The organism is Variovorax glucosi, from assembly GCF_051216695.1.
GTDB lineage: Bacteria > Pseudomonadota > Gammaproteobacteria > Burkholderiales > Burkholderiaceae_C > Variovorax.
The window spans coordinates 1-56,397 of the sequence record NZ_JBPJZE010000005.1; the positions used below are offsets into that span (position 1 = coordinate 1).

The 56,397-nt window shown below is 57.2% G+C and carries 51 protein-coding genes, 7 pseudogenes and 1 other annotated feature; of the genes and pseudogenes, 23 read left to right on the top strand and 35 right to left on the bottom strand.

Annotated features, from left to right (window positions below; genetic code table 11):
* Positions 1-337: pseudogene (locus ACSFA3_RS20795) on the bottom strand (hypothetical protein); the annotation flags it as partial.
* Between the two features lie 1,218 nt (positions 338-1,555).
* Between ACSFA3_RS20795 and ACSFA3_RS20800 the strand changes: the two are divergent.
* Both ACSFA3_RS20800 and ACSFA3_RS20805 read left to right on the top strand, forming a co-directional pair.
* Positions 1,556-2,014, top strand: a complete 459-nt coding sequence (locus ACSFA3_RS20800) for an H-NS histone family protein (protein WP_435507407.1) — start codon at positions 1,556-1,558, stop codon at positions 2,012-2,014.
* A gap of 186 nt (positions 2,015-2,200) precedes the next feature.
* A pseudogene (locus ACSFA3_RS20805) lies at positions 2,201-2,423 on the top strand (transposase); the annotation flags it as partial.
* A gap of 1,113 nt (positions 2,424-3,536) precedes the next feature.
* Here ACSFA3_RS20805 and ACSFA3_RS20810 read toward each other — a convergent pair.
* From ACSFA3_RS20810 to ACSFA3_RS20855, 10 genes are all read right to left on the bottom strand, one after another.
* A complete protein-coding gene (locus ACSFA3_RS20810; RefSeq protein ID WP_435507408.1) occupies positions 3,537-3,860 on the bottom strand; it encodes a hypothetical protein in 324 nt (107 codons plus the stop codon).
* Between the two features lie 652 nt (positions 3,861-4,512).
* Entirely contained in the window at positions 4,513-6,156 is a 1,644-nt protein-coding gene (locus ACSFA3_RS20815) for a histidine kinase famiy protein (RefSeq protein WP_435507409.1), read from the bottom strand.
* Positions 6,157-6,203: 47 nt separating this feature from the next.
* Positions 6,204-6,611 carry a BLUF domain-containing protein gene (locus tag ACSFA3_RS20820; protein ID WP_435507410.1) on the bottom strand — a complete coding sequence of 136 codons (408 nt, stop codon included), beginning with the start codon at positions 6,609-6,611 and terminating at the stop codon, positions 6,204-6,206.
* Between the two features lie 195 nt (positions 6,612-6,806).
* Positions 6,807-7,106, bottom strand: a complete 300-nt coding sequence (locus ACSFA3_RS20825) for a response regulator (RefSeq protein WP_435507411.1) — start codon at positions 7,104-7,106, stop codon at positions 6,807-6,809.
* 226 nt (positions 7,107-7,332) lie between these two features.
* The gene (locus tag ACSFA3_RS20830; protein WP_435507412.1) at positions 7,333-7,758 is read right to left on the bottom strand and encodes a hypothetical protein; all 426 of its coding nucleotides are present in this window, start codon (positions 7,756-7,758) and stop codon (positions 7,333-7,335) included.
* Positions 7,759-7,841: 83 nt separating this feature from the next.
* Positions 7,842-8,093, bottom strand: coding sequence for a GlsB/YeaQ/YmgE family stress response membrane protein (locus ACSFA3_RS20835; protein ID WP_435507413.1), 252 nt, complete (start codon positions 8,091-8,093; stop codon positions 7,842-7,844).
* Between the two features lie 15 nt (positions 8,094-8,108).
* A complete protein-coding gene (locus ACSFA3_RS20840; RefSeq protein ID WP_435507414.1) occupies positions 8,109-8,513 on the bottom strand; it encodes a DUF3597 domain-containing protein in 405 nt (134 codons plus the stop codon).
* Between the two features lie 105 nt (positions 8,514-8,618).
* Positions 8,619-9,026: a hypothetical protein gene (locus ACSFA3_RS20845; RefSeq protein ID WP_435507415.1), complete on the bottom strand. Its 408-nt coding sequence runs from the start codon at positions 9,024-9,026 to the stop codon at positions 8,619-8,621.
* 64 nt (positions 9,027-9,090) lie between these two features.
* Positions 9,091-9,462, bottom strand: coding sequence for a hypothetical protein (locus ACSFA3_RS20850; RefSeq protein ID WP_435507416.1), 372 nt, complete (start codon positions 9,460-9,462; stop codon positions 9,091-9,093).
* A 16-nt stretch (positions 9,463-9,478) separates the two neighbouring features.
* The gene (locus ACSFA3_RS20855) at positions 9,479-9,970 is read right to left on the bottom strand and encodes a hypothetical protein (RefSeq protein WP_435507417.1); all 492 of its coding nucleotides are present in this window, start codon (positions 9,968-9,970) and stop codon (positions 9,479-9,481) included.
* 177 nt (positions 9,971-10,147) lie between these two features.
* Here ACSFA3_RS20855 and ACSFA3_RS20860 point away from each other — a divergent pair, with 177 nt between their 5' ends.
* From ACSFA3_RS20860 to ACSFA3_RS20875, 4 genes and pseudogenes are all read left to right on the top strand, one after another.
* On the top strand, positions 10,148-10,693 hold the full coding sequence (locus ACSFA3_RS20860) for an RsbRD N-terminal domain-containing protein (protein WP_435507418.1): 546 nt from the start codon (positions 10,148-10,150) through the stop codon (positions 10,691-10,693).
* 117 nt (positions 10,694-10,810) lie between these two features.
* Complete coding sequence (locus tag ACSFA3_RS20865; RefSeq protein WP_435507419.1) at positions 10,811-11,461, top strand: sensor histidine kinase; 651 nt, start codon at positions 10,811-10,813, stop codon at positions 11,459-11,461.
* Between the two features lie 275 nt (positions 11,462-11,736).
* Positions 11,737-12,258, top strand: a pseudogene (locus ACSFA3_RS20870) (IS66 family transposase); the annotation flags it as partial.
* 530 nt (positions 12,259-12,788) lie between these two features.
* Positions 12,789-14,522, top strand: coding sequence for an ATP-binding protein (locus ACSFA3_RS20875; RefSeq protein WP_435507420.1), 1,734 nt, complete (start codon positions 12,789-12,791; stop codon positions 14,520-14,522).
* Between the two features lie 133 nt (positions 14,523-14,655).
* On the opposite strand, the gene ACSFA3_RS20880 is transcribed toward ACSFA3_RS20875, so the two are convergent.
* Positions 14,656-15,786, bottom strand: a complete 1,131-nt coding sequence (locus ACSFA3_RS20880; RefSeq protein ID WP_435507421.1) for a sensor histidine kinase — start codon at positions 15,784-15,786, stop codon at positions 14,656-14,658.
* A gap of 64 nt (positions 15,787-15,850) precedes the next feature.
* On the opposite strand from ACSFA3_RS20880, the gene ACSFA3_RS20885 reads away from it, so the two are divergent.
* The 3 genes and pseudogenes from ACSFA3_RS20885 (at position 15,851) to ACSFA3_RS20895 (ending at position 18,665) form a co-directional block, all read left to right on the top strand.
* On the top strand, positions 15,851-16,240 hold the full coding sequence (locus ACSFA3_RS20885) for a response regulator (RefSeq protein WP_435507422.1): 390 nt from the start codon (positions 15,851-15,853) through the stop codon (positions 16,238-16,240).
* Between the two features lie 796 nt (positions 16,241-17,036).
* Positions 17,037-18,077, top strand: a pseudogene (locus ACSFA3_RS20890) (IS3 family transposase).
* Positions 17,179-17,295: a sequence feature (AL1L pseudoknot), on the top strand. It overlaps the preceding pseudogene by 117 nt.
* A gap of 336 nt (positions 18,078-18,413) precedes the next feature.
* The gene (locus ACSFA3_RS20895; protein ID WP_435507423.1) at positions 18,414-18,665 is read left to right on the top strand and encodes a hypothetical protein; all 252 of its coding nucleotides are present in this window, start codon (positions 18,414-18,416) and stop codon (positions 18,663-18,665) included.
* Between the two features lie 212 nt (positions 18,666-18,877).
* Here the strand turns inward: ACSFA3_RS20895 and ACSFA3_RS20900 are convergent, their stop codons facing one another.
* Both ACSFA3_RS20900 and ACSFA3_RS20905 read right to left on the bottom strand, forming a co-directional pair.
* On the bottom strand, positions 18,878-19,120 hold the full coding sequence (locus ACSFA3_RS20900) for a hypothetical protein (protein WP_435507424.1): 243 nt from the start codon (positions 19,118-19,120) through the stop codon (positions 18,878-18,880).
* A gap of 956 nt (positions 19,121-20,076) precedes the next feature.
* Positions 20,077-20,289, bottom strand: a complete 213-nt coding sequence (locus tag ACSFA3_RS20905; protein ID WP_435507425.1) for a DUF1508 domain-containing protein — start codon at positions 20,287-20,289, stop codon at positions 20,077-20,079.
* A 2,287-nt stretch (positions 20,290-22,576) separates the two neighbouring features.
* Here ACSFA3_RS20905 and ACSFA3_RS20910 point away from each other — a divergent pair.
* Complete coding sequence (locus tag ACSFA3_RS20910) at positions 22,577-22,783, top strand: hypothetical protein (protein ID WP_435507426.1); 207 nt, start codon at positions 22,577-22,579, stop codon at positions 22,781-22,783.
* 1,136 nt (positions 22,784-23,919) lie between these two features.
* Here ACSFA3_RS20910 and ACSFA3_RS20915 read toward each other — a convergent pair.
* Positions 23,920-24,414: a GAF domain-containing protein gene (locus ACSFA3_RS20915; protein ID WP_435507427.1), complete on the bottom strand. Its 495-nt coding sequence runs from the start codon at positions 24,412-24,414 to the stop codon at positions 23,920-23,922.
* Between the two features lie 408 nt (positions 24,415-24,822).
* On the opposite strand from ACSFA3_RS20915, the pseudogene ACSFA3_RS20920 reads away from it, so the two are divergent.
* Both ACSFA3_RS20920 and ACSFA3_RS20925 read left to right on the top strand, forming a co-directional pair.
* A pseudogene (locus ACSFA3_RS20920) lies at positions 24,823-25,080 on the top strand (LysR substrate-binding domain-containing protein); the annotation flags it as partial.
* A 696-nt stretch (positions 25,081-25,776) separates the two neighbouring features.
* Positions 25,777-25,992 carry a hypothetical protein gene (locus ACSFA3_RS20925; RefSeq protein WP_435507428.1) on the top strand — a complete coding sequence of 72 codons (216 nt, stop codon included), beginning with the start codon at positions 25,777-25,779 and terminating at the stop codon, positions 25,990-25,992.
* Positions 25,993-26,063: 71 nt separating this feature from the next.
* Here the strand turns inward: ACSFA3_RS20925 and ACSFA3_RS20930 are convergent, their stop codons facing one another.
* From ACSFA3_RS20930 to ACSFA3_RS20945, 4 genes are all read right to left on the bottom strand, one after another.
* A complete protein-coding gene (locus ACSFA3_RS20930) occupies positions 26,064-26,768 on the bottom strand; it encodes a hypothetical protein (protein WP_435507429.1) in 705 nt (234 codons plus the stop codon).
* 1,035 nt (positions 26,769-27,803) lie between these two features.
* Positions 27,804-28,469, bottom strand: coding sequence for an SOS response-associated peptidase (locus ACSFA3_RS20935; RefSeq protein ID WP_435507430.1), 666 nt, complete (start codon positions 28,467-28,469; stop codon positions 27,804-27,806).
* Between the two features lie 3 nt (positions 28,470-28,472).
* On the bottom strand, positions 28,473-28,721 hold the full coding sequence (locus ACSFA3_RS20940) for a hypothetical protein (protein ID WP_435507431.1): 249 nt from the start codon (positions 28,719-28,721) through the stop codon (positions 28,473-28,475).
* Between the two features lie 63 nt (positions 28,722-28,784).
* Positions 28,785-29,504, bottom strand: coding sequence for a DNA/RNA non-specific endonuclease (locus ACSFA3_RS20945; protein WP_435507432.1), 720 nt, complete (start codon positions 29,502-29,504; stop codon positions 28,785-28,787).
* 199 nt (positions 29,505-29,703) lie between these two features.
* On the opposite strand from ACSFA3_RS20945, the gene ACSFA3_RS20950 reads away from it, so the two are divergent.
* From ACSFA3_RS20950 to ACSFA3_RS20965, 4 genes and pseudogenes are all read left to right on the top strand, one after another.
* Entirely contained in the window at positions 29,704-30,144 is a 441-nt protein-coding gene (locus ACSFA3_RS20950) for a LexA family protein (protein ID WP_435507433.1), read from the top strand.
* A 7-nt stretch (positions 30,145-30,151) separates the two neighbouring features.
* Positions 30,152-31,451 (top strand): annotated as a pseudogene (locus ACSFA3_RS20955) (Y-family DNA polymerase).
* A 27-nt stretch (positions 31,452-31,478) separates the two neighbouring features.
* On the top strand, positions 31,479-31,727 hold the full coding sequence (locus tag ACSFA3_RS20960) for a hypothetical protein (protein WP_435507434.1): 249 nt from the start codon (positions 31,479-31,481) through the stop codon (positions 31,725-31,727).
* A gap of 102 nt (positions 31,728-31,829) precedes the next feature.
* Entirely contained in the window at positions 31,830-32,075 is a 246-nt protein-coding gene (locus ACSFA3_RS20965) for a hypothetical protein (RefSeq protein ID WP_435507435.1), read from the top strand.
* Between the two features lie 271 nt (positions 32,076-32,346).
* Here ACSFA3_RS20965 and ACSFA3_RS20970 read toward each other — a convergent pair whose 3' ends face one another.
* From ACSFA3_RS20970 to ACSFA3_RS20980, 3 genes are read right to left on the bottom strand one after another with little or no spacing between them, the layout of a single operon-like run.
* Positions 32,347-33,219, bottom strand: coding sequence for an isocitrate lyase/PEP mutase family protein (locus ACSFA3_RS20970; protein WP_435507436.1), 873 nt, complete (start codon positions 33,217-33,219; stop codon positions 32,347-32,349).
* Positions 33,216-34,190 (bottom strand): tripartite tricarboxylate transporter substrate binding protein, encoded by a 975-nt coding sequence (locus ACSFA3_RS20975; protein WP_435507437.1) that lies wholly within the window; start codon positions 34,188-34,190, stop codon positions 33,216-33,218. Before ACSFA3_RS20975 ends, ACSFA3_RS20970 begins: the two co-directional genes overlap by 4 nt.
* On the bottom strand, positions 34,187-35,308 hold the full coding sequence (locus tag ACSFA3_RS20980) for a TauD/TfdA family dioxygenase (RefSeq protein ID WP_435507438.1): 1,122 nt from the start codon (positions 35,306-35,308) through the stop codon (positions 34,187-34,189). The genes ACSFA3_RS20975 and ACSFA3_RS20980 overlap by 4 nt, the downstream gene beginning before the upstream one ends.
* A gap of 70 nt (positions 35,309-35,378) precedes the next feature.
* Between ACSFA3_RS20980 and ACSFA3_RS20985 the strand changes: the two genes are divergently transcribed.
* On the top strand, positions 35,379-36,278 hold the full coding sequence (locus tag ACSFA3_RS20985; RefSeq protein WP_435507439.1) for a LysR family transcriptional regulator: 900 nt from the start codon (positions 35,379-35,381) through the stop codon (positions 36,276-36,278).
* 442 nt (positions 36,279-36,720) lie between these two features.
* Complete coding sequence (locus ACSFA3_RS20990) at positions 36,721-37,749, top strand: tyrosine-type recombinase/integrase (protein WP_435507440.1); 1,029 nt, start codon at positions 36,721-36,723, stop codon at positions 37,747-37,749.
* A gap of 69 nt (positions 37,750-37,818) precedes the next feature.
* Here ACSFA3_RS20990 and ACSFA3_RS20995 read toward each other — a convergent pair whose 3' ends face one another.
* Positions 37,819-38,055, bottom strand: coding sequence for a hypothetical protein (locus tag ACSFA3_RS20995; protein ID WP_435507441.1), 237 nt, complete (start codon positions 38,053-38,055; stop codon positions 37,819-37,821).
* Positions 38,056-38,341: 286 nt separating this feature from the next.
* Here ACSFA3_RS20995 and ACSFA3_RS21000 point away from each other — a divergent pair, with 286 nt between their 5' ends.
* Positions 38,342-38,671 (top strand): hypothetical protein, encoded by a 330-nt coding sequence (locus ACSFA3_RS21000; protein ID WP_435507442.1) that lies wholly within the window; start codon positions 38,342-38,344, stop codon positions 38,669-38,671.
* A gap of 422 nt (positions 38,672-39,093) precedes the next feature.
* Here the strand turns inward: ACSFA3_RS21000 and ACSFA3_RS21005 are convergent, their stop codons facing one another.
* The 9 genes and pseudogenes from ACSFA3_RS21005 to traJ all read right to left on the bottom strand — a co-directional run bounded on the left by ACSFA3_RS21005 (position 39,094) and on the right by traJ (position 51,666).
* A complete protein-coding gene (locus ACSFA3_RS21005) occupies positions 39,094-40,110 on the bottom strand; it encodes a nucleotidyl transferase AbiEii/AbiGii toxin family protein (protein ID WP_435507443.1) in 1,017 nt (338 codons plus the stop codon).
* Positions 40,107-40,508 (bottom strand): DUF6088 family protein, encoded by a 402-nt coding sequence (locus ACSFA3_RS21010; protein ID WP_435507444.1) that lies wholly within the window; start codon positions 40,506-40,508, stop codon positions 40,107-40,109. Before ACSFA3_RS21010 ends, ACSFA3_RS21005 begins: the two co-directional genes overlap by 4 nt.
* A gap of 970 nt (positions 40,509-41,478) precedes the next feature.
* Positions 41,479-43,869, bottom strand: a pseudogene (locus ACSFA3_RS21015) (zincin-like metallopeptidase domain-containing protein); the annotation flags it as partial.
* A 3-nt stretch (positions 43,870-43,872) separates the two neighbouring features.
* On the bottom strand, positions 43,873-44,094 hold the full coding sequence (locus tag ACSFA3_RS21020) for a hypothetical protein (protein WP_435507445.1): 222 nt from the start codon (positions 44,092-44,094) through the stop codon (positions 43,873-43,875).
* 89 nt (positions 44,095-44,183) lie between these two features.
* Positions 44,184-46,409: a DNA topoisomerase III gene (locus tag ACSFA3_RS21025; RefSeq protein ID WP_435507446.1), complete on the bottom strand. Its 2,226-nt coding sequence runs from the start codon at positions 46,407-46,409 to the stop codon at positions 44,184-44,186.
* Between the two features lie 2 nt (positions 46,410-46,411).
* Positions 46,412-47,005, bottom strand: coding sequence for a conjugative transfer signal peptidase TraF (gene traF / locus ACSFA3_RS21030; RefSeq protein WP_435507447.1), 594 nt, complete (start codon positions 47,003-47,005; stop codon positions 46,412-46,414).
* Positions 47,002-48,879: a type IV secretory system conjugative DNA transfer family protein gene (locus ACSFA3_RS21035; RefSeq protein WP_435507448.1), complete on the bottom strand. Its 1,878-nt coding sequence runs from the start codon at positions 48,877-48,879 to the stop codon at positions 47,002-47,004. The genes traF and ACSFA3_RS21035 overlap by 4 nt, the downstream gene beginning before the upstream one ends.
* The gene (gene traI / locus ACSFA3_RS21040; protein WP_435507449.1) at positions 48,876-51,263 is read right to left on the bottom strand and encodes a TraI/MobA(P) family conjugative relaxase; all 2,388 of its coding nucleotides are present in this window, start codon (positions 51,261-51,263) and stop codon (positions 48,876-48,878) included. The genes ACSFA3_RS21035 and traI overlap by 4 nt, the downstream gene beginning before the upstream one ends.
* A gap of 31 nt (positions 51,264-51,294) precedes the next feature.
* Positions 51,295-51,666, bottom strand: coding sequence for a conjugal transfer transcriptional regulator TraJ (traJ, locus tag ACSFA3_RS21045; RefSeq protein ID WP_435507450.1), 372 nt, complete (start codon positions 51,664-51,666; stop codon positions 51,295-51,297).
* Positions 51,667-52,024: 358 nt separating this feature from the next.
* On the opposite strand from traJ, the gene ACSFA3_RS21050 reads away from it, so the two are divergent.
* The 3 genes from ACSFA3_RS21050 to ACSFA3_RS21060 are packed head-to-tail and all read left to right on the top strand — an operon-like array spanning position 52,025 to position 53,663.
* Positions 52,025-52,495 carry a TraK family protein gene (locus ACSFA3_RS21050; RefSeq protein WP_435507451.1) on the top strand — a complete coding sequence of 157 codons (471 nt, stop codon included), beginning with the start codon at positions 52,025-52,027 and terminating at the stop codon, positions 52,493-52,495.
* The gene (locus ACSFA3_RS21055; protein ID WP_435507452.1) at positions 52,495-53,220 is read left to right on the top strand and encodes a nucleotide-binding protein; all 726 of its coding nucleotides are present in this window, start codon (positions 52,495-52,497) and stop codon (positions 53,218-53,220) included. Before ACSFA3_RS21050 ends, ACSFA3_RS21055 begins: the two co-directional genes overlap by 1 nt.
* Positions 53,220-53,663, top strand: a complete 444-nt coding sequence (locus tag ACSFA3_RS21060; protein ID WP_435507453.1) for a conjugal transfer protein TraM — start codon at positions 53,220-53,222, stop codon at positions 53,661-53,663. Before ACSFA3_RS21055 ends, ACSFA3_RS21060 begins: the two co-directional genes overlap by 1 nt.
* A gap of 39 nt (positions 53,664-53,702) precedes the next feature.
* Here ACSFA3_RS21060 and ACSFA3_RS21065 read toward each other — a convergent pair whose 3' ends face one another.
* The 3 genes from ACSFA3_RS21065 to kleE form a co-directional block, all read right to left on the bottom strand.
* Complete coding sequence (locus ACSFA3_RS21065; protein WP_435507454.1) at positions 53,703-54,050, bottom strand: KfrB domain-containing protein; 348 nt, start codon at positions 54,048-54,050, stop codon at positions 53,703-53,705.
* Positions 54,051-54,252: 202 nt separating this feature from the next.
* Positions 54,253-55,296 carry a ParB/RepB/Spo0J family partition protein gene (locus tag ACSFA3_RS21070; protein WP_435507455.1) on the bottom strand — a complete coding sequence of 348 codons (1,044 nt, stop codon included), beginning with the start codon at positions 55,294-55,296 and terminating at the stop codon, positions 54,253-54,255.
* A 121-nt stretch (positions 55,297-55,417) separates the two neighbouring features.
* The gene (gene kleE, locus ACSFA3_RS21075) at positions 55,418-55,684 is read right to left on the bottom strand and encodes a KleE stable inheritance protein (protein ID WP_435507456.1); all 267 of its coding nucleotides are present in this window, start codon (positions 55,682-55,684) and stop codon (positions 55,418-55,420) included.
* Between the two features lie 175 nt (positions 55,685-55,859).
* Here kleE and ACSFA3_RS21080 point away from each other — a divergent pair, with 175 nt between their 5' ends.
* Entirely contained in the window at positions 55,860-56,225 is a 366-nt protein-coding gene (locus ACSFA3_RS21080) for a transcriptional regulator (protein WP_435507457.1), read from the top strand.
* The last annotated feature ends 172 nt before the right edge of the window (positions 56,226-56,397 follow it).

Consider the following 56,397-nt stretch of genomic DNA (forward strand, 5'->3'; position numbering starts at 1 on the left):
TCATCAGGACGCCGGAACCGTACGCAACTGCGGACGTCGACGTCAGCTTGAAGGAACCGCTCTGGCCCGTCAGCAGCGTCATGACCGTCGATGTGGAGGTCGTCGTCGTCGCGGCAGCAACAACTTGGCTCAACTCCGCCGGTACGTAACAAGATTTGGCAATGCCCGGTGCCGGGTCACCGAATAACTGATCACCGCAAACATAAGTTCCTGCGGCCAACGTCTTGCTATTGAAAGCACCGTTCCCTCCGTAGCTTACCGTCGAAACAGTAGAAAGTGCGAAAGATCCACTTTGACCGGTCAGTAACGTTGTCTGAGCAAAAGAAGCAAATGGCATGCTAATAACCAGCGCAGCAATTGCGTGAAGGGTAGAGTCAATTAATACTTTTGGCACAAAAACTTTCTATATCCAAAGGTTTTAAAAAATTACCGTGCAGGGCAGAGCCACAACCTAATCAAAGTCGTTCTAATTTTTTCTGACACACGCCAGATCTGAAGAAAAAACAAAGGACCTAACCCGATGTGAGAAGTCTCAACGTTTCATTTAAAAACTAGTCATTTAACAATGCGCACTGCTTCGGGCGATTTGCTTCATACAACATTGCTGTGTGCATGTGTGAAACCAAATTCGTTACAAACACCCTTCACGTAGTACTTACGCCTACAAGAAATGAAGGACGTTTCCTACGCTGAGGCCAATTGTGTTTGCAACGAGATATTTCGGCAAGTAATTTTGCAAACTATTTTTAAATTTTGTTGTAGCTCTTTAATATTGGCTATTTGGTACTAAAAATATAGTTTTGTATTACTCTGTGCGCTGCAACTAATTGCTTAACAGTTGCGGGCAAACAAAAAATGCCTACCAAAGAGTTACTATTCCAAGATCCAAGATGGTTTGGGGTTCATCCTTTGAGCAAGAAGCGCGTAAACGCGATGTGATTACGCGGATGCGAGCAGCCAGCGTGCTGGCTTTGCTCGTTACGCTGTTCGGGTACGGCGTCTTGTGAAGGCCAGCAGCACCGCACTCACCGCGGGCGAGGTGGGGGCATACAACCCGTGGTGTCGGTCTCGTAGGTGGTCACTGCAAGACGGTCATCGGCATACAGCGCTATCCACAGCGCATCTGCCTCGCCCGCAAGGCCGCGCTGTGCATGTGGATCGACAACGTGAGCTAATTTTTCAACTAGGCCGAGAAAAAAAGGCAGCAGCGAGGCTGGACAACTCTTCGACTTGGTGATGCCCGACTCGACTTCTTCGCCTGCGCCGGATTCGACATTGGCTACACCATCGCCTTACCGACGATAGGAAGTGAAAAGGTGGTCTACGGCCGTTCTGTTCCAAGGGCACGACGAGAGTACCCCGCCGCTGGCCAAGTCCGACTGGTTAGCGGCACGCCGCGCGCTACTTACACCCGATCAAGTCATGCATCTATGCGGAAAGCTTGTTGTGATGATCAAAGGCAAGCTGACCTACTGACTTGACAGACTGTTTTAGCTGAAAAACCTGGAATACGATGATCGGTTGATGCCGAACCATAGATGCTCGATCGTTTGCGATGCTGTCCTACGGAACGGTGAAGCAAGCTGTAAGAATTCTCAAAAAAGTATTGCTTCTGAAGCGGCGCTTGATTTATTTCGATAGAATCGTTGCAAATTCAAGGAAATTTATGACAGTCTCTCTTCAAGATCTCGCCGCTCAAATCAAAAAGAGTGAAGAACAAACCGCCCAGTTGCGCAAGCAAGCTGAAGAACTGCGCAATCACGAGCGCACCGGCATCATCGACCAAGTGCTGCAGCAGATCGCCGAATATGGCTTGACGGCAGCGGATTTGAAACTTGCAGGTCGTGTATCCAAAGTTGCTTCGACTTCGCAGAAGACTAACAAGACACCAGCGCCCGCCAAATATCGGGGTCCGGCTGGACAGACCTGGTCGGGTGGACGCGGCCGTAAGCCAGGTTGGATCACGGAAGCATTGGCTATAGGAAAGTCGCTTTCCGACTTCGAAATTTCCTAAAAAGAAAGCTGGGCATCGGATTTTCCCTAATATCTAAATGCAGCGAACGCTACCAAGTGTTTAGAAGTGATGCCTGTTTTATCTGAGTTGGCCCCTTCAGTCGAAAGACACGGTCTATCGCTTAACTCTAACGATAGGAATTGGACCGTAAGTACGACTAGCAATACGGATGCCATCGAGGTGTCCATGAGGGACCAGGGCCGCAGGCGCTGGTCCCTCGCAGAGAAGGCCGCACTGGTTCGCCAAAGCTATGAACCAGGTCCGAGCGTGTTGTTTTCTTACACGTCAGGAAGGCATTGCCGCCAACTTGTTGTTCTAGTGGCGCAATTTGGAGCGCCAAAGCGCGTTGATCTCAGTCTCCGCTTGTGAGGTTGTGGTGCCTGCGTCTGAACTCGCTGACGCAAGTGCTTGAAATGGCCGTCAACGCAAACTTTTAACGATCAGTACAAACAGCGCCAAAACGACTCCAAATCCTGTGAGGTATAGGCTATTCCGCCGCCACCCTTGTGCTCTCTGCTCCCTTTCTTCTAGTCGGCTGAAGTACGTTAGGCGATCGAGCTCGGACGGAGCACTATCCCAAAATTCAGTTTGCCGAGTCCTCGATTTTTTCTCCATTTATGTGCCCCAGCCTGCAGCTAATTTCAAACAACCACCGACAATTGGTAGGCATGCGGTGATGCAAAAAACAACGATCCAAACTCGTCGATTGGCAGAATCGTTTCGAAAATCTGATCCAGAAAGCTGGAGAGAAAAGTCTTCTGTGCGTTGAAGCTTTTCGTTCCACCAATGATCGCGTCGGCTGTATGATTTCATGTAACAAGTATATTCAGGTGTAATGCTTAAGATTTATTTTGACTCAGTGCATATTCCAAAAGCGTGATTTAGTGCACGAAATACTGCATCAAATGGTGTTGAGCTATGGCTGAGAATGTCGACTGGTATAGTCACTTCGAGAATCGCGTCGAGCGCTGCGCTAGCATCTCGGTCCATGACATTGAGCAGGCGAACTAAGCCAGTGCGTAGGACATCAGTTGGTGTGCCTTGTTGAGCAAGGTGCCGGAAGGTCTAACTCCTAGGAGTAGGCCTGCTCGAATTGCGCGTTCGATGTTTTGATCTTTAGCTTTTCTCGCTTGTGCATGGCGTCAAGAGCATTCGCGCCCAGGTGCATCGGCATACGCTCAAGCTGATGGATGAACTACTTCCAGTCGCGATGACGAAGTCAGCGCAAGGCACGTTGGAGATTTGATGTAGCCCTGCGTCAGCAACCAGAAACACGTGATAGACCCAACATTGGCGTTCAGAGTCATAGACACATCGGACCTTGATCTGGAAATCCAAGAAATCCGCTTCAGCGAGGACCTCATGTCCACGGTCGATCAGCTGCAGGTTTCGGACATGTTGATGCATGCAGGACTCCCTGTTTGAGTCCAAAGTATCGCTGTGCAGAACCTCACATAAGCGTCGAAACTTTTGGCCTAGGCCATATGCTTGAGAGGCGTTACCGAGGCAAGAAAGCGGTCACCTAGGCAGCCAGTCTTGCCATCTCTTCCGGACTCTCGATCACGAGCATCAGCGACGGCTGCTTCACACCGAGAAGGTGATTCACAGCGTACGTCATCCCCATGTTGGCAGCGCCGATGCGTGAAGCTGTCCGAAGTTGTGATGGGTCAGGGCTGAGACGTGTCGTGGCCTTTCCTTCTTCGACGAGAAATACGTTGTATGTCCAGCACCATTGATGCTGGACATACGTGCAACGCACGCGAATGCGGTGCTGCATGAAATCGGCTTCGGCCACCAGGTCCTCGCCCAACTCGACCATGCATAAATTTTGAACTGCTGAGTTCATCCAGCTTCCTTTGTGTAGTGCTGGAGTATTCACATGACCGTAGACAAAAGGTTTCAATTTTGGTAGGCGTCAGCTAAAAGACTTGCGTTATGTCAACTCCTTCACGAAATCTGAATGGTCACGTAGGAGCACGCCGATTGTTCACAAAGAGCAGATTTAATCCCAATGTTGTTTACAGCGGGGCATTGTTACCACTTCGCAATAAGTAGCTCAGAAATTTCTTTTAGCCAAAGTGTCGGCTTGCAGGGCTTTGGAAATTCAATCCTGTCTCGTGCCACGTCCACTCCAAAGTCATTGATGCTTGGTCGTATGGTTGCTTGCAAGCTTTAAGTCTAGGCAGTAAATCCTCTAAATTCGCCGCATATCGCATATATCCACGCCTCTATCGCAGTTCTTTTCCTCGCAGGTCAACGCGCCTTGCCACGCCGCGTCAGAACGTATTACCCCTAGATTATTCTGTTAATCTCATTAAAAGCATCTGATCGCCCATTTAAATGCGGGACCGTCGCGGTCGTTTGCTTTTTCATCATCGCCTGAAATGAATACGGCTAAATCCTAGCCGTTAATGGCGGGACGTTGTTGTCAACATCGTTGGAGACCGCCCGCTCAGGCCCGACTTTTCAAATACGTTTTGCAGTGCATAGCAGAGAGTTCATGGCGTCGTGTGCACACTGTCCAAGACATGGCGTACACGCCGTGCAAGATCAGACAGGCGGTAGGGTTTTTTCAAGATCTCAAACTCGGAGCCTTCATCCTTGTTCATACCGTCGGACGCGCCGGCATATCCCGTGGTGAGCAAGATCCGAATGCGTGGTACGCGTTTGCGCATCTCCCTCGCCAAACCAAAGCCGTTAATGCCACCGGGCATAATCAAGTCCGAGAACAACAGGTCCGGTGTCCACTCATGCCGGTGATCGCGCTCGAGATCAAGCGCCTCCCTTGCGCTTGCAGCGACGAAGACTTTGTAGCCAAGGCCTTCCAGCATGTCTCGCGATAAGGAGGCTACCTCCAGGCGGTCATCGACCACCAAGACTGTTTCTGTGCCTCCTCTGTCGGCAGAACGCGTTGACAGCTGAGCTGCAGGCTTCACCATCCGGCCTGAGCGCGGAAAGTACATCCGCACCGTGGTGCCGACACCGACCTCCGAGTAGATGTCGACCGTGCCACCCGACTGCTTGGCAAAGCCATAGACCATGGACAGGCCCAGACCGGTGCCCTTGCCTTCTTCCTTGGTGGTAAAGAACGGGTCCATCACGCGTTTGATGATGTCTGGGGGAATGCCAGTACCTGTGTCCGCCACGGCCAGGGCCACGTATTGTCCAGGTGGTAGACCCGCAAATGAATGCGTGTCCTGAGCTTCAACCTCGATGTTGCGTGTTTTCAAGATGATCTTGCCACCAGCGGGCATGGCGTCGCGCGCATTGACCAGGATGTTTAGCAGCGCCGTTTCAAGCTGCGTCGCGTCCAGTTGGCAGTTACCCAAGTCGTCGGCCAACTGCGTCTTTAATTCGATGCCTTCGCCCAGCGTGTCCATCACCAGGTTCGTCAATTCGCCTACCAAAGTATTCAGGTTGACTAGGCGACCTTGCAGGCGCTGTTTTCGCGAGAAGGCCAGCAGCTGCTGAGTAAGCGTCGATGTCTTTCCGATCGCACTGCGAATATTGACCAGTCCACGCTCCAGCGCCGCATCGGTGATCGAACCCGCCTTGCGTCGAACCTCGAGCAGTTCGACATGCCCGGACATCACCTGCAGCAGGTTGTTGAAGTCGTGTGCGATGCCGCCGGTGAGCTGGCCCAACGCTTCCATTTTTTGCGCCTGGCCCAAAGCTGCTTCGGCATCGCGACGTCGCGTGATATCAAGCTGCGATGCGAAGAAGTACACCAGCTCTTTGTTCTGGTTGAAGATGGGAGAGATGTACAGCGCATTCCAGAAACTTGTACCGTCCTTGCGGTAGTTCAGGAGCTCCAAGCTGATCTCGTGCCGGTCCTGGATCGCTTCGCGAATCGCTGCTACGCTGGAGGGGTCTGTATCGGCGCCTTGCAGAAACCGACAGTTATGACCCATGGTTTCTTCGACTCTGTACCCCGTCATTGAAAGGAAGACCCGGTTGACGAATACGATCGGGTTGTCAGGCAGGCGTGGATCGGTCACCATCATGGGCATGCGGGTTGTCTCGATCGCAGCAAAGAAGATGTCGTCTCGGTGCCCAGGAATGGACAGATCGCCAGAATCTGCCACCGACACTTCGGGCGGCGACGAATTCTTGATAGGCGGTTTTTCAGAATGACTTTGCATTGGCAAATTTAGAAGAGTGGGCGGAAGGTCAGACACAAGACGCCGAGCTAGCGGCACTCGCCCGTATGCGCCATCGCGTAGAATAAGGCGCCCATCGAGGCGCCATCGAGGTGTTTAAGGGGATCGTTGTCCGAGACCAGCGTTTTCATTAGCAGGCCTGCGCATGTCGACTCGGGAAGCCAAGCCATCGACCAGCCGCTGTAGACCCGGCCTGAGATCGGCCGCTGATCGAGCAGCCGACATTTTGTGTGACGACAGTCGAGTGAGATCCGTTGGTAAAGACTGCCAACGACCGCCTTTTCGCCTTCAAGACACTGCACAAACCGGTCGCCTGAGAGGTACAACGCACCGGTTACGCCGAGGCGTGCGTTGTTGATTCGTGAGTGATCAAGCAAATCCGACGCTTCGCTGGTTGTACACCGCGATTGACTGCAATAAATGATCCGGAAAAGCATGAGCTAGTAGACAAATGCCACTACTGCTCAGCTGTGCGATTCCTTCAGATTGGGATGTAAGGAAACGTCAAGAGAGCATTGATCTGCAGCATGTCGCCTAGCTATTTTGCGAGAGCCCAAAGAGGCAGATGTGCCTCAGATACCTCGCCTCGTGCTCTGTCTGCAGAAGCAGCATCTGCCTCTTGTCTGACCGGATCAATCGCCGAAGGTGCTTGCGGTATCTGTGTTCGACGCCAATCCATCAAATGCAGGTTCATTCAACATCGTCCGGACCTTGTTGGCCAAGGCATCGACGCTGAAAGGTTTCGCCAGCATGTCCATGCCCTGACCTAAGAATTCGTTTCTGGTCTCTGCCTTGTTGGCATAGCCGGTGACGAAGAGCACTTTTAAGCACGGTCGGCGCGCACGCGATATCTTGGCCAACTGGCGACCATTGGTGCCAGGCAGACCGACGTCGGTGACCAGCAATGTTGCCGCCGAAGTTGAAAGAGCCACTTTGACCAGTTTGCCTACCGTCGACTAAGCCGCAAAAATGTGGCTACCGCCGCTCCTGCCTTGCCTCGCAAGTGTTGACGCGGCTCAGTAGAACGCTGGCAGCGTGGCTCATTTCGGCGTTGGCGCTAACGAGCACATCCGAACTGAAATCAGCAACGAACTTCGATGACGCATCGAAAACTGCGTTGGTATAAAGAAATGTGTTGTAGCGTCGACGGACGCGCTCCTATCCGCGCGTGGCGTTTTCTTTCATCTTTGCCAACGTCACCGCCAGCGCAGCGCCTCCGAGCATTTTGATCAAGCCGGCATGCTGCCCATAGAACTGGCTCACCTGATCAATCACACCGGGTTGCGTCTTGTCTGCATGAGCAGCAATTTCGGAGACTTGGCTTGGCGACAGCTGCGAAGCCTGGTCGGGCGTGATTTGAGTCTGTCCCGGGGCAAGGATGCGTCCAAGTACGCCGCCAGCAATTCCTGAAAATGCAGCTGGTCCTAAAGAGCCTAAGATCTGGTTCAACACACCTGCCTGTTGCGTCGACGATGAGTGTCCAAAAAGTTGGCCAACCATGTCGCCAAAAGCCGGCGTCTGGTCGGACTTCATTGCACCAGCGAGACCAGCACCCAACTCGTCATTCGACGCTTTTTGCGCCACTTGGTCGAAATGTGCCTCCGGGTGTTACCTTGCAGTGAATTTTGCAATATATCCATCAAGCTCATGATTACTCCTTAAGCGACTTAACGCCGACTGCCCACAACAAGTCCGTAAACCACCAGTACCACGATGGCACCAAGGATTGAAGCGATAAAACCAGCACCGGCACCTACGGTGTACCAGCCCATTGCTTGGCCCAAGTAAGTGGCCAACAAAGAGCCTGCGATCCCAAGCACTGCCGTCAAGATGAATCCCATCGACTGATTTCCCGGAAGTATTGCGCGAGCAACTAGTCCAGCAATGAAGCCGATCAATATGGTCCAGATGAATCCCATGACTTGATGCTCCGGTCAGTCTTTGAGGTCAGCAGGCACTTTGCCGCCGTTGGCTGCCACTTTTGTCATGACTTGACGGTGCAACCATTGGTTCATCGTTGCAGAGTCGTTCATGTCGCCGCTGTAATGCAGCTCCTGTGCGAGTTCTTTTCGTGAAGCCAGTGAGCTATCAAGGCCAAGCAGCTTCATCAAGTCAACAATCGACGCTTTCCAGTTGAGTTTCTCCGCAGACTTGGCAGTCATGGCATCAAGCATCTGTTCGACATCCACTTCAGCCATCGCGCTCGGAGCGTTTGAAGGCGCCGTTGGTGCAGTACCTCCAACGGTTGCGGTCGCAACCGGCGTAGCGAGAGTCGTAGGCACATTCGCGGCATGCGATAACGGGAAAATTTTGCTAAATATACTGTTAATAATTCCCATAATTAAGCCTCTTTTGTTTAAATAAATAGTTAGATGTTTTTAAAAACCGCAACTGCTTTTACGTTCGTGAGAAACGTTGTCGAAGTGAATATTTCATGCCGTTTCCTAATTGTGCATAGCGGACTCCGCATCCTTCGGATTCAAACGCACATCGTTCTTCTGCGCAGAATGCACCAGCTGCATCGCAAGTTTAGGAATGGCAGGCGTTCGGATCAACACTGCAGCCAGTGACGAGAGCGACAGCAGTCGCCACGGCCTTAGTAGATAGATCAAAGCGCCTGTGCCTGCTCCCACCGCGATGATTACCGCTGGGTTCTTCCTTGCATAAAGCCGTAAGGCAGGCTGCACAATCTGCAATGCCAAGTTCAACGGGCGCTTGGACCACCAATCACCTATCGTTTTTTTGCTCAGTACCATCCACAGAGATTGCTGTTTGACAGGTGGTTCGTCAACGGCCAACCCAGCGACGGCAACATCGGCGGCTAAGAAAACGTCTGCTCTTGAAGGCGTCATTGCAACACCCATCTCACGCAAAAGCGCCAAACGAGATGCGGCCAGACTGCTCTTCGCACTTGTCTCACTTATTTGAGCCTCCTGCGAGTCGCATCGCCGCCATATCAGCGTCAAACTGCACTTTCATCTCAAGTACACCCTCGGCAACACCCGGACGGGTCGCCAGATAGCCGCCGATTGCCGCAATTACAAATGTGAGCCCAGGGACGATCAGCAGAATCCTGGCAAATCCGTTAAGGGCACCAAGCATGAACGCGACGCCTGAAAAGCCAAGCGCGAGCGGCAGGGCGATAGCCACGACCACACCGCCAACGGCCCGAACAACCAGTCCACGGACAGTTTGCGAAACCTCTTCTCTGGCCAACGCGATGTAGTTGCTTGCATGATCCGCAAGCAGGTCCGGTCTGCGCAACGCAGCTGAAAATATGGGGTGCACGTGTCTCCCTGACTTGCTAGCGCCGACGGAAGATGCCGATCAGTGCAGCTGTAAGCACGGCACTGCCGATGGCAGCGTACTTGACGGCGCGCATGGGATCTTCGTTCACGTAGCCTGTTGCAGTCGATATGGCAGACTGGTACTGCTCATGCACATCGCGAACTTTCTTGCCTGCGGCATCGACAGCGTTTTTTGCATAATCACGCGTCGCGTCGATGGCCTTCTCACTCGACTGCTTCGCCTTGTTGACCAGGTTCGAAGCGGCCTGCTTAGTATCGTCCGTAATATCGGAGAGCTTTTCCTTCACATCGGTGGCAACGTCGGCTGCCTTGTTTTTGGCGTCGTCCGACATCACGCTTACCTGATCCTTGACGTCGCGGGCGGCGTCAGATGCCTTGTTGGCGGCTTGCTCTACGTCCTTTTGGGCTCCTCCCCCAGTCGATAGGCCCGACGAGCCCGAGTCCTTAGGCGCGTTGATATTGGAAGGATTTGGGTTGTTGTAGTCCATGCTGATCGCCTGAAAGTTCGAGGTGGTCGCTCACGAAGTTGTGAACTACATGAGCGTTTCGAGAAATGCCGAAACGACAGATGCTGTTGTCAACATTCTTTGCGTGCGTCTCTTTCCATGCCGACGCTTTGTCATCATCTGGCTCATCGCGCAAACAAGGTCGTTCAAAAAAGTTCCATGGCACATCCTCTCCTTAGTCTTCTTGCAGCGCATCTGGCATCCCGACGCGACGAAATACTGCGGTCCTGGCGGGATGCGATTCGCAAAGACGCTCTGCTCACCGCTGGCGACGCTCTGCCAAAAAGACAACTCAATGACCACGTCCCAGCGGCACTTGATGGTTTCGAGCGAAAGCTCAATGCCATGGCAACTGGGGCCGATGCTGGGACAGAAGTCACACGCATCATCGATGCAGCCGGCGCGCATGGGTTACATCGTTGGCAGCAAGGCTATGACCTGAGACAGGTCATGCGCGAGCTGGGCCACCTCAATCGACTGCTGGTCACGGAAATCGATCGGTTCTCGATAGAGGTAGCCCAATGTGAACCGTTGGTACTGTCTGAAGCACGACAGGCTTGGGCGGAGGCGTATTCAAGCGGTGTCGAAGAAAGCGCCAACCAATTTTTTAACATGCAGCAGATTGAAGCCAATAGCCACATTGCCGATCTCGAACACGCGGCTCGAGATGTATCGGAGATTGAGGCTCGTCGCAACGAATTCTGAGAACAGATCGCACATGACCTGCGTGGCAATGTCGGCGTAGTTGCCAGTGCCAGTCAGGGCATCAAACGATCCAAAGCAAAATCAGGTGGCGCGGCAAAGCAAAGAGACTTTGCTCTGATGCTTGATAAAAATGTGCAGTCGCTTCGTGTAATGCTCGACGACATTACGGGTTTGACCAAACTTCAGGCTGGTAAAGAATTTCGACGATTAGAGACTGTCGAAATCAGTGAACAGCTGAATGAATTGTGCGCTGGTCTGACAGCATTCGCAGACGAGCGTGGTCTTGCGCTTACTTACCAGGGATGTCAGCAACTGGTGGTCATGGCCGATACGACGAAAATTCGCCGTATTGCCCAGAACCTGATCCTGAACGCGCTTAAATACACTGAATCGGGTGGCGTTGATGTGAGTTGGCATCGGATGGAAATGCCGCAAGACCTGCGTTGGGTTTTACAAGTCCAGGATTCAGGACCTGGCATGGACCCCGACACACGTTCCCCACTTGCTAATGCACTGATTGCTGCGACTAAAGTTGACCAGACAACAGTTATGCCCTCACCTGTGCAGATTGCGAATGTTCATGTTTTGAAGAACCAAGATTCACACGTTCCTCGCATGAACGCGGGCGAAGGCTTAGGACTATCCATCGTAAAGCGCTTGGCTGATTTGCTGGATGCAACAATTGAACTTAGGACTGAAATCGGCGGAGGTTCGACTTTTAAAATTTATCTACCAACGTCTTACGCGAGACCGGAAGTCGAAATTTAAAATATTTATAATTCAACTCTGTCACAATATCCTAAAAACTCAGAGGTCAGTTTTCTAATATCTTTTATGGCCTGTTAAACGAGAATGCGACGATTTAACAGGGTGTTAAAATACTCTCCGTCCGAAACGTACCATCTCCGCCGGGCGAGCGGTCGTTTTTCAGATGGTGCGTCGGAACACGAATTTCAGACGCATTTTGCTAATTTGAATGGTTTTTGAGGCCCTTTGCGCACGTCAGTGCATCTGTGGGCGGATTTGCCCTGGACGAGCCCGGCGCATCTGACTTCCCCGCAGGCGAGTCGGCGCAGACCGGCGCCGGCCAACGCAAGCGCCCCGCACGCAAGCCGCTGCCCGATCACCTGCCGCGCGAGACGCTGGTGCACCAGCCATCCAACATCGAGCGATGTGCCTGCGACGGCTGCAACGGTGTGCTGCGCCTGCTTGGCCAGGACGTGGCCGAGGTGCTGGAGATCGTGCCGGCGCGCTTCGTGGTGGTTCGTCATGTGCGGCCGAAATACACCTGCACGAAGTGCCAGACCAACGTTCAGGCGGACGCGCCCGGCAGGCCCGTCGCGCGTGGCCTGGCCGGCCCCGGCTTGCTGGCACATGTCCTGGTGAGCAAGTACGCCGATCACCTTCCGCTGTACCGCCAAAGCGAGATCTACGCCCGCGAGGGCGTCGAGCTGAAGCGTTCCACCCTGGCCGGCATGGTGGGCGGCGCTGCTGCGCTGCTCGAGCCGTTGCTCGGCGCACTGGAGCGCCATGTCCTTGCCGCCGACAAGCTGCACGGCGGCGAACCGTTCTGGAACCGTCTACTGCTCGGGCCTGTAAATGGAGCTGATGGCGAACTGGCTTACTTTTTCGCTAGCCAAGTTGATGTCACGCTCGAACGAGAGCGCCTGAGTGGACTTGAGGATGCCAACGCTGCGCTGATTGCGGAGTTGGCAGATCGAGTGCGTGCTGTCGAAATGGGTGAAGCACGTCTGCTTGCTGCGACCGCTGCAGCGGACCTTGGCATCTGGCACCTCGATTTGGCTACGCGGGCACTTTATGCCTCTCAGCACTGCAAGTTGAACTTCGGCCGAAGCGCCACTGCTCCTTTTTCATATCAGGAGCTGCTCGAAGCAGTGCATCCCGATGATCAGGAGCAAATGCGCAGTGCGGTCGCACAGACCATTGAGACGGGAGTTGACTACCGAATCGAGACCGCATCGTACGGCCGGACGGTCAGCTCGCCTGGGTCCGAATTCAGGCACGCCGCGAGCGCTCTGCCGAAGGACAGCCACTGCAACTGGCAGGTGTGTCCCAAGACATTACGAACGAGATGATGGGCCGCCGTCGCGCCGAACTTTTACAAACGCTTGATCGGGACGTCTACGGTGCACACGATGATCCCAACGAGATTGCATATCGTGCGATGGAGGCCCTGGGACGTGTCCTCGATGTGAGCCGTGCAGGCTATGGCACCATCGACAAGAAAGCGGAAACTATCACGATCGAACGCGACTGGAACGCTCCCGGCATAACGACTCTTGCAGGAACCTTGAAGTTTCGGGAGCACGGCAGCTACATCGACAACCTCAAGCGAGGAGAAACGGTCGTCTTTGCCGATGCGCGTATTGACCCTCGTACCTGCGATTACGCGGACACCTTGATCGCCATCAGTGCGCAGTCGGCGATCAACATGCCGGTCAGCGAAGACGGCGACTTTGTCGCGCTGTTGTATCTGAATCACGCAACGGCACGGCCCTGGACAACAGAGGAACTGGATCTGGTTCGAGAGGTTGCGCATCGCACCCGGCAAGCCGTCGAACGGCGACGCGCAGAACAAGACCTGCGTGATCTGGCCGCTTCACTGGAACGTCAGGTTCAGGAGCGCACAGCCGAACTGATGAAGAGTGAGGCCACGCTGCGCCAGTCGCAGAAGATGGAGGCTGTGGGCCAATTGACAGGTGGTTTGGCGCACGATTTCAACAATCTGCTGGGCGCCATCTCCGGAAGTCTTGAACTGCTCAAACGCAAGGTCCAGGACGACGTCACGATCGGCCGGTATGTCGACATCGGGCAGACGGCAACGAAGCGTGCTGCGGCACTGACGCACCGGTTGCTTGCCTTCTCCCGTCAACAAACGCTGGAGCCCAAGGTCATCAGCGTCAACCGTCTGATCACCGAATTTGAAGTGCTGATCCGACGAACCCTTGGTCCAGAAATCTCATTCGAAGCAGTGACCGGTATCGACATCTGGCCGGTAAGCGTCGATCCGAGTCAGTTGGAAAACGCCATCTTGAATCTGTGCATCAATGCGCGAGACGCCATGCCCGATGGCGGACGTCTGGTTGTGGAGACAGCAAACCGGTCTTTGGACAGACACACGGCCAGCGCGCTGCAACTGGTCCCCGGCCAGTACATATCCGTCTCTGTGAGCGACAACGGCACCGGCATGCCCGCCGACGTGATCGCACGAGCCTTCGATCCGTTTTTCACCACAAAGCCGATCGGCTTGGGCACAGGCTTGGGCCTTTCGATGGTCTACGGATTTGCTCGCCAGTCAGGTGGTCACGCGCGGATCTACTCTGAAGAGGGATCGGGCACCAACGTCTGCATGTACCTGCCACGTCACCATGGCGAACTTGACGAAGCGGAGAGCCTTGTGAATCAAGCGCCGTCGATGGTCATAACGGATGGCGGGGAAACCGTATTGGTTGTCGACGACGAGGCCTCCGTGCGCACACTGATGGCCGAAGTCTTGAGCGGATTGGGATATCGCGTCCTTGAAGCGGAGGACGGCCCTGCTGCAATCAAGATCCTGCAGGCAAACCGCTTTGTGAAGTTGCTGGTCACTGATGTTGGCTTGCCGGGCGGCATGAACGGTAGGCAAGTCGCCGATGCGGCCCGGCTGCTGATACATGAACTTCGAATTTTGTTCGTGACCGGTTACGCCGAAAACGCCGCGCTGAGCCATGGCCATCTTCCGCCAGGCATGCAAGTACTGACGAAGCCTTTCGAGCTTTCTGCATTTGGACAGCGAGTACAGACCCTGCTCAGCTCGATCAAGGCTTGATACACGCTGTGAGATCCACATTTATGCGATTGCGTGGACACCCTGTCAGTTGACCGTATCGCCACACACTAGCGAATCGACGCAATGGGTCGACGTGTGTGCACTGCACCCTAGCTCAGTGAAACCGTTCTCTTCAATCGCAGAGTTTCGTTGGCGCTACCTTAGGCAGTGTCATCGTAAATTTCACTCGATGGGAGATACACGATCCATGCACGTCGCCGCCGTGCACTTTCGCGATCTGTTTGACGATGAACAGACCCAGGCCGAGGTTCGAACGGTCCGACTCAGGACCCTTGGCGGCCCCGCGCCGGAGTGGTTCGAAAAGCTGCTCCATCTCGTTGGACGTGATGTCGTGCGCCGTGGCGTTTTCCACGCTTATGCGTACCTCTGCGTCGTCGCCCTCAATCCTGACGATCACGCGCTCCGCCCGAACCCCATGTTTCACCGCATTTGTCACGAGGTTGCCCAGTGCTTCACGCACTCTAGAACCGTCGAAATCGCCTCGGTTGTTTCCCTGAGATACCACCTCGATTCTGGCGTTGGGTAACGCAGCGCGCTGCATCTCCAGCTCTTCAATGCACGTAATTTCGAGGTCGATCGGCAGGCGCTCGATTTGCATCCCACTGGTCAGGCCGGCTACGTTGTATTGCAGAAGCGAGTCCATCAGCGATGCCATCCGCCGGGTGCTTTTTGACAGCGTCGCAGTGGGCAGGCCTAGTTCGACCGGCGCCTTGGCCGCGATCAGTTCGGCAGTCAGTGCAATAGCATTTAATGGGCCGCGCAGGTCGTGCCCGAGGACCCCCAGGAAGATCTGTTGCCAGCGTTCTACCTCGCCCGCATAGGTACGCACCGATTCGGCCAGCGCTTGGTCGATCGCTTCGTTGAAACGACCCACGTCGCGCACGGCATCCGGCCCATGACGCGCGTGGTCTGCCCAGAGGCGGAGAACACAAGAACGCAGGGATCGATATTCGGCAAAGACCTGTTCGATTTTGAGACCGCTGCGTGCGCGCATGACGCCATGAATCTCTGCAGCCGATTCACTCGTTCCCATGGCCGATGAGAGGCCATGTGACTTGTCAATCGACTCCATCCTACTTTGCGCTGTGCGTAAGTCTTTCGAGATCGCAGCAAGGACCGACGGCAGATGGTCTTTGAGTGTTGCTTCGTCTTCGTCCTTTAATCTCAGGATCGTTCTGGCGTATGCGATCGACTCAGCCAGGATGTCGTCTTTCGCAGTTTCTAGGAATTCGGCAATCTGCATACTGTGTTTTAACCTGAAGTGGATAACGACCGACTCTTTGCATTTTCAAAGGGATAAAAGAAAAATGACACAGCCTTTTGAACTATTGCTACTCGACGACGAACCCTGTATAGCCGACATGATGTCTGAGTTGTTGGCGCTCTATTTTCCGCAGGCAGCGATCCGGGTGGCTTACAGCGGAGAAGATGCGGTCAAGCTGGCCAAGGAAAGAAGGCCCAGCGCAGCAGTTTTCGATCTTGAGATGGTCGGCATGGGTGGTGCAAATGCCGCACGGGAACTACGCAAGTGCTGGCCGGATGTGCCGCCGCTGTTGTTGGTAGCGCTGTCCGGCAATCTCGTCAAGCTTGAAAACCTTCGGCGGAATGGGCCATTTGACCATTTGCTGAGCAAACCGGTTGACCTTCCTACATTGGTCAAACTTTTAGATGATCAAGATCGGTCAAGAACAGACTGAGCTTGCATGTCGCCCTTGGCCTTATCAGGAGACTTGACCGCATCGAAGTGACGAAAATTTAGGCCCAAACCATCATTCTCATGAGCCCATTGTGGAGTGGACTTGAACGCGTTTGACATGCAAGTCTGGGTTGCATGCCGCTCCATCTGACTGCTTGTGGCCGATACCTGCTGCTCGGTTGTCACTTTTCAAATCCAAAGCTGGTTATGGATCTCGAGTTGGGTAGGTTACGCCGGCAGGGTTAACACTTACACGGCAACAAGCCCTGGAGGTAGCAACGACACGTCGATACGCTTTCGTGCACAGGGCGTTGTGCCCGCCACTGCGAAGCCTATTCCGACACGATTATTGATTTCATGAAAGCCGTTTTCCAGTCGTCACACGCCACAGATCTATTCGCTATCGCAGCCGCGGCGCTGCCGGTCGCGGCAATGGGGATATCCAGCATGTTGGACCAGTCCATGCGCCGCCCTTCTCTGGCGGGAATTTTGATTCGTTCCGTTCAGCTGGCTTTCTAAGACTCTTGTGAGTAACAACGAACTAGGTTTAAAAAAAACAGCGCGATGCCGATGCATTTAAAAAAGCTCGATGTGTGTCCGCTACACCCAAGTGAATCGCCCAGGATTTTTAAGGAGGGTCAACACTCTGAGAGGATTCAGCCATGAAGAAGTGGAACAAGTTCGTACCCGAGGTCCGTGGGAGTGCCGTGAGGATGGTGCAAGAGCACCGTGGGGAGTACTCGTCGTTGTGGGCGGCCATAGAGTAGATCGCGCCGAAGATTGGATGTGTGCCGCAAATGCTGCATGAATGGGTCAGGTGCGTGGAGGTCGACAGCGGTGTGCGCGAAGGCGTGACGACCAGCGAGTCCAGCAGATGAAGGAGTTGGAGCGCGAGAACAAGGAACTGCGCGGAGCCAACGAGATACCTAAGGTGGCCAGCGCGTTTTTCGCCCAGTCGGAGCTCCACCGCCGACTCAAGGCCTGAAGAATTTCATCGACGAGGATCGTCATGCCTACGGGGTCGAGCCGATTTGCAAGGCGCTTCAGATCGCCCCGTCAGGTTGTTGGCGGCAGGCGGCGCCGGTACGTGAGCCGCTCAGATGCTGCGCCAAAGCACACCGCGACGATGCCATCATGCCGGCGATACAGCGCATTTTGCAAGCCAACATGCACGTCTACTGCGCCAACCAGGTCTGGCGCCAGTTGGCTCGTGAAGGCACGGTCGTGGCGCGATGCACCGTCAAGCGGTTAATGCGCCGGCTCGGGTGGCGCGGTGTGATGTGCGGCAAGGTTGTTCGCACGACGATCAATGACGCCAAGGCGACGTGCCCGCTGGACAGGGTCAACCGGCAGTTCCGAGCCGAGCGATCGAACCAATTGTGGGTCTCTGACTTCACGTACGTCTCGACGTGGCAACGGTGGCAATACGTCGCCTTCATCATTGATGCCTTCGCCAGGCGCATCGCGGGCTGGCGCGTTAGCAGTTCGATGCGCACGGACTTCGTGCTCGATGCTCTTGAGCAGGCTCGGTATGCACGCCAGCCAAAGCGCGATCGCAGCTCATCGTTCACTCCTACCGCGGCTCGCAATACGTTTCCATCCGCTACAGCGAGCGGTTGGCCGAAGCCGGCGTGGAACCGTCGGTCGGCAGCTATGACAACGCCCTGGCCGAGACCGTCAATGGCCTCTACAAGGCCAAATTAATCCACCGCAGGGCGCCCTGGAAGACCAAGGAATCCTTGGAACTTGCGACGCTCGACTAGGTGTCTTGGTTCAACCACCACCGTGTGCTGGAGCCCATCGGGTACATCCCACCTGCTGTGGCTGAGGCAAACTAAACGGCATTTCGCCGATCAGTTCGCCATACCGGCCTGACTCAAACCAACCGGTCTCCACAAATCCCGGGGCGATTCAGTGCCAGGGCCCATGCTTTCATTGTCACTCCTCGAATGGCCAATTGGCCTTGATCACCGCAGGAAAGCATCTGTACGCAGCACCGTCTTGTACTTTTGGTCATCATCGTCCAGCCGACACGCCCTTGACGCAGCATGCGCCCAGCAAGGTACTGCAAGGTGTTAAGACTCAGGACGGTCGTATGCACGCCAAAAACAGAGCGAAACAAGCACCATGCTGAACCGTTGATACAAGTACAGTCGCTACATATGAGGCAGCGCATGCATTCGACGCTCGACGCCGAATACCATCTGGATGATGACTTGTTGAAACTCCTCGCGGACGCCAGCAAAGCGGAGGACGAATTTGGACCCCCGCTGTCAAATCTTTCAACGGTCGATAAGCTTCTTACCGAAAACTCAAGGCTAGACGACGACACAACGAAAGTGTTTCCAGAGAGTCCTTGGTATCTCGTCATCGTGACGGTGGTTGTTGTCGGCTCGTTGGTCGGCACTCTGATTCTTCTGTGGTGACAAGCCTTCAGCGTGTCGAGTGCGAGCACTGTGCGTGCAACTCGTCTTCTGCAACCTCACCTCCACCTGCGTATCTCATGCCCCCTGTGTCTCTGCAAAGCGCCTTGCTGCTCATCGGCGACTTGACGAACGCTCCGACCGATGGTCAATGATCGTACTCTAACAGCGTCAGGAACCGCCGCACGCGGATCACCGCCGCTGGAAAAAGCGAATCAATCAACCCGCGCCCGGATTTCATTTCCGACAGTGTCCTCAGGGCATGCCGGATGCCGATAACAGTCGGCGATGCAGGCGGCGATCGTGACGACATCCAATGCGTAGTCGACCAGGTTTTGACCCAACGGATCCCCGTTCCGGATCGATCCAGCACGCACTGCGGCCGCAGTAAGCAGCTTGCTTGGCGTGTGCGTTGGAGCGCCATCCTGGTCGAGAATGCTCAGGTCGATTTCATACATAAAGACTCTCCAAAAAAGGCTTTGTAAGAATCTCTACCAGCGCATACCGGACACGACGTTCTGCCTCTGCGACCGCAGATAGGCATCCGACGCTGAAGTTGCCATTCATGACGCTGGATTGCAAAAGTCATTTGAAACGAAGCGAACTTCGCGACGTACAGACTCTGCCAAACGCAATCACCACTCGTTGCAACAGCTATACCATCTGCCATAGCACGCGGGCGATACTACTGGTCATACATACAGGATAGTGGCGTTGTGTACTTCAGTGTTTACGCTTTTACAGGTTGGTGTTCGGTGATTGAGCAATGAGACAGAAAACTTCACGAAGTCGAAGCAAAGGTCAAAACCGAAGCCAGAATTCCGGTCAAACCTCCGTGACGGTGCGCCGAATTGGCATCGTCCTGCTGCTGGATTGGTATCTGCGATCCAGATCCCACGTTGCAGCCTCAAGCCATACACGATGCCGCCCACTGCGTCGACACAAAGGCCAAGCATTGCTGCCGTGCCCGGCGACGATCATGCGACCAGCAGCGCGCTCGCTCAATTCATACAGCGCTTTCCCGGGTAAGTTCCGGTTGTTGCCTTGCCAAGTCGCCAGCGGGCACTGTGCTTTGACAGTTTTGCCGTCCTGTACTCGGGGGAGAACAAGACACCGGTGTACGCCGTCGAACGCTTGACCCGATTCAGCGTTGAGGCGGCGAAGGGAAAATCAGCAGCGCTCTCCGGAACGTTCAAACCCGCTTGCCGCACAAGAGGCGAAACGCCTGAATCGCTGCAACAGCATCGGCATGCGTCCTGTATCCAAACGGGCATAGCGCCAGGCACTGGTTCCTAGTATTCCACAACTCCCAATACCAATGGTCCACCTCTCGATAGAGCACGTATCTCATGTCAAACTCCCTCGGCGTGGGATTGACATCTCACAACGCTGCAGACTGCAGACGAATGAGAATTCAAGCGAACTGACTGCTCATGCTCAGGTCTTCATGTCCAAGCACATTCAAGATCGGTGCGTCCACCGCACCTTCGCGTACAGCACGAATCGCATCGAGAGCCAGCTCAACATTCGAAAAGCCAGATGCGCACTTGGCTACGACATCCATATCGGCCGACCGCATTTTCCAGTACCAGCGACTATCACTGTCCTGAAAGAGGAAAAAATCCATCTGAACCCTCCATGCCGTTTAGAAAAAATTAGCGTGCAACAACGTATATGTCTATCGAGGTAATCGCTCGATCTACATAAGCGTCGGAAACATCTGACACAAAACCGTTATAGACCCAACAGTTGGCAAGCTGATCTGCAATGGCGGACTACTGTGAAGGCGGCAGGCAAAATATCCGTATGTGAAAGATAGCGCCTGGCCAGGTTGGCTACTGCTAGGCGAGCGAATCGACCGGGTTGCGAGCGAGGATCTCATCCTGGCCAAGCAGATGGAAGTAATGCGATACGGCAAGCTGAACGTTAACTTCACGACAAGTGCTTGATCTCGCGAGCACGAAACTGGTGAATCTGTCCACTGAGAGATCGCGAATCGCACCGCACGTTGAAATTCAACGCTCCGCAATGGCGGAGCGCGAGTAGCGTGCGCACTTTGATTGCGTTATCGCCAGTACTCACATTTGGAGGGAAGCTTTACTCAATCGCGCATTTGGCGCCCTGTGCTCGACGGGTGACAGTCCCTCTGCAAGGTGGGCACAGCAAAGCTGTGCTGATTCAGTTCCATCTCTCCAACCATTGCTACTCGCGCGGTCCAGCTGTAGGGGAGCAGATTCCAGCAGACCTGTGTGTGATGGAGGAAGTACGCAAGCGGATCTTCGATGTTCGACGATAGATGCTGTCGCCTCTGGTCATGGTTTGCATCGATGACCTGTTGACTTAAGGCGGTAACGTCAGCTGGTCAAGACACAACAACTTTTTTCAGGTTGATTTGGTTCAAGAGGGCGACAACGATCCTGTACGCTTCTACATATACACGCGTGCTCGCAAAGGGCGGCCAGGAGCTAGCGACAAAAGGATTCGGGTTTAGGTGGGAAGCGCGTACCCCGAACTACCCAACATGCCCACGCCTGACTACATCAGGGTGGAAAGCATCCTGAGCGTATTCGGGCGCCTGTGGGTCAGCTGACCTCCAAAAGCAAAAGGGCTCCGTGAGGAGCCCTTTTGAGGAATGGTCGCGAGGGTCTGCGTTTGCGGAGATCAGCAACCCTGACGGGCCACCTCGCTGAGCTGAATCTTTCACGTCGCTTTCGCGCCGCTGCCAGTTCCGCGTTTAACAACCGTAATTGTTGTGGACGAGATGACATTTACGCATATTCTACCTATCCCACAAATGGTCTGCAACGTCCTTCTTGCAAGCCGAGTCGTGGTCGCCTGTTCAGCTGTCGCAAGCAGCTTACGTTGAAAACATCAATCAGCGCATTTGCAGTGCGGTACTTGGCAAACGTCAGCCAATGGGAAATCCGCATTTTCGCATGCGCGAAAATTTCCATAAAAGCGGTGTTGATTAATGTACTTAACGATACCCGCCAAACGCGTCAACAGGACCTTTTAAAGCGCAAACCATGACGGCTGCCAAAACTTATGCATCGTACCGACAGGATTTGCGACGACCTGACATTTTCGCGTGCGCGATAAATTGAGGGCCAGCGAGTCCATGATGGACTGGATCTGGAAACGACGGAAATGCGACGCCCTACGGCTACGGCTTGTGCGAATCAGGCAACGATTATGGACCGCCTCGGATTAGCCGCATCTGTACCCTGCCCCTCAAACAAGACCTAGTTGTCCCCGGAGAACAGGCATAACACTGTGGACAACCGCATTGAACACTCGGCAAAACCGCACCCAGCTTGGCTTTCAAGGGTGTGCGTATTAAAGAAGCAACTGCAACCTAGCGATGTGTGGTGAGCGAAGCATCAAGATAACGCCTTGCCAGCTCACTCGCCCGCCGCCGCATCGGTGCCCGCCCGTAGATCGCCGTCGTCGTCTGAATGCTCGAATGCCCCATCTGCGCCAGGATGACGTCCAGCAGCACCTCGCGCGATCGCCCGTGTCTCGAACGTGTCGCGCAGTCAGTGCGTCGTCGCTCCCGCCAGCCTGGCCCGCTCGTGCATCGGCAGCTCTGACGCCGCCACGGCCTTGCGAATCCACTCCCGCACACGCTCGTACAGTGCCTGGTAGCCCAATAGCGTCATGGTGTCGATCGTGCTGCCCAGGAAGGGCGCCGCAGGCAGTGCGTCCTGGACACTGCCCAGGTCACGTGTGGCGCAGCTAGGCCTGCAGCGCGTCCAGCGCCTGCCCAGGGAGCGCCGCAACGCGGGTTCGTGGCGCCGTTGCCGTGAATCTGAATTACCCGGCCTTCGGGCTCGAGCCGAAGGTCTCTGAGCTTAGCTCCAAGCAGCTCGGCAGAGCGAAGGCCCACCGACTCCACGAAGCGAAGGATGAAGCGGATGAGGGCACTTGAAGGTGTCACCGGCTGCGCGTCGACGAACCGCAGCACCTCGGCCATGGCCGCCTCGGAAAGTGCCTTGGTGTTGAGCATCTTCATGTCGCGGTCGTCTCCGGTCCCCTTGTTCACCGGTTATCACGTATTCGACGGTAGGTACAGCGCGGCCTCCGGCCACGTGAAAAGTGCGTTGACGATCACCACCGCCTGACGGTGACGCGCGTGCGAAAGCAGCCACCGAAGTGTGCCCAGCCTGGCTGGGTAGGACGGGCGCGGTCCGGCGAGATCCAGTGGGCAGGTATACGCTGCAGGAACGCCATGAACGTCATGAACGCCGTGCAGTCCGCCGCATCCATCTAGGTCAGCATACGTTGCCGCTCATGCAGCAGCAACAGAATCATCCGCGTCGCTTGATAACAGTAAGCCTTGGCGGTGGCGGTGGCGGTGGCGGTTGAGCTTGCGCGCGCAGAGATCCAGGCTTGGACGGCGTCTACGTCGTTGGACATATCAAACAGGCGATCTTACCGTCCTGCACAGCGGGTGCAAAGTCGCGAAAGAGAGCAGGAACCGCGGCAAGGGCTGGGGGAGGGTGCGGCGACCAGCGTGAACACCGGCCTCACAGAGCCGCGGTGCCGCTGGCACTTAGGTGGCCAGAGCTAGGCGATCCGACGTGCCTTGACCTCGCCCACGGCCGGCGGGGTCCGGTAACAGCGTCCACCAGCGGCGATGCGCGCGTTGAGCTAGATGATGCCGGCCGCCGTGAGCTTGTCGGCCGTGCAGTCGTCGAACCAGACCGTGACCAGATTCCGTCCTGCGACTGCTCAGCTGCCATCGCTGCCAAACCTTACGGGAGGGCGAGTTGGCGCGACCGCAGCCGCATGCTTTGTGCAGCCTTTCGATCAGAGGGGAAAGATCTCTTGGTCGATCTCCAACATCTCGGCCTCGGAAAACCGGTCGATACCCCCCTCCACAAATTCTTGCGACGGAGGTCGGTCGGTGCCCGTGGTCTTGATCGACAGGCCCACAGGCCGCCAGGGATCGCCGCGCCGACGCACGACTGCGCGCACAGCGGCTATGGTCTAGCGGTGGGTAGTGTGCGCATTATGGATGTGTTCGATGCTGAGGCAGCAAACCACGCACTGAATATCGTTTAACCATCCGGCGACCACTCGTAAGTTGGCGAAGTGTTGTAAGCCAAGGCACCAGACATACCGCCGCACCTCTGGAAAGCAGAGTTTGCCAAGCGGAGGCAACAATTAAAGCACTTTTTAACGCTTAATCTTAGACCTGAGATTGCTGAGACATTTGTTGAAATATACTAAAAAATTTCAGCGCAGCTTCATAAATTTACTGAAAAATTGACAGATTTTTTTGAATCTCAATTGCGACTCGTTCGGCAATCAGACTCAAAGCATCGACTTGTCGATTTCCCAAAGCAGTACGTGGCTTATAGCTAATACAGCACAGAGTTCCAAATATTTCGCCGTCCGATAAGATGATGGGAGCGGCTAGATACGTACGAACTCCAAGTGCTTTTGCGTCAGCCAGCTTCTCTGTTTCTGAAAGCAGATGGATATCAGGGATCGCAAGGGGCAGGCGACCATCAACTACACGTTGACAGTAGGTTTCTTCTAATAGATCAGACTGCCCTTCCGAAATCGATTGATCGATATCCACAGCCTTGTCCACCCAGCGAATCAATCGTTGGCCTTCAAAAATTTCACTTACAAAAGCAATGTCCATCTCGAGCAGATTGCGAGCATCGCTAAGTAATCCCTTGATGTTTACTACCATGATGCTGGGCGACATGTCCGGGGTAACAACAACAAACTGCCTTGGCATTTTTTAAGCCTTTCTAAAGATTTAGATACGAGTCCTATCACGAGGCAAGAATTTTGGGCAATAGAGACGTGAAAGCTGTTGCGATCAAGTTATCACGGGAACATTCAAATCGCAGCCCATCTATCAAAACCGGATAGTAAAACTAAATAATAGCCCTTTCTAGTTCCCCGGCGGTCTGCTGCTGGATTTCGGCCATGTCGGACGCGAGGTGCTAAGCGAGGGCCGCAACATGCTGTTCGCCAACCCGGCGTACATCGGTCGCTGGGGCACGCCGCTCACATGCACTCGTGTGCGGACTGCGACTACATCGGGTTTGCGCATCTCTACGGGCATGCCACATAGCGGCTGACCGGTTTTAACGGCTTCGAGGAGGAGGTCTAGGTGGTTGCGTGATTCAGCAGCAGTACTGCACAAGCATTGCGCATGGCCACGGTGGCCGGAATGGGCATTGTCTTGCTACCGCACACGTTCGTGTCCTCGGATCTGAAGCTGCTGGGGCAGGTGCTACCCGACTACCGCAGAACCGGGTCCGGCCTCAACGTGCTCTATCCGAGCCGGCGTCATCTGCCGTTCGCGTTGTCGACCTTTATCGATCTGGTGATAGAGAAGCTGGCCTCGCTCGAGACACAAGCGCCGCCGCGGCCGCAGCCTCTGCGGCCGCATTAGGCCGCGAGATCGCGGCGTTTTTGAATCGGTTTTCCGAGAGCTGCGATGGGGGAGGGTGAGCGCTTCTTCGAGCTGCCGCGCACCAGCGGGCCCGGAGTTGCCCCGCACTTCTGCATGCGGCGCTCGGTGAACTTCAGCTAAGCAAATGACAGTACTTTTGCGTGCGCGAAATTGCCAGACCAGCGGACACTCTGCCGCAGTCTCTTATTGAGGAATTCCTATGTCAGCGGCTAACCGTTTTTAGAATGGATGAAGAACTAGTATTCCTAACAATCTTGAAGGCCGCGACTGCCCACGTCAATTAGGGTCACGCTGATTGCGACCTTGCAGGCCATAGTCTTTTATGCCTCACAACCATCATGATTATGCCTTCCTTGTCCAGCGTTAAGATAGCGCTGTTTGCAATTAGCTACTTTGCAAGCAAAGCACTCCGTTTAACATAAGGTAAATTGTATAAAATCTAGTCTTTGCAGCGACGGCTTTTTCAGACTATAAATTCTCTATTCATTGGTGCCATATGAGCACATCGACTTGAATTGCCGGGTGGAACATCTACCCTCAACCAAAATGACAGTTCGCACGATATACCGTTTGTCTTCCCATGCAATCCAAGTTTTAGCCAATTTGAAAGACCACGGATTCGACGCCCAGGAGAACGGAAAAGAGCCGAGCGAATAAGGCACAGACGACTGAGCGGTGTTCAGCATCCGCTGGGATGCCGTTACAAGGGCTTTTGAACGCGCAGTGACACGTGCCCGCAATGGTTACCTGCATGAATCCAAGAAGAAGTTCCAAAAGCCTGATGCGCGCTACCTCAACGATGTGCCCTTCCATACCTACGACACGAAGTCGCTTCTTGCCTGGCTGAGGTTTTCCATCTTCATCAACTCACCAAAATCACAGTCCACATAGACACTCGCATGTTGATGTGCTAACACCATCCAAGCCCTGAAATATCACTAAAAAAATTATTGTAATAAATCCTAAATCAATGGCTTAGGGGCGATTTCGCCGCAAGATTTCCTTATATCGTTCGAGTTGTTAGCTGTAATTCGTCGCGAAACATATTGAATATTTATTTTGCGATCGCCGTGAAGATCATGTGCCAAGGCCTTTCTCAGCGTAAGTCGGTTGCGTTTGTACTTTGATTGAAAAGCAGATATTGCGATCTCCGCGTCGTCTAAAATAATGGCCCTAAACCATTCGGTATGCCCAGAGGCTCCAAACGGGACTAGAGGCGGTTCCGTGGCCGCCCAATAAAAAAAACTCTTTGCCATCTTCTCGGCTGCGATGGCACCTGCCTTGTCGCTGCCAAAATCAATGCCAATGCTTTGATCAAGGTCGAAATCACATTTAAAATTGGCAGCACGGCGCAACCAATCGCCCGAGTAGCCAATTTTTACTTTAGAGCTGGCCGGGTGCACGAGCAGATAAACCCGATAGAGCGGGACATTCACCTGAGCAAAGACTTGCGCAGGGACTTTGATGCCGTGTCTTTTCAATAAGTGAGAAACAAAAATGCGACGGTCGGGGTATTTCTGACTATATTTGTAAGCACTGTCAACAATTTTTTCTTCACCAATTTTTGCCACCAAATAGAGTAGCCGACGGGCGTCCATCTCGTTTTCAACGTGGACGCCGTAACGGTGCGCCGGCAGATCCGACAAGATCGGACTGTCTTGAGTCATGATGAGTTCGAGAGCGATTTAAGACTGCTAAGGCAAGAATCTGGTCTGGCAACACGATGATGTCATGATGCTAACAATGAAGTCCCTGTTTTTTTCTATCGTTACATGCTCAAACTTTTCCGAAGACGGTTAACGTTTCAGGGTTATGAGCCACGTAGTATGTTGTCTATCGCAACTCTGACCATAAGTGGTATTGGGTGTTTCGATACCCAAACGTCAAAAAAATCGCGATATCACTCACTGTTTTAGCATCGGATCAAAAGCTTTCGCGACGATACAAAATATGCGTAAGTCTGCCTCTGAAGCATTGGTTTTTGACGTTTTAGGAGCCCTATGTGAAGTTGTTTAAATCAGTGGATATTTGGTTGTCGTACGCTTCATTGCAAGATTTATTTGGCATTTTGCAGTAACGTATTGTGTTCTTTTTTCTTTTTCGAGAGTGCAGCCGTCTTTGGTGTTGGCAGTTTGAGGCGACTGATCGATTTGTGATCGCCACGAGTTCAAAAGGGTTACAAAGACGCAAGCGTGCGTTCGGAGTGATCAATACTGTGCGGTCAACAATCTCTTATCCGGCAATATTTGACCGTGCTGGCAATCTGCAGGTTGCGATGTGACTAGTTGGTCGGGTTCAAGTGTCATTGATCGCGTTCGTAACTGCGACTGTGCAACCGCTATGGATGCTGGTTGTTTTCAATCATTGACTTCAAAACGGACTGCGGCAACAGTCGGCGTGTCGTGTCACGCCTGAGCAAAATCCGCATCGATTTGCGCATTCGCATGCAGGTAGTCCGATGGCCTGATCAAGGGCAGCAACCCGATGGGCAATCCTGAGTCGGAGGGGCGGAAATGACAGTAAGCCTGGCGCATCTCGGGTCATCGCTTAGTAAGGCAGTTCAGGCATCAACGTAGAGCTCACTTTTCACATCCGTCGCCGTCGCCGTGTTTCCAGTCATTTGAAAGCTCCAGTGTGAATCCACGCATAAGGTTGTGCGCGAGGTGGGATACCACGTTGTTGCTTAGACCATGGACGCCTGTTCAACGCTGCAGTGGCTCCGCATTGAAGACCTCCATCGGTGCCGGCTTCGTTAGTACCTTTGCTTGGTCAACCGTACCCTCCAACCACTGATCAAAATCTGATGCCTCAAGCGGGATGACGCTGCGCTTGTCCTGCTTGTCGGCCGGCACCTTCGGATCGGGCTTGTGCATGCGGCGCATCAGCGGGTGGTCGTCGGCGTTGATCGTAAGCATCGTGTAGCTCTCGTGCATCTCGCCAGTCGCCTTGTCAATCCAGGTGTTCCAGAGTCCGGCCAGGCCCCACGGGTCACCGTCTGCACGCTTGAACTGCCACCAAACGTTCTTTCCTGTCTCCCAATTCGGTTCATCGAACGTCGACGCTGGAATGATGCAACGTTGCCCCCTTTTCCATGGGTCCTTGTAGCTGGCTTTCGCCTCCAGTTCTTCACTGCGCGCATTGTTCGTCGGGAACTTGAGCTTTGGCTCCTTCGCGAACCACGGGATCAGGCCCCACTGCCCTACAACCAACTCGCGCTCGTAGCCCGCAACGTCACGTGCGCGGCGGATGAATGGTCCAGGGGAACGTGGAAAGACGGCCTGCGGCCAGAGCCTCGGCTGGTTCTCGCGGCCAACATGCCAGAAGCGTTGCACTTCCGTCTGGGTCGGAGTTTCATAGCGGTTGCACATGCGTCAGCCCACTGGATCCGCGCCTTCGTCTTCGACGTCACTGCGCGGTCCAATCGTCCGATCTTTCGCGAGCGCCTTCAGCGCGGCCACACCAGCGTCGAGTGCTGCTTCCCATGTGGGCTCCGGCACCTTTGCAGACGCAAGATCGTCGAAGATCGTCGCGTCTTCGGTGCTTTCCATCAGCACCCAGAAAAAGCTGCCGGGATCTGTTTCATCGACCGATACGGAAATCGTGCGGAGGTAATCTGTCATCGGAACAGTGTGACTCGCTACGAAACACTGCGCTACCGGCGAGCGCCTACGTCTCCAGCCGCCTCACTGCGACGCGGGCCGGACGAGCGCCAGTCCTGAGAGCCGCTCAAACTCCGCGTAACTGATCGGTTTCAGGCTGTGCTGACCGGCGGTGTTGGTCATCCAGTACGCCCAGGTGCGCCCTTCCCCGCTGCTGTAGATGACTTTCCACGTGTGACTCGGCACCCAGACGCGGCCCGAGCCGATGCTCGAGGGCCGCTGGTCGAACGACGGGCCTGTGAAGACGAAGACGTCACCCGGCGCGCGCGCCGCGTACTTTCGCGTCGCCTGCTCGATCTGGTTCCAAGCACGCTGGTTAAGTTCCGGAGCCTGCGGGACCATGTTCGCGAGCGAGAAGGATTGCGCCTTCGCTGCGCTGTTGGGCATGTCACCCGCCGGCGCCATGTGCCCGCGGTCGTAGCCGCTGCCGACGTAGTCCCCGAGTTGCGCGCGATCGGCGGCAGGCAGTCGCGCCTCCGGATAGAAGCGATCCGTGCGCTGGATGCCCTTCGCCGCCTCCACGCTGGAACGCGTGAGCCGCTCGACCGCGTACACCGGCGTCTTGCTCTCGCCGGAATGCAACACTGCGAAGCCATCGAAGCACAGCGCACGCTGACGACCCGGCCAGGCAACGGCTGGCACGTTGCCAGGGAAATACTGCATGCACTGCGCGAATGAGCCGCTTAGTACCGCGCTGCTCTGTGGCGAAGGGCTGCCGGGCCGGGTCGCCGTAGTCGATGGCATGTACGGCTTGATGCTGCAGCCAGGAATCTGGATCGCAGCGACCAATCCCAGCAGCAGGCCAACGCCAGTTCGTCGAATCGAAGCGAGCGCGCCGCTGGAGTTGCGACTATGTGAATTTTTTCTTCTCATCGCCCGTTCACCGGAGACCAGACTCGAAATGCGTTGACGGGACAGTTCATGCCAAAACTATACTGTACGCATGACCAGTACTTTCGTCGTTATCACGCAGCCTTCGGGGCCGCTGCCCCGCGTGCTGATTCCGATCGTGCAAAGTCTCCTGTCGGCTGGGTTCCCATCACCCGCGGACGACTTCGCAGTCAAGCGCCACGACCTGAACGAATTGCTCATCACGCACCCGGCGGCCACTTTTATGTGGCGCGTGACCGGGCAGTCGATGATCGAGGCCGGAATATTCGACGGCGATGTGCTGGTGGTGAACCGTGCGCTCACACCCGCGCACAAGGACATCGTCGTCGCACAGGTCGATGGAGAGTTCACGGTCAAGTACCTCCACAAGCGCGCTGACCGCGTGAAGCTGGTGCCGGCCAATCCAACGTATCCGGTGATCACCTTTCGGGAGGGTCAGCAGCTCATCGTCGTGGGCGTGGTGACCGCGACCATCAAACGCTTCCGGCAGTGAGCGGCCCATGTACGCGCTCGTCGACGGAAACAACTTCTATGTGAGTTGCGAGCGCGTGTTCCGCCCAAGCCTGCAAGGGCGACCGGTGATCGTGCTGAGCAACAACGACGGCTGTGCAATCGCACGATCCAACGAAGCGAAGGCCCTCGGCATCACGATGGGCGAGCCATGGATTCCAAATCCAGAAAAAGTACCCCGACGCCGGCTTGGTCGCGCTCTCCGCGAATTTCTGCCTGTACGGCGACATGAGCAACCGGATGATGTCGATTGCCGCCGGCCTCGGGCCCGACCAGGAGATCTACAGCATCGACGAGTCGTTCATTGGACTTGCGGGCATGCGCGGCGATCTGGTTGCGCGGTCGCACGCCGTGCGCGAGCGCATCCTGCAGTGGATCGGCGTGCCAGTGGGCGTCGGCATCGGTCAGACGAAGACGCTTGCCAAGCTGGCGAATCACGTCGCCAAGAGCGCGGATCGCAAGCCGGGCAGCTATCCCATCCAGCTGGCACGCGTGTGCAATCTGGCCGCCCTGCCCGCATCCGACCTGGACGCCGTGCTGGAGGCGACAGATCTCGGCGAGATATGGGGCATTGGCCGGCGCATCGCTGAGCAGCTCCGAGCGGAGGGTTTGAAGACTGCGCTGGATGTCGCGCGCATGGACCCGGTCGTCGCGCGCCGGCGCTGGTCGGTCACGCTCGAGCGCACGGTGCGCGAGATGCAGGGCCAGGCGTGCATCGCGTTCGAGGACACGCCACCGGCCAAGAAGGAAATCGCGTGCACGCGCAGCTTCGGCACGCCGATCACAGAGCTTGCAGACCTGGTCGAGTCGGTCACCGAGTTCGCCTCGCGCGCATGCGAGAAGTTGCGCCGGCAGAACGGGCACGCGGGTCAGGTGCTGGTGTTCATTCACACAAGCGCATTCCGGACGGACGATCCGCAGTACTCGCGATCGGTCACGGTGCCGCTGCGGCGGCCGACGGCCGACAGCGGCATGGTTGCGTCGAGCGCGGTGCGCGGTCTGCGCGCAATCTACCGACCGGGCTTCCGGTATGCGAAAGCAGGCGTGATGCTGCTGGATCTGCAGAACTCGGCGGTCGAGCAGCGCGAACTCGACCTGGACGATGGGTGTGAGGACCGCAGCCGCTTGATGGGTGCGATGGATGCGATCAACGAACGTTACGGGCGAGGGGCACTGACGCTGGCGAGCGCTGGGACGGCGTGCGAGGCGCGCACCTGGGTGATGAAGCAGGACCTGAAGACGCCCGACTACACAACACGCTGGACAGACCTGCCCTGCGCGCGCGCATGATCTGCAACTCACTCACAGGAGATTGTCTTGAGCACCACCGACACACACCCGCTTGCTGGCGACGGTGCCCCAACACACGAGCCACGCGTGCTTTTCGCTGCAGCTGCCGAGCGCGCCGGGCTGATCCGGCCTGGCGACCCGCTCGATCAGAACTTGGTCGACTACGCGCTGGAGATCGTGACGCTCGCCGCGCGAATCGCAGATCGATATGCCAGCTCGGCGTGCCACGAAGACACAGTGGGCGATGCGATCAGGGGACATCTATACGAGGTGTAAGGGCTGGCAATTTCAGCTAATCCAAACGCAAGTACTCCGGTGCATTCGGAGGTACCAGCATGCTCAGAACAACTCCAACCTGTTTTTGAAAACGATCTCAACATGCCTTTTGAACTACTTGGTCAGCTGGCCCACGCAACACTCCCACTGGAATTTAAGGAAACGGAAGAGATCAATGCTTTGCTGGCATTGAACACTGCAGGGTTGGTAGTAGCTGAAATCCCGGGAGTGATTCTCACCAAAGATGGTCCACGCTACGACGGCGCCGCTCGGGTAACAGCTGTGACTTCAGAAGGCATTGCGGTCTTAAAAAAGCGCGCAAATCATCCCGGTCCACGACGCGGGTAATTACAGTGAGCGCCATTTCAACCTAAGAGCGGTTTGCGACTACATCGTCCGGCGGCATTAAGCAAGGTAATGAGCTGTCTAAGTGTTTGCTACCTGCGCACGCCCAAAGCTCGCGTTGCCCGAACATGTAAATACGCGCACGCGCGCGACCCTGGCAGTCTATTGAACGGCCGAAATGCTTCCGACGACTGCCTTCAAGCACTATCAACACGAACTCAGCATGGCAGACGTCGCCGTCGCATTACCGGGCTGTGATAACGCCCTCAAGGGCTCATGTCGCGTACCGCTGTCCAAGAGCGAGCAGCTCCGGCGTGCCGATGACCTCGTTCAGCCCGCCGAAGTCGAGCATCTCCTGCTGCATCGGCAAGGTCGTTCCGGTCGAGTGCAGGCTCGCAAAGTAGCGCTGCAGCTGCGCCGCCACAAAGCGTGCGGTACCTCCTGGAAAGATCACGATCCGAAAACCGTGCGCGCCCAGATCCTCGACACTCTGCACCGGGCTCTTTCCGCCTTCGATCATGTTCGCCAGCATCGGCAGATGCGACGCGAAGCGCATGCAGGCAGCGCCCATGTCGGCATCGGTTCGCAGAGCTTCAATGAAAAGCGCGTCGACGCCACACTGGCGATAAGCCTCGGCGCGCTCGAATGCCGCCTCGAGTCCTTCGACTGCTACCGCGTCGGTCCGGGCCAGGATGAGTGTTTGGTCCGATCGCCGAGCGTCGACTGCAGCCTTCAGCTTTCCGCACATCTCGGCGACAGGCACCAGCGTCTTGCCGTCCAAGTGGCCGCAGCGCTTCGGAAAGCCCTGGTCCTCAAGCTGGATCATGGCCGCGCCCGCGGCCTCGAAGGTGCGCACAGTGCGCTGCACGTTTAGTGCGTTGCCGTAGCCGGTGTCACCGTCAACGATCACCGGAATCGACACGCGGTCGGTGATGCGCGCCAGTACGTCGGCGGTCTCGCTGGCGGTAGTCAGTCCGACGTCCGAGCGACCGAGCTGCGAATAGGCGACCGCACCGCCCGAGAGATAAAGGGCCTCGAAGCCGGCCTGCTCGGCTAGCAGCGCAGTAAGGGCGTCGTACACGCCCGGCGCCAGCAGGGGGCGCGGCTGCGCGAGCCGTTCGCGCAGCGCCATGCGAGGCGCGCTCATTCGGGCTTTGCCCCGGTCGCCGCCACGACCTTGCCCCAACGCACGATCTCGGTGGCGATGAATTTCTGGAACTCGGCCGGTGTACTGCCTACGGGCACCAGGCCTTCGTCGGCGAGGCGCTTGGCCATCTCAGGTGAGGTCAGCGCGGCTCGTGCAGCGCCGGCAAGCGCATCGACCATCTCTTTCGGCATCTTCGCCGGACCGAACAGTCCGTACCAGGAGTTGTACTCGTAGCCCGGCAACACTTCGGAGATCGCCGGAACGTCGGGGTACGCAGGAAGCCGCCGGGGGCTGGTCACGGCCAACGCCTTGAGGCGGCCGCCCTTGATCAACGACTGCACCGTCGCCACGCCTGCGAAAACCAGGTCGATCTGCCCGGCAACGACGTCTTGGATCGCTGGGCCGGTGCCCTTGTACGGCACGCCAACGATGTCGATGCCGGCGTCTCGCTTGAGCATCTCCCCCGCAAGATGGTTGGCCGAACCGATGCCCGCCATCGCCACGTTGAGCTTGCCGGGCTGAGTCTTGGCCAGGGCAATGAGTTCGGTCACGTTGTTGGCCTTGAACAACGGGCGGGCCACCAACATTGCTGGAGAACTCGCAATCTGGCTGATCGGCGTGAAGTCCTTGACCGGATCAAACGGCAGGTTGTCGTACAGCGACGCGTTGATCGCGTGGCTGGTGTAGCTCAGGAGAAGCGTCAGCCCGTTGGGCTCGGCCTTGGTGGTGGCCAGTGCGGCGATGTTGCCGGCCGCGCCTGGGCGGTTTTCGACGATGAACGGCCGGTCCAGCCTCTGGCCCAGTTCGAGGGCAATGGCCCGCGCAACAATGTCAGTGCCCCCTCCCGGCGTGGCGCCGACCAGCAATCGGGTTGCCTGCGGCTGCGCCATCGCCGTACCCAGTGAAATCCAGCCGCTAGACAGGACAGCCACGGCGTTCGTCGACAGCGCGAGAAGCTGGCGCCGGTTCATGACACCGCACCCGCTTGCCAGGCCCTCAGCGGCATGCCCATGGCGGCTGCCTGGCGCTGCTCGTACGCGATGAACTCGGGCGTGATGGCACTGCCGCGCACGCCACCGCGCACCGCACCAGCGCGCACGTCGCCGTAGTACTCCTCCCACTCGACTGGCAGGGGCTGCGACGACGGGATCGACATCCAGAGACGGAATAAGTGGCGCTTCTGGTCTGTTTCCTCGGAGTCTTCGAACGGCGTGCGCGAATGCAGGGTGACGTAATTGTTGAGGAATTGCATGTCCCCGCGTTCAAGCGACATCGTGTAGCAAAAGCGCGGATCCGGAAGCAGCTCGTCGAGCAGGTCGAGTGCATCGATTTGCGGCGGCGTCAGGCGCGGGGCCTCCGGAAAGTCGCGCTGGGCCGCTACGGTATTCTTGCGGTTGGTGCGCATCGCGAAGCGCGACGGGTCGCTGCTCAAGATCGGACAGTTGTAGAACGGCGGCTGGCTTGGATCCTGCGTGCCCTGGTAGCTGTGGTAAATCGGCTGCTTGAGCACGTCGACCAGTTCCGGCCGCACACGCCGCATTTCGTCGATCACCGCAATCGAACTGACGACTTTGCTGGTGCCACCAGCCTTGGCTGTGCGGCGGCACAAAAGGCCGACGACGTCGCAAGAGTCCTGGTGGAAGTCAAGTCCGGCATTCGTGTTGTAGCCGCGTCCACCCTTGACCTTGTAGTCCCCGCCTTCGTTGCGGACGTCATTCATGATCTGGCTCGCGCGGTTCTGAGTGCGCGCCACGCCCATGTACAGGCTCATGCCCCAAACCGCCAGCCGGGATTCATCCTCGCTCCAGCGGTCGACCGGAAAGCCTTTGAGCAGACACATGCCCCAGCGGCCCTGCGTCGTCGCCATGGCCTGTGCGAGAGCGCCAGCCGCGGCCGCATTTAGCGGGAAGTCGGCTTGTGTCATCGCCAAGAATGGCTTGGCGGTACGTCGGGCATGGGCCAGTGCAGCATCCAATCCGCTCACGGCCTCCGGCGTGAGGCGCTGTACCCAGGAGTCAACTTGCTGGGCGTCGGCAGCGAGCCAGGCGCTGGGGCTGGCGCCGAAGTGTTCGGGTATGTCTCTGTTCATGAGCGCAGTCTAGACAGCACGATCCAAAGAAAATAGCGATGTTCTTTCGTGTTTTAAGTCAGGAAATTTGATGAAGTTGGATGCCTTTCTTACGCTGGACGCCGTGCTGCGCGGCGGCACGCTCGCCGCGGCCGCCGCGGAGATGGACCTCACCCCGAGCGCGGTGAGCATGAAGATGAAGCAGTTGGAGATCTACATGGGCCAGCCGCTGTTCGACCGCTCGGGCCTGCAGGTACGGCCGACGCCCCTCGCCCACGTCGTCTCATCGGCCATGCGCGAAGCGCTTCAGGAGATCGAGTCGATCAGAAAACGCCCCGGCATGAGGATCGAAGGTATCGTGCGACTCGGCATGATCGAGTCGATGCAACCGGTGTTGCTGCCAGGCGTGCTCCGGTTGCTGCGCGACCGCTATCCGCTACTTGAAGTGCGACCGACTCGCGGTCGCAGCACTGGACTGGTGGCAGCGCTCAAGGCGGGGGAGCTTGACGCAGCGTTGGTCGCGCAGCCCGAGCGTGGTGCGTCAAGCAGATTGCGCTGGCAACCGATGCTGCGCCGCGAGATGGTACTGATCGCGCCTCCCGGATCGGAAGAGAGCAGCGTCGCCGCGTTGTTCCGGCAGTACGAGTGGATCCGCTACGACCGGGAAACGGTCACCGGCACGCTGGCCGCGCGCTACGTCAATGCACACATCGCGGACAAGCGCGGCGAATTCGAGTTCGACACCGTTGCGGCAATCGTCTCAATGGTAAGTGCCGGTCTAGGCGTTTCACTGGTGCAGCTGGCTGACCCGAAGCTGTGCCAGATATACCCGGTGCGCATCGTCAGGCTTGGCCGCGGCGCGCCGGCTGTTCAGCTGTCGCTGGTGACCCGCAAAGCCGACGACGACGACCGCGCGCTAGAGGTGCTGTGCGATGCGATGACTTCCGTCTGCATTGATGCGCAGCGTCATCGAACAGCAAGTGGGGTATGACGCCTTGACTGCAGTGAGGACTGCCGACATGAGCTCGCTCGATCCAGTCATCTGTCCTGGCATCCGGCCGTCACCGTTGGGCACGTGGGAGGACATTTCTTTCAAAATAGCAGTTGGGCAGAAGGCTTGCTCCGCCGCAAGCCGATCCGCTTACGCTGACTGGCAATTAACGCAGGCGACCTTCTTGCCTTTCGGGTACGAGAACTGTAGCTCCGGCGGCGTCAAATAGCCAAATCCAGTGATTTGAGCTACTCCGATGGTAGCTAGACGAATCCGTTCTTCAAAAATGGTCATCACGTAAACGGAGCTCTGCGTAACTTTCCATCATTTTATTTACACTAACGCCTTGCGTATGATTTAGTCAGCGAACTGGCGACCTGCAACTTAGCCTTTTAAAAGCAAGAGGAACTACTTTTCTAAGCGTTGTCCGTTAGTGTAAATTATGGCTTCTTCTCTTCCCCTATTTGCTGAACTCGAGTCTCCAAGTCATCTGGAGGCGTTCGAGGGATGGGTGAACGATCGGCGGGCGCTCGGATCGCTGCGGGAACCGACTTCGGTACAGGTTTATCGCGACATGTGGGGTGCCTTCACCGCGTGGTGCCTGGGACAAAACCCCCGAGTCACGCTGAAATCGCTCCATGCTCTGGACCTGCAAGCCTTTCAGGCCGCGCGGTTCGGAATCAAGAGTTCGGATCTGTCGCTATCCCCTCGTCATGCGCTGCGCCTGATGCGGCTGATCGATCGAGTTCTCAGATACCAAGCAGAAGTCTTGGACGAGCCGCCAAACATGGCCGTTGCCCATTGGCTGATCGACAATCCTACGGTGCGTTATGCAGAGACTGCTGCCACCGACCCACTGCCAGAGTATCTGTCGATCGCCGAGGCAAAGTCGCTGATCACTTTCGTCTCTGCCGCCAGACCACGCCCGGGAATTTCCCAGGCGCAACGCGATAGCCAGTCGTCTATGAAATGGCAAGACGTACGCAATCGGACTGCAGTTGCACTTCAACTAGGCGCTGGCCTGACCCCTGGCGATGTACGCTCGATGCTGCTTACTTCGCCAACGGTGCGTGGTGGTCGGGTACGCGACAGACCCTGGAAGGTGGCACTGGAGGGGAATGGCAATTCACCAGCGCGCGAGACACCGGTTGCACCTTGGGCAGGCGAACTTCTCCAGCATTGGCTTCAGGTGCGTGCAGACATGCGGATTGGAGGCGAATACCTCTTTCCATCGACACGCGCTGGCAAACCCTGGAGCAAAGACTCGCAATACCGCTCGGCGCGCTCGGTGCTTGAGGAAGCTGGAATCGAAGCAGCCGACGGTGGGTCGTTCCGGTTGCGTCATACCTTTGCGATCCGGCAGTTGCGCAGAGGCACAGCACCAGTGCAGGTGGCCCACTGGCTCGGTGTCGAGCCGGACGTCATGGAGCGGTACGAGCGGCTTGTGGCTGGACCGGCGGAAGTCATCTGATTTGCTACGCAGAAAGCAATAGCCTCTTAATAACCCTGCCGGCGCCGACACGAACCACTGCCCGACCTGTCACCTGTTCGACAAAGGGACACGCTGTGTTGCTCCCGGAACCGCTTGGGGCTCTCGTGCCAGTTGAACCTTCTTCGTTTTGCCCATCATCAGCCCCGCCCATGTGACAACACAGAACACAAGGAACAGCACGAGAAACATGAGGCCTGAAAGACGGCTCAACGCTTCAATGGTGGGCATCGTGAGCAGCGCCCCAAGAGGGCCGATGACAAGCAGGGTGTACTTGAGTTTTCGCATGATGCTGAGGTTAGGTCGGGAGACCTCGGGTCGGGGGATGCCGACTTAAAAACTTCCAGGATTTCCGTGACCTATGCTTCGTTCTGGCAGCCAGCGCCGCGCCACTGTCAACACGGGGGTGCGGATAAAACTTGGACTAGTTTTATGTCGCAAGGCCAAAGCGCACCCAGTACGCGCAATCAATGGCTTCAACGAGCATAAACCGCGGTTCATTTATGGTCGATATGTAGTGCCTTTACGGCAAAGCTAGCATATCCAGCTTCTCTCGCACGCACAGGTTTATGCAATGACACAGACAGGATTGTTCGATTCGGTTCCCGACGACCTTTTCCAATTTGGTCGCGGTGCTGCCTTCATGCCACGCAAGGTGCCGGATCTTTTGGGCTTCAAAAAAGAGGATGTGTCGCACCTGGCTTCGGTGTCGACAAAGTCCGTGCGCTACGACGATGCCATGCCCGAGCAGGTACGCGAGCGCCTCGAAGAGATCGCCAACACAATCAATCTGGTTGCACGGGCGTTGGATGGAGACTTGGACAAGACCCTGGCCTGGTTCAAGACACGCAACCCTTTGCTCGGCGACGTTGCGCCTCGCGAAATGATTCGCTTGGGACGCTAAGAGCGTCTGCGAAAGTTCATCATCCACGCCATGAACGAGCAGACCGGGCAACCCGACCAGCCGACGTCATCGCATTGATCGCTGAAGTCCAAGCGTAGGTGGCGCCCAAGCGAATTCCTAGCGGTGCACGGCACGTTGCAGCCAACGGTCCACTGGGGCTTCAGGAGCTTGACCGGTTCTCGGAAACTTCATTGGAGCGCTTGAATGCGCTCGCTCAGGATTTAGGCAAGCTGCATGACTTGCTCTTACTTCGGTCTGGAGCCCGAACGGTGTCGATGTCGTCCCGACTAGATTGCGGCCTGGAACTCGGTGGCGTCGGTGGATCTATTCATGGGTGTCGAGCCGTGACGTACCGCTACAGCCTGGCTTCGCTATCACTTGTATTCACGTCATGCGTGCGTCGCTGAATAAACGCGCGCTTGTCAGTCTGACTTGCTTGTCCGAACGCAAATCTGGTCCGCTGGCTGAACCGTTGCAGCGTCGAGCAACATGCGAGCCACCGTCTGAAACGACGCAAAAGCCTCGTCGAATGAGGGCTTCAAGTTGCCGTAAACAAGCGGTAGCAAGTTCTGCTGGTAGTCGACCCGACATAGCCTGTCCGAACTCACTTGCTTGAGCGCGCGCTCCAACACGTCCAGTGGTTGTTTGGCGAAGTGCGGCTGCTGCCTCCCGAACTCTGCGACGTCGCCCCACATCAACTTACCGAAGGCCAGCGCACTGATATTCACAAGCTCAGGCGCATGCGCAAAGATGCAGTGCACATCGTAGATGTGGCGCACGAGCGCGGTATCCCACGGTTGCCGCACTTGCCCCGAGCGGTGCTGTGCAAAACGGCGGATGAAAGAGAGCACTTTTTCCGCCTGGGTTTCGGCGACAGAGAGCGTCGGCACCATAAAACTTGAGCCTGGTCGCATGGCCAGTCGATCGGCCAGGGCGGACAGTGACGTGTCTTTCACCGGAAGCACTGGCAGGCGCAGAGTCAACTCGAGCTGTAGGTTAGGACGCAAGCCTTCGCTCAGTGGATAGCTGCGCTGGTACATCCACTGACTGTGCATGTAGTGGTGTTCGTTCAGGCTCGCTGCTTTCTCAACCTCTTCGACCAGACCCAGCGCTGAAAGTGCATGACCCACTCGAACCCGGACCTCTTCTCCGAGATAGCGCCGAAGTTTCGTACGACTCAGCATTCGGCCGGCCCCCGTCAAGACCATCTTGAGGTCCGCATCTTCAGACATCCGCTCTATCAGGCCATGCGCCTTGGATAAGCTTGTCCCGCCACAAAAAATCAGTTCTACGCACTCGAACTCCAGCGCGAACACCGCTCGGAGCGCGTCGGTTAAATGCTCGTCTTTTTCCAAAAGTGCGGTAGTGACCCCTCCAAGATCTGCCTCGGCATCCAATGCTTCGATGAGATCGAGACGATCCTTGGTCAGTACTCTCATGCGCGTTCATATTCAACGATCTTGCCGTTGAAACCCAGCTTGCGCTGAAAGCGCCGTTTGCCGATGTTCAACACAACGCCCGCAGGAATCTGGGTGCTGCGGCCTGAGTTGTATTCCCGCGTAAGGCGCGATTCCCCTGCAGTCACGCCGAACTTTTTCAAGATCTCAGGCGCCAAGATCTCCAACGGCTTCACGGGAATTGGTTTGCCGGACAGAACGCTTGGCTTTGCCTTGGCGTACACACCGACGCCGAGTTTGACCAGTGAGCCCTTGCTCTGCAGTTCAGCAAGCGCGCGGCCCACTTGTGCCGGGCTTCCGAAGCCCTCAAATTCTGCGCGTAGAAACACGTCGGTGCTGCGATTGGACACTGAGCGCTTGATACGGTCGACAATATTCATGATTGCAAACTCCGCTGGGTGACCTTAGTATAGCAACGGGCATAACTCATTGCTGCAGTTGTGATTTTCTTTGCAATCAACGCTCATCAACCTCTCAATTTCCGCATGCACTTGTTCAGATGTTTGCCGATCACCTAGTCCTTCGGAAGGTCTGCTCAAGTGCGGGCGAAGACGCGCAAGCAAACGGCAGCTGAGCCTGCGTGAAGAGTTCCTCGATCACGCTTTGGCCGTCCGGTCGCATTGCAGCGCCGTTCCGGGATCACACCTGTATGACTTAAGAATGCTGGCCCGCCATGCGTGTGTTGGGCCCCGTATCGGTGGGACAACAACCCTGTACCTTTGCAAGGCCTACAACGGGTCAACGTTCTGGTCGAGCGCGCATTGCAATCAGCACAACGCGCTCATCGATCGCATGGAATCTGTCGCGGACGTGCCTCTTGCACAGCAGGTCGAACAAGTTCAAGGCGCTCGAAATCGAGCGACAGCAACAGCGTCGCAACACACTGAATTTTTCGATGGCAGTGTGTACTGCGGCCGACTGATCAACGAGCGAAGGTCGATCGAGTCGCGTTACTCAAACTGGTAGTGGCAGCCACCAGAGGTGATCAATCCTGACCAGCAGCGCACGCTCGCTATCAATTCCGCCTTGCGCGCGAATCAGTTCGCACTGCACTGACAACATGGAACTAAGCCACCAATTCTTAAACGGACGGCCTTGTGCACTAAAGATGGCGGGCTTGAGAAATGGATCGCTTCGACCTGCCAGAAGGATTCGTACGAGCTCGGCCAGCAGGTGACCAAGTTGGTTGCGTCACGGTCGCAGGCCCCGCCGCGGTAACTGTGTTTGCACCAGTCGCTGCTCCTCTCGCACCTGAGTGCCAATCGCATGTTTGTCCATGGCGGCCTGGACCGCGAATCGCACCTGACGCTCGACCCCTCCGTGTCCGAGCACGCTTTTCGTCGCAAGGTCGTTGAAGTCTGTGAAAGCCTTCGGTTGGGCTTCCCGCTCACCAGGCGCAAAGATCGGCAGGAAGCTCACTGCGCCGACTGCCAGGGCTGCCTGCTCCATCTTCTCGCGCCCTGGATTCTTGCCCAAGGTTTCCAACAGGTGTTGATCGTCGTCTCCAGCGATGACCATGGGCTTGTCAGGAAACCTGGCCTTCAGCGCATTAGCTACAGCTGTCAGGTTGCCTGAGTCAAACGCAGCCACCGTCGCAAACCCCAAGGCCTCGGACAACGTCGCCGCCGTTGCGTAGCCCTCCCCGATCACGATGGCAGGCGCACTGGCCAGCGCATCGAGCCCACCCACCGCATGGAAGCAACCCTCCTTGCGGCCGTCCTTGGCAAAGCGCTTCGTGCCGTCCTCTTGGATGTACTGCATCGACCAAAGCTTGTTGTCGGCATCGATCGCAGGAATGAAGGTGGTCTTCTGCTCAAAATCGGTGAAGGCACCGGCATGGACCTTGACGCCTTTGGCATTTAGGTACGGTGTTTGTTTCGACAAAGGCTGCAGGGCGTCGAGCTGCGCTGCCAAGCGAGCTGCGGCTTGCTCATGCTGGACGGCCAACGTCACAGCGCGTTCGGCCAAGTTGGCAGCGGCCTTGGCCTGCAAGGCGGCCTTTTGCGCGGCAGAAAGCGCGTAACCCTTGCTCTTCCACTTCTCGTCTACGCCGGTCTTGTGGTTGATGATCCGGCCTGCCGGATGACCATCGCCGAAGAGCACATAGAAACCGTCGACAGCACCCTGTTTGCCGCCCACGACTGGCACGCGATGCTTGGTGCCATCCATGATGGGATGTTCGCCTTCGACCAACAGACCATACTCGCGCATGACCTGCGCAAACTCTTCGCGCGGATGCATGGCTGGCTCCTGCTCGGCGGGAAGCGCATTCGGAGCCCAGCGTTTCAGCGGTGTGGGATCGGCTTGCGGACCGACGTACCAGGATTTCAGTACCTTGTCCCACACGGCACCAGCGGCCTTCGCTGCCTCACGATCTTCATAGGGCACCGCGAGGTACTGCCGGGCTTCCCGTCCACGCAGCTCGGAAAGCGTCGCGTCCGCTGGCATCGGTTCTTGAAGCTTCTGCAAAACCGGTTCAAGCGGTATAGAAACCCATTGAGCAAAAGGCGCCACTTCGAGTCCAGCGGGTACGAACCAGGCTTGCGCCTGGCGGTCCCACTTCGCACCCAACGCCTTGGCTTCGTTCTTGTCTGTGTAGGAAACGTTCAGGTAGGTGGATTTCTCGTCCTCGGCGCTTCGGACAAATGGCTTGTTCGCAAGTGAGAGCGCATCTTGACTTTCATCCGCCGAGGTCTGCAACGACTGGCCTAGCCCGTCTGCGTCATCGGCAAACAGTTCTGAGCGCATGACGACGTGGACGTCGTCCGGACTTTGGGCAGGCGTTGCGCCGACTTCGATTTGCTGCGCGCTGACCTGCTGGTGAACCTGCTCGAACGACATGACGAACCTCTGTATCTTCTCTGCATCGGCGGCTGCGCGCACGATCTCCAACGGATCGTTTTCGAGCACCTGAATCCATGACTTCACATATGCGGCATGCTGGCCCGGGTCGTGGCCAATGCCCAATTCGTCGCCAAGGATCATGCTGGCGATCTCGGCACGGAGTTCCTCTTTGGCATACGCCTCGCTGCCAAACGGATGGGATAGATCACGCCCCATTCGTGAGGTGTGTCCCGTCCAGTGACCAAGTTCGTGCAGCGCCGTGGCGTAGTAGTTGTCGGCGCTCGAAAATTGACCCGGCTGCGGCAGGTGAATGGTGTCGGTGGTCGTCCGGTAAAAAGCGCGGTTGCCGTTCTCGTGCCGAATCGTGGCGCCGGAGGCCGCTAGGATGGCTTCCGCACGCTCAACAGCATTCCAGCGTGGCTCGGTGGCCTCCAACTGCTGCACTGGCAGCAGGCCGTCGATCTGCGCGGCGTTGAACACCGTGGCATGGAACACCCGCGGCCGCTCGAGCTTCACCCGCAGCATTTCTGGCTCACCCTGTGCGTTGTGCATAGGTCGGCCCTGCGCATCGCGTTTGGGCTGTTTGTCCTCGAACTTCCAATACTGGATCGGCGTGCCGCGCTCGCCCTTGCGCACCTGGGCGCCGATGGCCTCGGCCTGCCGATAGGTCAACCAGCGCAAATCGTCGTGGCCCTGCGCCATCAGGAAAATCGCATTGATGCCCTTGTAGCGATGGCCCGTCGTCGGATTCATCGGGAAGGCGGCTGCAGCTCGCCCGGGTTCCCAAGGCCGTTGCCAGGGTGCGGTGCCCTGTTTCAACTGTTCGATCAGCTTCTCAGCAACGAGCTCGTGAAACGGCTTCTTGGGCTGCTCGCTTTTCTGTTTTGCTCGGACCATCGTTCACGCTCCTTGCCTGGCGTGGAAAGCCCAGGCACCCTCGAGGTCGGTCGCGCTTTCGACAGCATCGGCCTCGCTCAGCGCGTCCTCAACGAACGCACCGGCCCGTTGCGCTTCGTCGGGATCTAACTCAGCGGCGAAGCCGGGCACAGCAGCGTCATAGAGCTTGTCTCGCAACGCGGCGCGGGCGTTATCAGAGGCGAGGTCGAGGGTTGGTTTGGTCATCAGCGGTTTGCCACCTGAAGGCATAGGAAGAGAAGGAGAAAAGAAAATGTTGAGCGCAAAGCAATGCGCAGAGTCGAAGCGTTCAGCGGCTATGCCGCCGCCTTCCCGCTGCCGTAGTCAGGCTGGCCGTCGGCATCGCCATAGGCCTGCTTGCAGGTCGGAAAGCCGCTGCACCCCCACCAGCGCCGTGCGACTTTCTCTCTGGGCTTTTTCGGTGCGGTGCGTTGAACCAGGCCGTGGCCGCAGCCTTGGCACTGGTGCACAGCCGACACGGCCGCCTGCATCTTCGCGACCGGCTTGCCTGCCTTGTCGGGCATGGTGTGCTTGCAGGCGTCGCGGTCGATGCATGACCAGAAAAACCCATTAGCGCCTTGAATCCTTCGCAAGGTCTTGCCGCACTGAGGGCATGGCACGGCGCCAGCGCCGGCCATCGTCACCGCGCCGTCGTTGGCCCTTGCCACCTGATCGCGGATGAAATGCTCCTGCTTGGCAAGAAAGGCCTGAGGATCGCCCTGCCCCAACTCGATGTCCTTGAGCATCCGCTCATAGATCGCCGTCAGGAGCGGGTTGCGGACCACCTCGGGCAAGGCGTCGATCAGGCTGCGGCCAAGCGCCGTGCTGCAGATGTACTTGCCTTTGGCTTCCAGAAAATTCCGCCGGCGCAGCTCCGACACGATGGACGCCCGTGTGGCCGAGGTGCCGATGCCGTCGCCCTCCCGTAGCATCTTGCGGTGCGCCGGGTCGGTGACAAAGCGGTGGATGTTCTCCATGGCCTTGCCCAGCGTGCCTTCGGTGAAACGTGCCGGCGGCTTCGTCGTCACATCCTTGCGGTCAAGGCGAACGCACGCGGCGCGGTCGCCCCGCCGCATGGCGGGCAGGTGCTGAGCGTCGTCGTCAAGCTCATCGTGTGCCGCCGCACCCTTCGCTTCATTCTCATGAACCACGGCTTCGCCCGCGTACAACGTCTTCCACCCGACCTGGGTCACGACGCGGCCGGCGGCCGCGAACGTGTCCTCAGCCACCCGCACCTCGACCTTTGTCCCCAAATACTCGTGCAGCGGATAGAACTGCGCCAGATATGCCCGCACGATCAGCTGGTAGATCTGCCGCGCCTCCACCGTCAGCGCATTGACACTGCCTTCGTGCAGTGTCGGGATGATTCCGTGATGCGCCGTGATCTTCTTGTCGTTCCATGTCGCTGATCGGATATGGGGATCCGCACCGTCGATTTGCGGACCCAGCTCGGGGTGGACTTTGCGCAATGCGGACAAGATCCGCGGGGCATCGGCATGCTGCGATTCCGGCAGGTAGCCGCAGTCGGTTCGCGGATAGCTGGTGAGCTTGTGCGTCTCATAGAGTGACTGGCAGACCTTGAGCACCGTCTCAGCGCTGTACCCAAATCTGTTGGACGCCAAAAGAGTGACATCGGACAACGCCAGTGCCTTGGGATGGGCTTCCTGCTGTGTTGATTGCTCGTAGGAAGCGACGGTGCCGGCGCGTCCGACGACCGCATGCCCGAGCGCGATCGCCACTTCGGTGTCAATCAGGCGGCCCTCTGCATCCAGCCCGGCCTGGTCTTCCGTGGGCCGCCACGCCGCGCGAAAGCTGCCATTCGCATGTTGGATCTGCGCTGTGAGCGTGTGAAATGCCTTGGGCTTGAAGCCCTCGATCTCGCGATCCCGCGCCACCACCAGACCCAGTGTCGGCGTCTGCACGCGGCCGATGGTCAGCAGCGCCTGCGATCCACCGCGCCGAGCGCGCAAGGTATAGGCCCGGCTCAGGTTCATACCAATGAGCCAGTCCGCCCGGCTGCGCTGCTGGGCCGCGGCGCCGAAGCCCGCAAACTGCGCGTTATCCCTGAGCGATTGGAGTCCGCGCTGCACGGACACGGCGTCCTGCGCCGAAACCCAGAACCGCTGAACCGGTAGCCGGCAACCGAAATGTTCCAACACCTCGTCGACCAACAGTTGCCCTTCCCGGTCCGGATCGCCGGCGTGGACGATCTCGCTGGCGCCTTTTAGCAACCGCCCGATAACCGCAAGTTGCGCCTTGGCATCGGCACGTGGGCGGAGCTGCCAATCTTTGGGAATGATCGGCAGGTCTTCGGACCGCCAAAGCTTCTTGCCCGTGACCACACTGGCCGGCACATCCGCAGACAGGTAAGCATCGGGCTCGGCCTGCTCAAGCATGTGCCCAAAGCACCAGGTCACGCGCGACGCGCCACAGTCGATGTAGCCCTCTCCCCGTCCGGTGATGCCCAGCTCGGCTGCAATCGCTTTTGCCACAGACGGCTTCTCCGCAATGAACAGGCGCATGGTCAGTTGACCTCCGATGAGGTCGGCGTCGAGAACTCCGTGATCTCCGTGGTGGTCAACCAGGTGTACAGGGGTTCGATCACGGCCTCGACCTGGCGCTGGTTGATAGGCCCGAAGTAGCGGCCATCGAAGGAAATCGAACTGACGTCAGACATGAGCATCACTTCGGACGCCGCCAGCACGCGGTCCTGCGCATAGCGAGGCATCGGTCGGCCGCTGCCGTCCACGTGCATCGGTTCGCTCAAGCGCATCCGTTCGCCATTGATGCGAACGCCTTCAGGCGTCACTTTGACCCGGTCGCCAGGGACGGCCAGCACCCGTTTGAGAAGCGGCATGTAGCCACCTGGACAGAAGCCTGCATGCAGGTAACCACGGCGTGCGGCCTCGTCGAACAAGGCAGAGGGCGGCGGACAGAACTTGACGTACACGCCTCTGGCGACTGGCGCTTCGATGGTCCGATACAAGCCCAGCGGCAGGCTGGCCGTGGTGTTGATCACCACGCCAGACAAGTGCGCCGAAATGGCCATCGCAGCCAACACGCTCATGACACCGACAGTACCCAGGGCCGCGCGCCTGGCGATGCGCCGTAAGGTCATATCTTGACCTTCTCGAGCATGTTGGATCCGGCAGTCGCCGCCGGCGACACGGCCATGAGATCGCTGAATTCAGGCGCCGGCACCGATGCGCGCGCTTGGAAGGTCGGGTCCTGGAAGTAAAGCGGCTGCTTTCCGTAGATCGCCGGATAGCCCGCCACATAGATCACCATGTCCCCCGCCTGATCAATGTCGCCCCGTGCGTTTTTCTTCGGTCCCGGCATGCGCAGGCATTCGTCCACCGTCAGTAGCGGCCGCTGGACCTCCTGCGTGGTGCGTGAGACCTGACCCAGCAGCACGCTCGCGCGTCTGCCGCTGGTGGTGATCTGCTCCTTCACGACGGTGGTCTGCCCAGTCAGCTTGGACAGATGCTCGGCCGTCTCGATCCGGTTGGGCGGATAGGCATTCTGGACATGACAGTTCGATGTGATCGTCTCGTCCGGGCCATAACCCGTCTCACGGCTCTTGAGCTGGTTAATGTCCTGGCAGATCAGGTAGAGCTTGATGCCGTAGCCCGCAACGAAGGCCAGCGACTCCTGCAGGATCTCCAACTTGCCCAAGCTCGGGAACTCGTCGAGCATGCCCAGCAAGCGGTGCTTGTAATGCGCCTTGGGCCGGCCGTGCTCGAAGTCCATTTTGTCGGCGAGCAGGCGCACGATCATGTTGATCAACACACGCACCAGCGGGCGCAGGCGCGCTTTGTCGTTGGGCTGCGTCACGATGTACAAGCTCACCGGGCTGTCGGCATGCATCAGATCGCGCACGCGAAACGTCGAGGCGGCAACATTGGCCGCCACCACCGGGTCGCGATACAGGGCCAAGTACGACTTGACGGTGGACAGGACCGAGCCCGCCTCTTCGTCCGGCCGGTCGACCATGTCGCGCGCCGCCGCGGCAACCACGGGATGCGGCTCGTCGCCCAGGTGTGGATGCACACGCATCTCGACCCACAGTTCGGCGATTTCGCGCTCCGGGTCGGCGAGCATCGCGTCAATGGACGGCAAGCTCGCCGATACTCCGTCCGTGCGGGCCATGTAGAGCGCATGCAGGATGAGTCCGACCAGCAGCGCCTGAGCGGTCTTCTGCCAGTGGCTCTCCAGGCCCTTGCCATCCGGATCCACGACCAGCGTCGCGAGGTTCTGCACATCGCCAATTTCGTTCCCGGTGCCCAAGCGAATTTCGTCAAGCGGATTCCACCGCGCGCTGCCCTGGGACGACGCCGGCTCGAAGCGCAACACCTTGTTCTTCGCGTGCTGCTGCCGCCAGCCGGCCGTCAGCGCCCAGAGCTCACCTTTGAGATCGGTGATGACGGCGCTGTGTTTCCAGGACAGCAGGGTCGGAACCACCAGGCCGACACCTTTGCCGGAGCGCGTAGGCGCGTAGGTCAGGATGTGTTCGGGACCGGCATGGCGCAGGTAGTGAACAGCGCCTTGCTTGTCGGTCCACGCGCCGACGTAGACACCGTCATCGTTGCCGAGCAGGCCGGAAGCTTGGATGTCTTTCTGGTTCGCCCAGCGTGCCGAGCCGTGGAGGTATTCGCTGGCGCGTGACGTGTTGCCCATGATGGACTTCACAGCCAGCAACCCCAGTAGACCGACTGCGCTGGTAATCACCCCAATGCCACCGGACAGCGTCAAGGCATCAGGGTAGACGGCATGCCATTTCGAAGCCCAGGTCAGGATTGACCACGGCGGGTAGACACCATGAAGTTGGGCACCCAGCGTGGCGTGGTACTTGAACGCATGTGCGAAATGCTGGGTAGCGGCTGAAAGCGATCCGCCCAGGGTCAAAACCGCAAGCACCGGAATGAGCTTTCCGGACTTACGGTCGTTTCGTCGTACTTGCGGCCCGACTGCGTTGTCGTAGCGTTCGCTCATTGGGAGCGTCCTTTCTTTGGCGTCATCGTCCGGCGGGTCTGGGCCTTGAACGTGTAGGTGGGAGCATCGACAGAATCCTTCTGACCGCCGATCGACGGCTTCTGATCTCGCGTGTGGACCGACACGGCATCGCCGATGCGCAGGCGCTTCAGCTTGAGGGCGGTGGCTGCGTCCACAGTCAGCACATCAACCTTGTCGTCGCGCTTCAGGAGAGCCAGCAACTGGCCGTCGATGCTGCGCGTGCCAGCGTATGTGCCGATGCTTTCATCCACATCAGTATAACGCTCGTATTTCGGTATGTCGTTTATCAAACTGCGCTTTGAGTTTCGTTCCGCAATGAATTTTGCGATTGCATCTTCAGCCGCGATTACTCTTGCTGCCCCAGAAACAGGCCGTCGCAGTGCGTGATCTGATTGGGCATCTGGCTGCTCCAGGCGACCAGGTACATCACCCGGCAATAGCACTTCACCTCCGCGGGCGAGCTGAACCAAACCGAGTTGGGACAGGTTTCGCAGGCGGTTTTTTGCTGCGGGTGGCGGCTCGCCTCCAGGGCGCCCAATGTCGGGCTTGCGACGCTGGGCGGACCGACAGGAGTCAGTTGCGACTGAGCCAACTGCGGAGGACTTGTTTCCGGCGAGTTGGGCGGCAACGTCAACCCTGGGTCGTCGAAATGCGGCTGCCGTTCTGGCGTCAGGGTATCGGGCGGGATCAACGTGGGCAGCGCTTGGTTCAGCAAAGCCAACGCCTCCTGCATGAGTTCGTCGTCGGTCGGAGTGGACATGGTTCGGCTTTCTTGGGAGGTTGGAAGTCAGGACCAAGCGGCGCTGCTCCAGGACAGGGTCGGAGAACGTAAGAGGTAATGCAGCCGCGGCAGCAGCAGCAATCACCCGGCCTTTGAAGTCGTCCGTACCCGCGACGGTGATGCTTCTGCCGTAACGTTGAATCGCCATGCGCAGGGCGGCATCCAGGCCTCGCCAGTCCGCGCCGCGCGATATTTGAAGACGCTCACCGTCGTCGCGGATGGCAGAAATGCCCTGGCGATAGATCAGCGTGCCTTTTTTTGTGACATGGTCATGCGTGGGCAGCGGCATGGGCAGATCACCTCTTTGACCCTTGCCCATGAGGACGTTGCCCATGAGACCCTCGCGACCCGATGGCGCACGCAGCGCTTGAAGCGCTACAGCATCGCCTTTGATCGCCCTGGCCTGGAGCCAGTCCGCCCAGGCACGGCGCACGTACTGCTGTTGCAGCACCTGACGCTCCCGTGCGTGTTGTTCGCGCGCTTTGGCCAGATCGGTTTTCATGGCTCGACTGGCCAGGCTGTAGAGCACCTTCCTGGCGATCCGGTCACCGCCAATCAGACGGATGGCGTTTCGCCGAACTTGGCTCGAGACCTTTATGGCTTCCAGTTGAACGTGTTGGCGCTGACGAAGCGTTCGGCTCTCTGCAGTTTGCGCAGCTGATACGGCCTGCCGTTCCTGTAGATACGCGGCATAGAGCCCGGACGTATCGATCCTTGAGGGGATCGGCTTCTTGTCGTACCGGCCGTTCGGGCGTGAAAGGCTTGGAAAGCTCGATGGCTCTGCGGTGTGGGGTTGAGGTTCTGCCGGCGTTTGCAAGGTAGGTTCGTATGGACCCAACCGCTTTTCTAGCTGCGCTTTTGCCAACGACCGGTCGATGGAACTTGCCTTAGCCTGGATGCCAGAGTCATCCGCAACGACGAAGCCATTGCCCCGTTCCCTGAGTTGCAGGCCGTGCTCGCCCAAGGTCTCGTGCAAAGCAGCCCAACTCGACACCGCAGTGATGCGGTCGAGACACTCTGCTTGGACCCAGCCAATCAAGCTCTGCACCCCGGAGCGGCGCTCGATATCGGCCACGGCGTTCTCCGGTCCTAACTTCTGCGCCTGATGGTTGTCCTTCTGCAAACCATGCTCGATCTCCAAGCGCTCAGAAATTCTCGCGAGCTTCCAGTACGCATTGAAGGGCGTGTGGACCGTATAGCGAGTCGGATGGATCTTGTTGATCGCGATGTGGACGTGCAGGTTGTCGGTATCGCCATGCACGGCGCTCACACGCTGGTGATCCCCGTAGCCCAAACCCCTACAAACCTGATCCTCGATCGTGCGCAGCATCTCGTTGGAGGGTTGCTCCTCCGCGCGGAAAGAGACGATCAGGTGATAGGTCTTGTCGTCCGTGGAACGTGTGTTGCAGCTTTGAACTGCCTGGATCTCTGCAAGGGCATCCTCCAGCACTTCGCAGTGGCAGCTGGTAATTGACACCCCTCCGATGCGCACAGTGTTCTGTTGTGTGTCGGTCATGTAGCGAACCAGGTCCAAAAAACTGCTTTTTCGGACCGTCCGCGTGGCGACGTGTTTGACGATCAAGTCAACGCCCCGATTTGAGCGGCTAAATTCCTCACGCGCGCACGAGCATCTTCATGAGGGATGAAACCTTGGTCTGGTTTTGCTCAAGGGCATTCAAGGTTGCCAGTACCAGTCGGCGCTGCTCGACCAGATTGAAGCCTTGCAGGCGCTTGTCGTTGCTCAACCAGAGCTTGAGCAAGCCTCCAAGGCGCCCGAGGTCGCCGTTGATCTTGGCGAGCTCCGCGACACGCTCGAAGTCCAGCACGCTTTTCACCTGGTATCCCAATCCCACCTTGCGCAGATAAGCGGATGTGCTGTTGCCCGTCGTGCGAGCCATCTCGTCGATGCCTCGCTTTTCTTCAGGCGTGACCCGCACCACGATGGGCGTGCTGCCCTTGCGAGTTGGTTTCTTCACTTCAGTCATGACGTTTTTCCAGATGCGGTAGCAGATGAGGCCTCACAGGGCAGCGTGAACGTTGAGCACCGCAGGTGCGAATAAGGCAGAGCGAAGTGCTAGGACCGGCTCCGCCGGTGCTAGCACTTCGCCTATCCTGCCCCGCTTCACGGGTTCATCACACCATGAAATGGTACCACTGTGCATCGATTTATCGTTCAATTAATCGCTATTTCCGATACGATTGCAAAATCGTAAACACGTATATGCCGAAATTTAAGCGATCGGGTATCAATCGTGTGCCAGTCGGCATTCGGTCGACATCCAGCCAGCACTCGACCAGTCATGGATCGGCATTCGATGGAAAACAAATGGACGAAGAATCGACATGACCAAGAACTACACCGACCAGTTGGCCCAGTGGGCAACGAAGCGTCAGGGAAGGGCACGCGAGAGGAACCTGGTGGTTTTTCACGCCCTGCAGGACGATGTCCGGGCGGCGCTCGACGCCGGCTTTTCATCCAAAACGATCTGGGCCCATATGCAAGAGCAGGGCCGAATCGACTTTGGCTACGAGACCTTTCTGGACTACGTCAACCGAGTGATCAAGACAGCGCGAATGGCCAAACCAGGATTCCGGTCTGGCGCGGATGTCGTAGCAGGTGCAGAGAGGGCTGACGACAGCCAGAAGGAGCGCCTGGCAGCCAAATCAAGTACCGAACCACCCATGGCGAGACCGCTACACGCGCCATCACCAGTCACTCCCGCCGCACCCCCCTCCCCTCAACTTCAACCTCGGCGTACCAGCATGCCTACCTTCAAGTTCAACCCCATTCCTCAACGCGAGGACAACGTCTGATGGCCCGCATTCACATGCTTCTTCAGGGCAAGGGCGGCGTCGGGAAGTCCTTCATCGCTTCCGTGCTGGCGCAGTACAAGATAGCCAAGGGCCAAAAGCCGCTGTGCATCGATACAGATCCCGTCAACGCAACTTTCTTCGGGTTCAAGGCGCTGAAGGTCAAACGCTTGGAGCTCATGGATGGGGAGGAGATTAATCCGCGCAACTTCGATGCTTTGGTCGAGCTGGTTGCGCCGTCAAAGCACGACGTGGTGATTGACAACGGGGCGAGCTCGTTCGTTCAGCTCGCGCACTACCTGGTCACCAATGAAGTGCCACAGTTGCTGCAGAGCATGGGTCACGATCTCGTCATCCACTCGGTCATCACAGGCGGTCAGGCTTTCGAGGACACGCTGCACAACCTCAAGGAGATCGTTCCGCAGTTCCCTGCCGAGGCGGTTTTCATCGTCTGGCTGAACCCGTACTGGGGACCTATCGAATCCCAGGGTCGGGGATTCGAGCAGATGGAAGCGTATGCAGCGATGAGAGATCGCCTGAGCGCATTGGTTACTATCCCCACCCTGAAGGCTGAGACCTATGGCCGGGACCTCACCGAGCTGCTCCAGAGCCGGCAGACCTTCGACGAGGCATTAGCCAGGGACACGCTCACAATCATGACGCGCCAACGCCTGAAGATCGTGCGCGACCAGCTCTACGCCCAGCTCGACAACGCGGCCGTGTTGTGATGGCCGACGATTCGATCGACCACCTGATCCGGGAGATCGCAGCCAAGCACGGCGTCGCGGTCGGCCGTGACGATCCGATCCTCATCCTGCAAACACTTAACGCACGCCTGTTAGAGCAAGGGGCAGAGGCACAGCGTGCGATGCTTCAGACGCACAAGGAGGAACTTGAGCTCATCGCGCAGCGATGGGGCGAGGAAGCCAAAAGCAAAGCCGAGCGCATCCTGAACGCAGGTCTGGTTGCGAGCAAGGACGCAATGGCCCGGGCGATGCAGGAAGGCGCGCTGGTAGCGACGGCGTCCTTGCGCAAAGAAATGGAGTCCGCTGCAAGCGGCATCACCCACGGACTCACGCAGGTCCGCAGGTTGGCACACGTAAATCTGATTGCAGCAGCCCTGACAGTGATCGCTGCGGCGATTACGCTATTCGCCACCGTGTCGTGGTGAAAAAAGCCAGGTGCCCAGCTCGGCCAGACTTTTTCGCAGCTAAAGCGTCCGCACACGCGCCCGGGCTTGCGACGGCGCTACAACGACACGCTTTTGGGCATAGCTCAGCGCCTTGACTGCGCCCAGTTCGGGGACCCTGTCGAATTTTGCAGCTTCGTGCGTAACGATCGCCTTGCCGACTTGCTGAAAAACCTGACCAGCTTCCACGTACAAAATCACGCCGTCGTGTGTCTTGGCAGGGTCTGCGGGCACAGCCGTGTGGAGGTTGTAGATGCCCGGAGGCCGCTCCGCCGCCTTCTCGATTTTCGCGTCACGCCATTTGCTATCCGGGCCCACCACCTGCGTGATGCATTGCCGGTTCATCACGACGAGGCGCATTTTTTCCATGTCAGTTCGGTTTTCACAGATCGCCTGGAAAGACAGTCACCCGAGACGGTCGACCACGGCAAAAAGAAGCGAGTTTAGTTACACGCGCGAACGTCTTGCCATTGGTAAGCCTGTTTAGTGATGCAAAGTCCGTCTTGCACGACACCGCTGTCACGACAAGCCAATTTTTGAGAAGCTGGCCAGGCAGAACATTCCGTTCCAACTAGGCTTCCACAAATCGCTTGATCCTGAGCCGCGCGAGCTCGATCTCTGCTTCCTCTCCGTTGTCCTCGAATCGGGCCCAGCACAAACCTTCGGCTGACCAGCGGCGGCTGGTGATCAAGCGAACCGCACGGCGTTCGTAGGTACCCAGAATGAGGATTTTGCCGATCTTGTCTGAAGGGTGCGAAGTCGGCTCCCGTTCCTCTGATGCCAAGGAGGAAGCGCTGTTGTCCGTTGCGTCATCGTCTTGGTCGTCTCCGTCCTGATCGTGCGCGCCAGTGCTGCGCGGAATGTCCTCTTGGTCATCCTCCTGGCGGTTTTCTTGAAGGATGGCATGTTTGTTGCCGATATACGAACGCAGCACCTTGACCGATCCGCGCGTGACCTCCTGGTCCTCATTCGACAGCCAAGCCTCCACGTCGCCCGGGCTTTTCTTGTAAGCCTTTAGCAGCTCGTTGATCAATGTCACGTCAGTGCAGCGTCCACTATCGAACAGCGCATCGAGCGGTTCAGGAAGGTTGAGCAGCACCATGTGCTGCGAAACATATGCATCGGAAAGCCCGGAGGCCTGCGCGAGCTCGCGCTGACTCCACCCTTTTGCCTTCATCAACCGTGCGAAAGCATGCGCCTTGTCTTTGGCCGGCGTGTCGTCCCGCACCTTGTTGACAACGATCTGTTCCACAAGGGTAAATGCGTCCGTCACTACCGCGGGTACGGTTGGCCGGCCAACTTGGAGGGATGCCCGGTAGCGGCGGGCGCCATCGTTGATGATGTACCGGCCGTCAATTTTTGGGTGGCGATGAACCGAGATCGGCACCTTGACGCCGTGCGCGGAAATCGAATCGGCAAGTTCCTGCATGGCTTCCTTGCCGAAGGTCTGGCGTGGCTGCTCAGGGTCTTCATCCACAACCTCGAGCGGCAGCTCAATCGGTTCGCCCACGTTCAGTGGGTCAGTACGTCCTTTGAGGTTCCGTTGCTGCTCTTTTGCTCGCGCGCGAATTGCGCCACCGCTTCGCGTCTTCGTGGCCGCCGTATCCATATCCATTGTGAAATCTCCCATCCTCATGCACACAAGCTCGATCACGGCGCACAGGGCACCAGAAGCTCGCGATGTTAGGGGACGGCGGAGATGCGCTTAAAGGAAGTGATGCAAGCGGCGTAGTTCTTCAGTGAGTGCCACCCGGCCGTCGACGCATCGCTACAAAGTAGGTGAGTGCAGCTAGCACCGCGAAATGGCCCAAAAACGTCCAACCGGCGTAGACACCCGGTGTTTGCCAGAAGTACAGCATGCGTGCTAACTGCCAAGTCACATCGATCGCCAACAACCACCTGAGCAGGGGCCAGAGCAGGGCAACAGCGATCTGAATTTTGTCGGTCAATGCCTTCGCCTCATCAATGAAATTATATAAAAAAAATAGATTATAACGAATCATCGTATGTCAACGCAAACTTCTTGACGTTCAACGAAAAGCCTTCGGTTTTTATGATGCGGTTTAACCGGCCGTTTCTTGACTCTCATGCACCCAAGTAAAATCAGGTGGTCACCAGCAACGCACGTCATACGGGAGTGCTGGATTTTGTCGTTTTCTGCAGCCTGCCACTTACGCCGTGTACATCCAAATCTTCGAAACCAACATCCTGCGTTTGCTCGAAGAACACGGGTTGACCAAGCAGGAGCTCGCTGAAAAAGCAGACATCTCGATTTCCTTTCTTTCGGACCTGACCCACGGGAAAGCCAACCCATCGCTCAAGATCATGGAAAGCATCGCAAACGCGTTCGAAGTGCCTTTGCCATACATGTTGGAGTCGACGGAACTCACACGCGAACAGCTGGCGGAGCTTGGAGAAAATTTGGTACCTCTGAAGTCCAGTGTCCCAGCCGGCTACGAGCGCGTCTCAGCAATCCTCCCGGAGTTCCAGGCATTTCAAGTCAAGCAGTGGGCTGAAGCCGCCCTCAAACGCCTACGTCGATAGTTGACCTTGCCGAGCAGTTTTTAGCTGCTACAAAATTTCAGGGCGGATGACCTCCGGCGGAGATAACCTTTTTTATTACTGAGTCTATTTCGGCAATATTTCGCATAATTCTTCTTATTTGGTTAAGCTCGGCCGCCTCATCGGTACGGGTAAAACGAAATAGGAAGGAGGC

Bases quoted from the DNA above. Each gene is read 5' to 3' on its own strand.
- ACSFA3_RS20800 (WP_435507407.1), top strand. From the start codon at position 1,556: ATGCTGTCCTACGGAACGGTGAAGCAAGCTGTAAGAATTCTCAAAAAA.
- ACSFA3_RS20810 (WP_435507408.1), bottom strand. From the start codon at position 3,860: ATGAACTCAGCAGTTCAAAATTTATGCATGGTCGAGTTGGGCGAGGAC.
- ACSFA3_RS20815 (WP_435507409.1), bottom strand. From the start codon at position 6,156: ATGCAAAGTCATTCTGAAAAACCGCCTATCAAGAATTCGTCGCCGCCC.
- ACSFA3_RS20820 (WP_435507410.1), bottom strand. From the start codon at position 6,611: ATGCTTTTCCGGATCATTTATTGCAGTCAATCGCGGTGTACAACCAGC.
- ACSFA3_RS20835 (WP_435507413.1), bottom strand. From the start codon at position 8,093: ATGGGATTCATCTGGACCATATTGATCGGCTTCATTGCTGGACTAGTT.
- ACSFA3_RS20840 (WP_435507414.1), bottom strand. From the start codon at position 8,513: ATGGGAATTATTAACAGTATATTTAGCAAAATTTTCCCGTTATCGCAT.
- ACSFA3_RS20845 (WP_435507415.1), bottom strand. From the start codon at position 9,026: ATGACGCCTTCAAGAGCAGACGTTTTCTTAGCCGCCGATGTTGCCGTC.
- ACSFA3_RS20855 (WP_435507417.1), bottom strand. From the start codon at position 9,970: ATGGACTACAACAACCCAAATCCTTCCAATATCAACGCGCCTAAGGAC.
- ACSFA3_RS20860 (WP_435507418.1), top strand. From the start codon at position 10,148: ATGGCACATCCTCTCCTTAGTCTTCTTGCAGCGCATCTGGCATCCCGA.
- ACSFA3_RS20865 (WP_435507419.1), top strand. From the start codon at position 10,811: ATGCTTGATAAAAATGTGCAGTCGCTTCGTGTAATGCTCGACGACATT.
- ACSFA3_RS20875 (WP_435507420.1), top strand. From the start codon at position 12,789: ATGGGCCGCCGTCGCGCCGAACTTTTACAAACGCTTGATCGGGACGTC.
- ACSFA3_RS20880 (WP_435507421.1), bottom strand. From the start codon at position 15,786: ATGCAGATTGCCGAATTCCTAGAAACTGCGAAAGACGACATCCTGGCT.
- ACSFA3_RS20885 (WP_435507422.1), top strand. From the start codon at position 15,851: ATGACACAGCCTTTTGAACTATTGCTACTCGACGACGAACCCTGTATA.
- ACSFA3_RS20895 (WP_435507423.1), top strand. From the start codon at position 18,414: ATGCATTCGACGCTCGACGCCGAATACCATCTGGATGATGACTTGTTG.
- ACSFA3_RS20900 (WP_435507424.1), bottom strand. From the start codon at position 19,120: ATGTATGAAATCGACCTGAGCATTCTCGACCAGGATGGCGCTCCAACG.
- ACSFA3_RS20905 (WP_435507425.1), bottom strand. From the start codon at position 20,289: ATGGATTTTTTCCTCTTTCAGGACAGTGATAGTCGCTGGTACTGGAAA.
- ACSFA3_RS20910 (WP_435507426.1), top strand. From the start codon at position 22,577: ATGAGGGCACTTGAAGGTGTCACCGGCTGCGCGTCGACGAACCGCAGC.
- ACSFA3_RS20915 (WP_435507427.1), bottom strand. From the start codon at position 24,414: ATGCCAAGGCAGTTTGTTGTTGTTACCCCGGACATGTCGCCCAGCATC.
- ACSFA3_RS20930 (WP_435507429.1), bottom strand. From the start codon at position 26,768: ATGACTCAAGACAGTCCGATCTTGTCGGATCTGCCGGCGCACCGTTAC.
- ACSFA3_RS20935 (WP_435507430.1), bottom strand. From the start codon at position 28,469: ATGTGCAACCGCTATGAAACTCCGACCCAGACGGAAGTGCAACGCTTC.
- ACSFA3_RS20940 (WP_435507431.1), bottom strand. From the start codon at position 28,721: ATGACAGATTACCTCCGCACGATTTCCGTATCGGTCGATGAAACAGAT.
- ACSFA3_RS20945 (WP_435507432.1), bottom strand. From the start codon at position 29,504: ATGCCATCGACTACGGCGACCCGGCCCGGCAGCCCTTCGCCACAGAGC.
- ACSFA3_RS20950 (WP_435507433.1), top strand. From the start codon at position 29,704: ATGACCAGTACTTTCGTCGTTATCACGCAGCCTTCGGGGCCGCTGCCC.
- ACSFA3_RS20965 (WP_435507435.1), top strand. From the start codon at position 31,830: ATGCCTTTTGAACTACTTGGTCAGCTGGCCCACGCAACACTCCCACTG.
- ACSFA3_RS20970 (WP_435507436.1), bottom strand. From the start codon at position 33,219: ATGAGCGCGCCTCGCATGGCGCTGCGCGAACGGCTCGCGCAGCCGCGC.
- ACSFA3_RS20975 (WP_435507437.1), bottom strand. From the start codon at position 34,190: ATGAACCGGCGCCAGCTTCTCGCGCTGTCGACGAACGCCGTGGCTGTC.
- ACSFA3_RS20980 (WP_435507438.1), bottom strand. From the start codon at position 35,308: ATGAACAGAGACATACCCGAACACTTCGGCGCCAGCCCCAGCGCCTGG.
- ACSFA3_RS20985 (WP_435507439.1), top strand. From the start codon at position 35,379: ATGAAGTTGGATGCCTTTCTTACGCTGGACGCCGTGCTGCGCGGCGGC.
- ACSFA3_RS20990 (WP_435507440.1), top strand. From the start codon at position 36,721: ATGGCTTCTTCTCTTCCCCTATTTGCTGAACTCGAGTCTCCAAGTCAT.
- ACSFA3_RS20995 (WP_435507441.1), bottom strand. From the start codon at position 38,055: ATGCGAAAACTCAAGTACACCCTGCTTGTCATCGGCCCTCTTGGGGCG.
- ACSFA3_RS21000 (WP_435507442.1), top strand. From the start codon at position 38,342: ATGACACAGACAGGATTGTTCGATTCGGTTCCCGACGACCTTTTCCAA.
- ACSFA3_RS21005 (WP_435507443.1), bottom strand. From the start codon at position 40,110: ATGAGAGTACTGACCAAGGATCGTCTCGATCTCATCGAAGCATTGGAT.
- ACSFA3_RS21010 (WP_435507444.1), bottom strand. From the start codon at position 40,508: ATGAATATTGTCGACCGTATCAAGCGCTCAGTGTCCAATCGCAGCACC.
- ACSFA3_RS21020 (WP_435507445.1), bottom strand. From the start codon at position 44,094: ATGACCAAACCAACCCTCGACCTCGCCTCTGATAACGCCCGCGCCGCG.
- ACSFA3_RS21025 (WP_435507446.1), bottom strand. From the start codon at position 46,409: ATGCGCCTGTTCATTGCGGAGAAGCCGTCTGTGGCAAAAGCGATTGCA.
- traF (WP_435507447.1), bottom strand. From the start codon at position 47,005: ATGACCTTACGGCGCATCGCCAGGCGCGCGGCCCTGGGTACTGTCGGT.
- ACSFA3_RS21035 (WP_435507448.1), bottom strand. From the start codon at position 48,879: ATGAGCGAACGCTACGACAACGCAGTCGGGCCGCAAGTACGACGAAAC.
- traJ (WP_435507450.1), bottom strand. From the start codon at position 51,666: ATGACTGAAGTGAAGAAACCAACTCGCAAGGGCAGCACGCCCATCGTG.
- ACSFA3_RS21050 (WP_435507451.1), top strand. From the start codon at position 52,025: ATGACCAAGAACTACACCGACCAGTTGGCCCAGTGGGCAACGAAGCGT.
- ACSFA3_RS21055 (WP_435507452.1), top strand. From the start codon at position 52,495: ATGGCCCGCATTCACATGCTTCTTCAGGGCAAGGGCGGCGTCGGGAAG.
- ACSFA3_RS21060 (WP_435507453.1), top strand. From the start codon at position 53,220: ATGGCCGACGATTCGATCGACCACCTGATCCGGGAGATCGCAGCCAAG.
- ACSFA3_RS21065 (WP_435507454.1), bottom strand. From the start codon at position 54,050: ATGGAAAAAATGCGCCTCGTCGTGATGAACCGGCAATGCATCACGCAG.
- ACSFA3_RS21070 (WP_435507455.1), bottom strand. From the start codon at position 55,296: ATGGATATGGATACGGCGGCCACGAAGACGCGAAGCGGTGGCGCAATT.
- kleE (WP_435507456.1), bottom strand. From the start codon at position 55,684: ATGATTCGTTATAATCTATTTTTTTTATATAATTTCATTGATGAGGCG.